The following is a 56,832-nucleotide window of genomic DNA, read 5'->3' as shown; positions in this document are numbered from 1 at the left end:
GGTCGGGCGCATGGGTGGTCCGCGCTCATCCAAAAGGATGATTCAGCCACCTGCCGTCCCTGGTACCAAGAAGGGATGAGCGTGCTTTCCCTTCGCCGGCCGATGACCTTCGAGGAAGGGTTCCCCCGGGTCGTCCACCTGGGCTTCTACCTGACGCTGGCGGCCTGCACCGTGCGCATGCTCTCCTACGGAGGCGGCTTCTCACAGCTCGACGCCATCCGGCTCGTCGCCGTGGCCGCCTTCTGCTCCCTGTACGCCGGAGGGGTGGCGTGGGCCAGGCCGGGATGGCAGCAGAACGCCTGGGTGGCCGCGATGATCGTGGCCTGGACGCCGCTCACCCTCACCACCCCCTGTTTCAGCTGGTCGGCCATTCCCCTGTTCTTCCTCGTGCTGATCGTGCTGCCGATGCGGCTGGCCGTACCCGTGGTGGGCTATCTAGCGGCGGTCGCGGCCGTCGTCGGCGAGTTCCACGCACGCACCAACTGGGACCCCGCGCCCCTCATCGCCCCGATTGCGATCGCTATGATGAGCATGTTCAACTACCGCCGCCTCCATCACGAGAACGTGCGCAGGCAGGAGCTCATCGAGGACCTCATGCGCGCCAGGGAAGAGCTGGCCGAGTCCGAGCGGGCCGCGGGCGTGCTGCAAGAGCGGGTACGACTCTCGCGCGAGATCCACGACACGCTGGCCCAGGGCCTTTCCAGCATGCACATGCTGCTGAACGCGGCCGACCAGGAGTGGGACACCGCCCCTGACAAGGCCCGCGCCCACGTACGGCAGGCCGCGCTGGCCGCCCGCGAGAACCTCGCCGAGGCCAGGCGCTTCGTGCGCGACCTGGCCCCGCCCGCGCTCGACGAGCGCTCGCTGCCCGAGGCGCTGCGCAAGGTGGCCGGCGGCGTGCCGGTGCGGGTCGAGGGCGTGCCGCGCATGCTCGACGACGCCGTCGAGGGCGAGCTTCTGCGCATCGCGCAGGGGGCGCTGGCCAACGCCGCCCAGCACGCCCACGCCGACCACGTCGTGGTCACGCTCACCTACCTGCCCGACACCATCACCCTGGACGTCATGGACGACGGCATCGGCTTCGACCCGGGCCGGGTGCGATCGTGCCACGAACGCGGCTACGGCCTGCGGGCCATCCGCCAGCGGGCCCAGGCGCTGGGCGGCACCGCCACCGTGGACAGCGCGCCCGGCGAGGGCACCGTCGTCGCGGTCAAGGTGTTCGCATGAGAATTCTACTGGTCGACGACCACCCCGTGGTGCGGGCCGGACTGGCCGCGATGCTCTCGGCGCAGGAGGACTTCACCGTCGCCGGCGAGGCGGCCAGCGGCGAGGAGGCGGTCAGGCAGAGCGCCTACCTCGCTCCCGACCTGGTGCTCATGGACCTGCAGATGGGTGAGGGCATCGACGGCCTGGAAGCCACCCGGCAGATCTCCGCCCAGCCCGGCGCGCCCAAGGTCGTCGTGCTGACCACCTACGACTCCGACGCCGACATCCTGCGCGCGCTGGAGGCCGGGGCCGTCGGCTACCTCCTCAAGGAGTCGCCGCCCGAGGAGCTGTTCGCCGCGCTGCGCACCGCCGCCGCGGGCGAGACCGCGCTGTCGCCGCCGGTCGCCTCCCGGCTGGCGCAGCGCTTCCGCAGCCCCCAGCTCGCGCTGAGCCAGCGGGAGATCGAGATCCTGGAGCTTCTCGCGGCCGGGAAGTCCAACCGCGAGATCAGCAAGGCGATGTTCATCAGCGAGGCGACCGTCAAGACACATCTCGCCCACGTCTACGACAAGCTGGGCGTCGACAGCAGAACCGCCGCGGTCCGCTGTGCGGTGGAGCGGCGCCTGATCCGCCTGTAACCCGTAGAGTCTGCTGCATGAGTGATGAAGGTAAGTTCCTGCGCCTCACGGTCGAGCTGACCGTCGAGGTGCTCGACGTCGACGCGCTGCAGGCCGCGGCGCTGGGCGAGATCCGGCACCCTGACGCCGACCTCACCGATGAGGAGCGCAAGGAGCAGGCCGAGCTGGTCACGACCGACGAGACGGGCGCGACCGCGCTGCAGTGGCTGATCGAACCCGACCACGTGCTCTCGCTCGTCCAGCACATCGACGAGGTCGAGCCGCGTGAGGCCGTCCTCGGCGTGGAGCCGTCCGACGGCCTCAGCGAGGATGAGGACGAGCACGAGCACGACCACTGAGCAGATCTATGACAGAGCCGCGGCGCCGTCCACGCCGCGGCTCTTCAGCCACCCCTCCAGGGTGAGCAGGCCCGGGTGCAGCTCCTTGAGCGCGACGATGTCGGCCGCGTACCCGGACTCCCCGAACCAGAACAACATCCGGCTTTCCGCTCCCATCGCCCTGAGCAGCGCCCTCGGCATCCTGACGTAGCGACGGCCGGTCCTGGCCGCGATCTGCGGCACGGTCAGCTCGTCCCCCGCCAGCTCCAGCGCCTGTTCAGGAAAGCGTCCCGCGAAGGCCATCCGGGCGAAGACGCCGATGTCCCGCGTGGCGATCATCTGCAGCGTCTTGTCCCGGCCCAGCACCGCCGCCATCATCCCCAGCCCCACGGCCGCGCCCCGCATCACGAAGACGTCCGTGAACGTCGTCGGTCTCAAGAAGGTGTACGGCAGGCCGCCGGCGCGCAGGGCCGCGCGCAGGCTGGCGGCGTCGGCCAGGTCGCCGCCCACGACCTCGGCGCCGCGGGCGGCCAGCGCCCTGGCCGCCGCGCTCCCCGGGTCACGGGTGAGGGCGCGCACCCGCCAGTGCCCCGGCTCTTCCAGCAGCGCGTCCGCGACCGCGCCGCCCTGGTTTCCCGTCGCTCCGGTGACCAGGATGGTCTTGCTCATGGCTCTTCCCCTCTGCCGATATACTGAAGTAGTTCACTATTACCTCGTTCGGCATAGGGGTGTGAACGGGCAGAGGGCGCTCGCTAAGATCGGGAGCCATCCAGGATTCGCGGGAGGTTGGCCAGTGATCGTCGCATTCTCCATCACCCCCTTGGGCGTCGGCGAAGGAGTCGCCGAGCCGGTGGCCAGGGCGGTCAAGGTCGTCAGGGAGAGCGGGCTGCCCAACCGGACGGACGCCATGTTCACCACGATCGAGGGCGAATGGGACGAGGTGATGGACGTGATCAAGCGGGCGGTGGACGCCGTCCGGGAGGTCGCACCCCGGGTCAGCATCGTCCTCAAGGGCGACATCCGGGAAGGGGTTCAGGACGGGATGACGAGTAAGGTCGAATCGCTCGAACGTCATCTGGGGTGACTTCGCGGACTTTTCTCTGCGGGCTGGGCGTGCTAGAAATCGCGAATGCGGACTCCCCTGGCGGTTCCGATCGTCATCGGAGCCTTTGCGCTGGCACTCATGGCAAGTGCGACCCTGGCGCTGCTCCAGGTGTTCACGGCAACCACCAGCGTGAGCTCCACGTCACCGGCTGACGTGTTGACCAGCGTGTCCCCTGGGGATCCGGGCGGCGGGGTGCCGGGCACCGGGGTACCACAGGACGGGTCGCTGCAGCCGCCGCAGAACGGGACGCCATTGGGCGGGTCGCCTCAGGGCGCGTTTCCGCAAGGCGGGTCGCCTCAGGGCGGGTTACCGCAAGATGGGTCGCCTCAGGGTGCGTTTCCGCAGAATGGGACGCCGCAGACGGGCACCCCGCAGGGCGGGTTGCCGCAGGGCGGCTCCCCTGTTGGGGGCAGCCCGCAGAGCGGGTCGCCCGTCGGAGGCAGCCCGCAGGGCGGGTCGCCTGCCGGAGGCAGCCCCCAGGGCGGGTCGCCTGCCGGAGGCAGCCCCCAGGGCGGGTCACCGCAGGGCGGTTTCCCGCAGGGCGGTGCTCCCCAGCCCGGTTCCCCGACCGACCCGGCTTCGGTTCCGAGCTTCTGACCACGTGACCTGCACGCGGATCTCGTAACGGCGGCCGACCCCGCACCCGAGGCCGTATGCGTTCCCCTGGACAGGCCCCGGCCACGTACGGCGGGTGGCGGCCGGCACGGCTCCGCCGTACAAAACAGTCAGAGCCGCACGGCGGTGGCGCGGCTCCGCCGGACCAAACCAGCCAGAAACGCGATATATCTTGACCATGCCGCCCGACGCGACATATCGTGTGCCTCGAGCACGACATCGCGATATTACGCGTCCCGGAGGTGGAGATGGAAGAGCGCACGGCGGTACTCATCGTAGGAGCCGGCTACGCGGGGCTCAGCGCGGCGACGATGCTGGCCTGGCACCAGGTGCCGGTCATCCTGGTCGAACGGCATGCGAGCACCTCGATCCAGCCCAAGGCGTTCGGCGTCGGCCCGCGGGTGCTCGAGCTGATGCGCGGTGTCCCCGGCATCGAGTCGGAGTTCAGCGGGATTTGGGCGGGCATCGGCGAAGGAATGCGGATCGCCATCGCCTCCAGCCTCACCGATCCCGACCCGAAGATCCTTGTCGACACCGCCGGCGACCTCGACAGCTTCGTCGACATCACCCCCGTCCCCGACGTCGGCGCGCCGCAGTCCGAGATCGAGCGCGTCCTGCGCGGCAAGGCCGAGGAGTTCGGCGCCGACCTGCGCTTCTCCACCGAGCTCGTCTTCCTGGAGCAGGACGCCGACGGCGTGACCGCCCGCGTCAGGACCAAGGCCGGCGAGCACACGATCCGCGCCGACCACCTGATCGCCGCCGACGGCCACCGCAGCCCCCTGCGCGCCGCGCTCGGCGTGCCGACCAGCGGCAAGGGCGAGCTCCAGCACATGTACTCGATCATGTTCGACGCCGACCTGAGCCAGGTCGTGCGCGATCGCGAAGTGACCCTGTGGTACCTCCAGGCGGACGGCCTCACCGGCGCCATCATCACCGGCACCGGCGTCGGCGCCCACGGCCTCGGCGTCTACTACGACCCCGCGACCGCCCCCGGCTTCACCACCGAACGCTGCATCGACTTGGTACGGCAGGCGGTAGGCGTGCCCGACCTGGACGTGTCCGTCCTTGACACCACGACGTTCACCATCGCCCACCAGCTCGCCGACACCTACCGCGCGGGCCGCGTCTTCTTCGCCGGCGACGCGGCCCACACCATGCCTCCCACCGGCGGCCAGGGCGGCAGCACCGCCCTCCAGGACGGCTGCGACCTGGCCTGGCGCCTCTGGCTCGTCCACAGCGGCCAGGCGGGCCCCGCCTTCCTCGACACCTACGACGCCGAACGCCGTCCCATCGGCGCGCTGACCGCCAACGAGCAGCTGGCGAACATGGCGGTGAGAATGCCCTCCGAGCAGACGAGGGACGTCGCTCCCCCGACCGCGGACCCGATGGCCGTCATGCTCGGCTACCGCTACCACTCCACCTCCATCCTGAACGAGCCCACCGACGACGGCTCCCTCCTGGAGAACCCCCAAACCGCCACCGCCCGCCCCGGCAGCCGCGCCCCGCACGTGCTCCTCGACTGGGAGGGCATGCCCATCTCGACGATCGACCTGTTCGGCACCGGTCACGTCCTGCTCATCGGCCCCCGCGGCCGCGACTGGGAAACCGCCGCCCGCGCGGTGAGCGACCGCCTGGACCTCCACCTCACTCCCCTGGTCATCGGCGGCGACCTGAAGGACCTGGAAGGCGTGTGGCAGGAGCGCTACGGCGTCACCGAGACCGGCGCCGTCCTGGTCCGCCCCGACGGTTACGTCTCCTGGCGCGCCCCCGCCCTGACCCCGTCCCCCAAGGACACCTTGAACGAAGTCCTCACCACGACCCTGAGCCGCACCCCCTGAACCCCTGCCCCAGAACCGGCCGCAACGCCACCCGCCCCGGAACACGGAGAAACGCCCGGAGCCGGCCGAGCATCCGACAGACCGGTGCGGTATCAGCCGGGATGCTTGGCCACCGCTGCCCAGCCAAGGGGGGCGAAGCGGGCGAGAAGGGCCGGGGAGATGAACTGTTCGGAACCGAGGATGATGAAGTCGCCGAAGAAGCGCCGAATGTCGTCCAGAGTGCGAGGGTAGACACCTGAGCTGGCCCGCGTATACACCTGCCGGACGGACTCCGTGTCGCAGCTGCGTCGTTCCTGCATGGTCATGTGGGTGATGATCAGATGGCTGCCCGGTGGCAGCATGTCAAGCAGCTTGGCCACGTCGTCGTAAGGATCCTCCAGAAAGTGGAGAACGGCGACCATCAGCAGGGCGACCGGCTCGTCGAAGTTGACCAACCGGGTCGCGGCCACCCGGGCACGGAGGGCGTCGGGGTCACGGAGATCAGCCTCCACCATGGCCACGGTCGGAGTGTTGGCCAGCAGGGCACGCCCGTGAACACAGACGATGGGGTCGTTGTCCACATAGACCGTGCGAGCGCAGTCGTCGACTTCGTGCGCCACCTCATGGACGTTCTTCTGTGTGGGAAGACCAGCGCCGATGTCGACAAACTGCCGGATACCCGCCTCGGCAGCCAGATACCTGACCGCGTTGCCCAGGAACTCACGGTTCGCCTCGACACCGTCACGGGACTCGGGGAACGCCTTGAGGATCTGCTCCGCCGCTTCTCGGTCGGCGGCGAAATTGTCCTTCCCGCCGAGCATGTAGTCATAGATCCGGGCGACATTTGGCGTGTGGACGTTGATGCCCGCGGGAGCCCGCTCGCTCATCGTTCTCCTCCCGTGCCGGGCCAGCCCGTCCCCTCCCGGGTGGCGGTGACCGCATTGGCGCCGAGAATATCGCACACGTCACGATTACCAAGGTCCTCTCCCACCCCTGCCCCACCAAGCCCACAACCCACCACAGCCCACCAACCCACCACACCCAAACCCACCAACCCACCACACCCCAACCCACCGACCCACCGACCCACCACACCCCAACCCGCCAACCACTGGCCCCGCCATCCCGTCCCGTCCAGCCCCACCCCACAGCTCGTCACCCCACAGCTCCGTCCCACCGCTGCTCCGCCCACGGTGCCGTCCACCTCACGACTTGGGAGCGCCAGATCAGGAAGGCAGATCCGGCGGAGTGGACAAGGGTGAGGACGTGAGGCTTCGGACGTGGAGGCGCGAACAGGAGGGCTATGGACGCCAGGCACATGGACGCAGCACACGGACGCGGGCACACGGAGCCGAGCACACGGAGCCGAGCACACGGAGGCCAGCACGCGAAGCCGAGCACACGGAGGCCAGCACGCGAAGGCCAGCACGCGACGCGGGGCTGAGAGCACGAACACGGCGAGCGCGAGGCCGAAGGCCACCAACACCCGCACACCATGCCGAAGGCCACCTACACAAGGCCACCTACACCTGCATGCCAGGGAGCAGGCGCGGAGGTACGGACGCGGAGGTGACCGGCCAGGTGTTCTGGTGGCGTGGGGCGACTGGCTCAGGGTGGCCTTTGCTGGGACCGGCCGCCTGGGTGGCTTCTCGGGAACCGACCACCCAGACGGCACCTCAAAGACCGACCACCCAGGTGACACCTCAAAGACCGGCCACCCGGATGGCATCTCAGGGACCGGCCGCCCAGGTGGCACCTCGGGGTTGAGGGGGGCTGGTGGGTGTTGTGGCTGGTCATGGGTCAGGCGGCCAGGTGGATGATCGGGGTGGCGCTCTGGGTGGAGCAGAGCCAGTCGTTCAGGGTGCCGGTGAAGTCGGAGGGCGGGCCGACCTTCAGGCAGGTGATCTGGCCGGAGCCCGGCGCCGGGCCGACCTTCAGGCGGCGGACCGATCCGGTCCCGTCGCACGGGGTCAGGCGGACGCCGAAGGACTGCCGATCGGCGAAGAAGGCGTGGTCGGTGATGCGGAGGTGGTCGTCGATGGTGCGTTCTCTGGCGTTGGGGTTGGCCGACAGGAACTGCAGGTGGTCCGTCAGCAGGCGCTGGCCCACCGCGCGGAGGAGGTTGATGGCGCACAGGTTGTGGGCGCAGGCGGCGCCGTCCAGGGTGATTTCCGGGAGGGCGAAGCGGCGCAGGCCCCGGGACATCACGCGCAGGCAGGTGCAGGCTCTGGTGTCGGCGGGGTTCCAGGGCGGGCAGGTGGCGGCGTCGTGGACGTCCACGGACCAGCCCAGCCAGTCGTCGGACAGGCGGAACGTGGCCGGTTCGCCGGCGCAGCGGAGGCAGGCGGCCAGCGTGTGGCCGGCCAGCGGGTCCACGACCAGGCCGGTGCATTCTTCGGCTATCGCCCGGGCGGCGGCTCTGGCCACCTGGAGGCTGGCCGGCAGGGCACGGGGCGGGGCCGTACTGGAGACCAGGACGTGCTGGCGCGTACGGCGGAGCAGCCTCCGGTCGTCGTCGGTCAGGTCGACGCCCACGGCCCGCCATTGGGCGGTGCTGTGGGAGAGCGTCAGCAGCGGGGTGCCCAGGGCGGCCAGGGCGGCTCTTCTGTGGGGTCTGCCGATGCGCCACGGGAGCATGCCCTCGATGTCGAAGCGCAGGTGATCGATCGCCACCACGAACAGGGCTGTCAGGGAGTGGGGCACGGGGAAGGTGATCTGCATGGCCCTCAGGGTGCCCAGCGCCGGCGGTGGTGCGTGGGGGCGAACGGGGTTCTGGGGAAAGAGGCCGGCACGACGGACCGTGGCTGTGGAAAACTCCCGGCCAACCTCCAAGGGCCCGAGAAAGGGCTGAGCCCCGGCAGAACCACGCCCGCCGGGGCTCAGTCGCAAGGAAAGCGGGATCAGCCGGTGAAGCCGATCTCCTCCCACTTGTTGAACCGGTACCCAGGCGCACCGAAGTTCGCCAGGGTCTTCTTGGTCGCCTGGATGTCAGGACGCTGGTACAGCGGAATGGTGTGCACCATGTCCCAGATCATCTTGTCGATCTCGTTGGCCTTCGCGGCCGCCTTGGCGGGGTCCATCTCGCCGGTGACCTCGTCGATCGCGGCGTCGAGCGCCGGGTCGCTGCCCTTCGGGAAGTTGCTCTCGGAGCCCGTCTTGTAGATCTGGGGCAGGGAGCCGAGCGGCAGCGGCGTGCCGATCCAGGAGAACGGCACCAGGTCGAAGTCGCCCTTGATGATGAAGTCGGTGAAGAACTTGTCATCGGGGACCGGGCGGATCGTGAGCTTGATCCCGGCCTCCTTGAGCATGGCCTGGGTCAGTTCGCCCTCGGTCTTGGCATAGGGCACGCCGGCCGGGACGACGAAGCTCAGGGCGAACTCCTTGCCGTCCTTCTTGCGGTACTCGCCTTCCTGCTTCCAGCCGGCGGCGTCGAGGAGCTGCTTGGCCTTCTCCAGGTTGTACTTGCCGAGCTCGCCGGAGTTGTCGGCGTACGACTTGTGGTTGTTCATGAAGACGTGGTTGCCGAGCGTCTGCAGCGGCCAGTCCATGTCCTTGAGGTCGGACTGGGTGATCACGTCACGGTTGATCGCGTAGGCGACGGCCTGGCGGACCGACTTGTCCTTGAGGAACGCGGTCGCGTTGTTGACGGTGATGTGCCGCCAGTTCGGGCTGAGCGCCTTGCGGATGTCGACGTTCGGCACTTCCTTGGCCCGCTTGAGGTCGGCGGGGCTGCCCGGCGGGATCTCGACCGCGTCGAGCTCACCGTTGGCGAAGGCGTTGACCGACGCGGCGGGGGTCTCGATGGTGCGGAAGATGACCTTGTCGAGCTTGGCCTTCTTGCCCCACCACTTGTCGTCGCGGACGACGGTGAGGGTCTTCGTGGCCTCGTCGATCTTCTCGACCTTGAAGGGGCCCGCGGTGACCGGGATCTTCTGCAGGTAGTCCTTCTCGTACGCCTCGGGGGTCGCGGTGGCCGAGGCGGGGATGAGCATGGGCGAGCGGGAGAGCATGCCCTGCCACTCGGGGTAGTTCTTGGAGAAGGTCATGATGGCGACCTTGTCCGAGGCGCCCTTGGTGATGGACTCGACCCGGTCCCAGCCGTCGGTGGAGGCGGGCTTGAACTTCTTGTTCGAGCCGTTGTTGGCCTTCCACATGGACTCGATGTCCTTGTAGGTGATCGGCTCGCCGTTCGACCACGTGGCCTTGTCGTTGATCGTGTAGGTGACGACCTGCTTGCCCGAGGAGGTGTCCAGCTTGACGTCGGTCAGGAAGTCGGGGTTCGGCTTCCATTCGGCCTTTTCGTCGGACAGCATCATGATCGGCAGGACGGTGTCGAGCATGAACGCGGTGTCGCGCTGGTTGCCGTCGACGTGGTTGGGGTTCCACTGGGTGGGCCACTGGCCGACGGCCAGGGTGACGGTGCCGCCGTCCTTGACCTGGTCGTAGCCGACGGGGTTGATGCTGATGGCCGGGGTCTCGGACATCTGCTTCTGGGCCTGCTGCGACTGCTCGGCGTTCGGCTGGCCGCTCTTGGCGCCGCCACCGCCGCCACAGGCCGCGACGGCCATGGCGAGGACCGCGAGTCCCGCCGCTGCCCGGAAACGAACCTTCACTTTTCCTCCTGATCGTTCGAGGCCGTGATGACCTCGATCTCCTCCGCGTAGTGGCAGGCGGCGCCGTGGTCGACGGCATTCGCGAGCCGAGCAACTGGGGGCTCTTCGTTCACACACCGCTGCCGCTCGGCCTCGCCGAGTTGGGCGAACTTGGGGCAGCGGGTGCGGAACCGGCAACCCGATGGCGGGTCGGCCGGGCTGGGCAGGTCGCCTTCGAGCAGGATGCGCTTGCGTGTGCGCTCCATCTCGGGGTCGGGCAGCGGGATCGCTGACAGCAGCGCCTGCGTGTAGGGGTGGGCAGGGTGGTCGTAGACGTTCTCGACGGTGCCGATTTCGGCGATCCGGCCGAGGTACATGACGGCGACGCGGTCGGCGAGGTGCCGGACCACGGCCAGGTCGTGCGCCACGAACAGATACGACAGGCCGAGCGTGTTCTTGAGCTCCTCCAGCAGGTTGATGACACCCGCCTGGATGGAGACGTCGAGCGCGGAGACCGGCTCGTCGAGCACGAGCAGCTTGGGCTCCAGCGCGAGCGCCCTGGCAATGCCGATGCGCTGGCGCTGGCCGCCGGAGAAGTGCTGCGGATAGCGCGTGGCGTAGCTCGGGTCGAGGCCGACGAGGGTGAGCAGTTCGGCCACCCGCTGGTCCACGTTCCGGTGTCCGTGGGCGCGCAGCGGCTCGGCGATGATGTCGCCGACGGGCATGCGCGGGTCGAGCGCGGCCATCGGGTCCTGGAAGACGATCTGCAGGTCCCCGCGCAGCGCCTTGCGGGCGGAGCCGTCCAGCGTGGAGCTGTCCTTGCCGAGCACGACGATGCGTCCGCGCTGCGGCGGCCGCAGCTGCATGATCTGCTGAAGCGTGGTCGTCTTGCCGCAGCCGGATTCGCCGACCAGCGCGAGCGTCTCGCCTTCGGCGATGTCGAAGGTGATGCCGTCCACGGCGTGGACGGTGCCGACCCGGCGCTTGAAGACGGCGCCCTTCATCAGCGGGTAGTGCCGGATGAGGTCGGTCAGCTCCAGCACGGTCGGACGCTGCTCGCGCGGCACCCGCACCACGTCGCTCGGCGGGATCACCGGCACGGGGTAGACGTCGGCGCCGGTCAGCCCCTTGTGCTCGATTTCGCGCGAGCGGATGCAGGCCACGTGCCGGCCGGCGCCGATCCCGGTGAGCGGCGGCTCCTCGTCGTCGCAGGCGTCGATCTTCATCGGGCAGCGCGGCGCGAACGGGCAGCCGGGCGGCAGCGCGGCGGGCGAGGGCGGGTTTCCCTCGATGGGCACCAGCGGCCCCTCCTCGCCGTCGATCCGCGGGATCGAGGCGAGCAGACCCATCGTGTACGGCATGCGCGGCCGGTAGTAGAGCTCGTCCACCGGCCCCAGCTCGACCGGCTTGCCCGCGTACATCACGAGGACGCGGTCGGCCATGCCCGCGATGACGCCCAGGTCATGGGTGATCATCACGATGCCGGCGCCCGTCTCCTGCTGCGCGGTCTTGAGCACCTCCAGGACCTGCGCCTGGATGGTGACGTCCAGGGCGGTGGTGGGCTCGTCGCAGATGAGCAGGTCGGGGTCGTTGGCGATGGCCATGGCGATCATGGCGCGCTGGCGCATGCCGCCGGAGAACTCGTGCGGGAACGACTTGGCGCGCACGCTGGGGTGCGGGATGCCGACCAGGTCGAGCAGTTCGACGGCCCGCTTGGCGGCCTTGTCCTTGCCCATCTTCTGGTGGACGCGGACGGCCTCGGCGATCTGGTCGCCGATGGTGTAGACGGGGGTGAAGGCCGACAGCGGGTCCTGGAAGATCATGCTGATCGTCTTGCCGCGGATGTCGACGAGGTCGTCGGCGTCCACGCCGAGCAGCTCGCGGCCGTGGAGCTTGACCGATCCGCTGGTCACGGCGTTCTTCGGCAGCAGGCCCATGATGGCCAGCGAGGTCACGGACTTGCCGGAGCCGGACTCGCCCACGATGCCGAGGACCTCGCCCCGGGAGACCTCGTAGGACACTCCGCGCACGGCCTGGATGCCGCCGGGGAAGGTGACCGTGAGGTCGTTGACTTCCAGAATGCTCATGAGTTGCTCCCCGGGTCGAGTGCGTCGCGCAGCCCGTCGCCGATCAGGTTGATGCTGAGCACGAGGACGACCAGCAGGCCGGCGGGAAAGGCGAACAACCACGGATATCCGGTGGCGTTGCGCGCGCCCTCGGCGATCAGCGTGCCGAGGGAGACGTCAGGTGGCTGGATGCCGAAGCCGAAGAACGACAGCGCGGCCTCTCCGATCACCGCGCCGCTGACGTTGAGCGTCGCGTCGATGATCAGCAGGGAGGACAGGTTGGGGACGATGTGCCGGAAGATGATCTTCCATTCGGGGATGCCCATGTAGACGGCGGCCTGGACGTACTCCCGCTCGCGCAGCGACAGCGTCATGCTCCTGACCACGCGCGAGGTGATCATCCAGGAGAACGCGGCCAGCAGGGCCACGAACCAGATCCAGGAGGCGCCGCGCAGCCGCGGCGAGATGATCGCGATGATGAGGAAGCTCGGCAGGACCAGGAGCAGGTCCACGCCCCACATCAGCAGCTTGTCGATCCATCCGCCGAAATATCCGGCGAAGGCGCCGACGATCGCGGCCAGGCCCGTGGAGATCAGCGCGACCAGGATGCCGATGATGATCGACTTCTGCATGCCGCGCAGCGTCACGGCGTACATGTCGGCGCCGATGGAGGTGGTCCCCCACCAGTGGTCGGCCGACGGCGGCGACATGAACGCCATGAAGTCCTTGTCGGTCCAGTCGTAGTTGCCGAAGTACGGGCCGACGTAGGCCAGGGCGATCAGCAGCACCAGCGCGATGGAGCCATAGCGGGCCTGCTTGTTGCGCAGCAGCCTGCCGAAAACGACCTTGGAACGCATCTAGCTCACCCGAACTCGAGGGTCGAGGGCCGCCACCAGCAGGTCCGACAGGAACGCTGCCGCCAGCACACAGACGGAGGCGAAGAAGCTCACCGCGGCCACGGAATTGACGTCGTTCTGGTTGATCGAGTCGATCAACCAGGCGCCCATTCCGTGCCAGGCGAAGATCTTCTCGGTGAAGGTGGCGCCGGTGAGCATCGTGCCGAACGCGAAGGCGAAGTAGGTCGCCGCGGGGATGAGCGCGGTGCGCAGCGCGTGCTTGAACAACGCGGTACGGCGGCGCAGTCCCTTGGCCATCGCGGTGCGCACGAAGTCCTGCCCGAGCACGTCGAGCATCATGTTGCGCTGGATGCGGCTGTAGTAGGCGATCGAGCCGAGGCTGAGGGAGATCGTGGGCAGGATCAGGTGGTTGATCCGGTTCAGGAACTGGTCCATGCCGCTCAGCCGGGGGTTGTACTCGCCGGTGTACTCGATCAGCGTGAACCCGAGCCCTCGGTTGAGGCTGTAGGTCGCGATCGCGAGCAGGGTGGCGAGCACGAAGACGGGGATCGCCATCACCACGAACGAGCTCACGCCTATCAACCGGTCGGTGAACTTGTACTGCCTGACCGCCGACAACGCCCCTAGTCCGACGCCTATGACGAAGCCGACGATGGTTCCCAGGAACAGCAACCGGAGGCTGACGAAGATGCGCCGCCCCATCTCGTCGTTGACCGAGCCGCCGTTCCAGGTCTTGCCGAAGTCGCCGGTGACGACGCCGGAGGCCCAGGTGACGTAGCGCTGGAACAGCGGGGTCTTGTCGTTGAGGTTGTAGGCGTCGAGCGTCGCGTCAATGACCTGTTCCGGCACCGGGGGCTGCCGTCCTTGGTAGGCGCCACGGGGGTTCATGGTCGACGCCGCGAGCATGTAGGCGAGGCTGGCCGCGATCGCGACCAGGAGCACGTTGATCGCCAACCTGCGCAGCAGGTACTTGCCCATTACCCTCCGTTCGTGCTGAACGGGGGTCGGAAGGTCCTGGGTGGAGAGTCGCCCCCGCAACAAACGGCCGTTTTACGAAGTGAGAAACCACTTGACGCACCAGTAACGGCCGATGCGCAGAATATCTGGCGAAACGTAACGGTCCGCCACGAAGCGGGGTAACGGTCAGATTACCGGACGGTAGATCACGACCGTCTGTCCGGGAACCAGTAAACCACTCTGACCTGCACGAACACGGTCGTCAGAGGTCAACAACACGGTCCCTGCGGGAATGGACAGTGTCACAGAATCCGGACAAAAATTTACGATTACGCAAAGTGATCCCCGCCACAACACCAGCCAGCGGTCAAGCGGCCCGGTCTCCACGGTAACCCGGTCCAGCCGGGGATCCGACAGCTCGGGAAGCGCTTTCCGCAGGGCGATGAGGTCCCGGTACCACGCCAGCAGCGACCAGTGGTCCTCGTCCTTCAGCTCGTTCCAATCGAGCTTCGAGCGCAGGAACGCCTCCTCCGACGACGGATCCGGCGCGTCCCAGACGTACCCGAACCCCTCGAACTCCCGCGCCCGCCGCGCGCCCTCGCCCTCGCGCAGCGACGGCTCCACGTGATCGGAGAAGAACAGGAACGGCGAGCGCGCCCCCCACTCCTCGCCCATGAACAACATCGGCGTGAACGGCGAGGTCAGCAGCAGTCCGGCGCCCAGCTTGAGCGCGGTCAGGGGCAACCGGTCGCCGCGCGGGCGGTTGCCGATCTGGTCGTGGTTCTGCAGGCAGCAGACGAAGCGGTGGCCGGGCACGCCGCGGGCGGAGCCGCCATGGGAGCGGCCGCGGAAGGCGGAGTAGCCGCCGTCGTGCACGAACGCCGAGGTCAGCGCCTTGGACAGGGCGCTCAGCTTGGCGAAGTCGGCGTAGTAGCCGTGCGACTCGCCGCTGACCGCGTAGTGCAGCGCATGGTGGAGGTCGTCGTTCCACTGCGCCGTCATGCCGAGGCCGCCGGCCTCCAGCGGGGTCACCATGCGCGGGTCGTTCAGGTCGGACTCGGCGATCAGCGACAGCGGGCGGCCCAGCGCGCAGGCCAGCGCGTCCACCTCGGCCGACAGCTCCGCCAGCAGGTGCGTGGCCCGGCGGTCGTGCAACGCGTGCACCGCGTCCAGCCGCAGGCCGTCCACGTGGTAGTCCCGCAGCCACTGCAGCGCGTTCTCGATGAAGTAGCGGCGCACCTCGTCCGACTGCGGCCCGTCCAGGTTGACCGCCTCGCCCCAGAAGCTGCCCTGGGTTCCGGTGAGATAGGGGCCGAACGGGTGCAGGAAGTTCCCCGACGGGCCCAGGTGGTTGTAGACCACGTCCAGGATGACGCCCAGGCCGTTGCCGTGGCAAGCGTCGACGAACGACTTGAACCCGTCCGGCCCGCCGTACGTCTCGTTGACCGCGTAGAGATCCACGCCGTCGTATCCCCAGTTTCGCCCGCCGGGCACCGGCGCGACCGGCATGACCTCGACGAGGTCGATCCCCAGCTCCACCAGGTGATCCAGCCGCTCGATCGCCCCGGCGAAGGTGCCTTCCGGGCTGAAGGTGCCGACGTGCAGCTCGTAGATCACCGACCCGCGCAGGTCGCGGCCGGTCCAGTCGTGGTCGCTCCAGGTGTAGCGGGCGTGGTCGTAGACCATGCTCGGCCCGAAGACCCCCTCGGGCTGCCGGCGCGAGCGCGGATCCGGGTAGGGGCCGTCGCCGTCCAGCACGAAGGAGTACGGCGTGCCGTGGCCGGCCTGTGCCGCGGCCAGCGACCACCAGCCACCCTGCCCGGCGCGCATCGGCCGGCGGCCGTCCGGCAGCTCGATCTCGACGGTCGTGGCCCGGGGTGCCCAGACGTCAAATCGCATTCAGGACCTCTCCAGAAGTGCCACGGGGTTGCGGCCCAGCAGGTGGGCCATGGGGATGCGGCCGGTGAAGCGGCAGCCGGTCATCAGATCGTGCCAGGAGCCGGGCGGCAGCATGAGCGTGGTCCCGGCCCAGCCGCCGCGCCGGGCCAGCCGTACCGGAAGACGGGTGGCCACCGCGACGGCGCCGCGCCCGCGCGCGAAGGCGACCACGTGCCCCGCCGCCTCCCCCGAGGCGAACAACGGCCGGTACGGCGCGGCCGGCTCGATCCGGCGGCGCAGCCGCAGCGCCTGGCTGGTGAGCAGGAGCTTGGCCGCGTCCCACGCGGTGGCCGGGCGGCGGCCGAACGTGACCGGGCGCCGGTTGTCCGGGTCCACCAGGGAGAAGTCGGTCATCTCATTGCCCTGGTAGACGTCCGGCACACCGGGCATCATCAGCTGCACGATCTTGGCGCCGAGCGAGTTGACCATGGCGTAGGGGTCGATCCGGGCCACGAACTCGCCCACCGGCAGCCGGACGGCACGCTCGGCGAAGTCGCGGACGCCCTGCTCGTAGGCGGGGTCGGGGCGGACCCACGAGATGCGCGTCTTGGCCTCGCGGGCGGCCTTCAGCAGGTAGGCGGCCAGGCGCTCGGCGGAGATCGGCCAGGCGCCGACGAGGTTCTGCCAGGCCAGGTAGTCCAGGTGCGGGTCGAAGGCGAGGGCCGCCGACCATTGCGCGACCGCCTCGGCCCACTCCTCGGGGATCTCCGCCAGCACCGCCAGCCTGGCCCGCACGTCCTCCGAGCGCTTGGTGTCGTGCGTGGACAACGTCGTCATCGTGTACGGGGGCAGGCCGGCGCAGAACTCGTGGAACTCCTTGACCTCGATCCCGAAGGCGTCCGGCTCCCCGCCCACCTCGTTGAGCGCGGCCAGCGGGTACCACCGGTAGAGCGCGGTGTCCTCCACGCCCTTGGCCATGACGGGCCCGGTGGTCTGCTGGAACCTGACCACCGCCTCGGCCGGGCCGTACAGGAGCTTGCGGGCCAGCTCAGGCGGCGCGACCTCCTCGAGGATCGCCACGGAGTCCGGCGGCGGGCGCTCCCCCGGCACCACGTAGGCGCGGTAGACCGGCATCGCGGCCAGCACGTCCTTGATCGTCTCCGGGTCTTCTTCCGCCGCCCGCGCCAGCCGGACCACCTCGGCGGTGAAGAACAACTCGAGCACGTCGCGCTTGGACCGGTCGGCCACGGCCCGGTAGTCGGTGCTCTGCCCGGTCTGCCGGGCGAACAGCCGGATGAGCGGATCGGCCCCCTCCGGGTCGACGAACAGGCGGGTGATCCGGTTCAGCGTCTCGTAGCCGGTGGTGCCGTCGCAGGCCCAGTCGGCGGGCAGCCGCTCCTCGCCGATGAGGATCTTCTCCACCACCGTCCAGACGCCGCCCGAGCGCTGCCGCAGCCGCTCCAGATAGCCCCGCGGATCGGCCAGCCCGTCCGGATGATCCACCCGCAGGCCCTCGATCAGCCCCTCGTCGAGCAGCCAGAAGATCACCTCGTGGGTGGCGAAGAACACCGCCGGATCCTCCGCCCGCAGCCCGATCAGCGACGAGACGTCGAAGAACCGCCGGTAGCCCGGCCCCTCGGTGTACGGAACCAGCCGATAGTGCCCCGGATACGGATACTCATGCTCGTAGTACCGCAGCACCTCCCCGTCCACCACGGGCTCGGCGCCGTCCCCCAGCACCGGCAGCGCCACCTTCCCGCCGTCCCAGTCGATGTCGAACCATCCGGCGTACGGCGAAGCCGTCCCGTCCTTCAGCACCGACCAGAAATGGGCGTTCTCGGTGTTCATGTGGTTGGGCACGATGTCGGCGACGATGGCCAGATCGTGCGCGGCCAGGTGCCCGGCCAGCTCACGCAGCCCGCTCGCGCCGCCGAACTCCGCCCGGATGCTGGAGTGGTCCACGACGTCGTAGCCGTGCAAGGAGGCCGGCACCGACTGCAGGATCGGCGACAGGTAGACATGGCTCACGCCCAGTTCGCGAAGGTAGGGGGCGATCTCGGCCACCTGGGCGAAGCCGAAGTCCGGCGTCAGCTGGATGCGGTACGTCGAGGTCGGTCTAGACACGGCGCAGCACCCGCACGCTGCGCCCGGGCACCGCCACGAGCTCACCCGACCGGCACGTGCTCACCCCCACGCTGATCGGCATCGCGGTGTCGAGTTCGGTCTGCCACATGTCTCCGTATTCCTTGGGGACGGTGAATCGGATCGTGTCGTGATGGGCGTTGAACATGAGTAAAAACGATTCATCGCGGATCGCCCTGCCGCGCCGGTCGGGCTCGGTGATGGCCTCGCCGTTGAGGAAGACCGCCAGCGACTTCGCGAACCCGGCCTCCCAGTCGCCGTTGGTCATCTCCTCCCCCGTCGGCGTCAGCCAGGCGATGTCGGCCAGGCCGCGCACGGGGCGGCCGTAGAAGAAGCGGCGCCTGCGGAAGACCGGATGTTGCTTGCGCAGGGCGGCCAGCCGCTGGGTGAACTCCACCATCAGCCAGTTCTCCCGCACGTCCGACCAGTCCACCCAGGTCAGCTCGTTGTCCTGGCAGTAGCCGTTGTTGTTGCCCGCCTGGGTGCGGCCCAGCTCGTCGCCATGGGAGATCATCGGCACGCCCTGCGACAGGAAGAGCGTGGTCAGGAAGTTGCGTTTCTGCTGCTCGCGCAGGGCCTCGACACCCGCTTCCGCCGGGCCCTCCACGCCGCAGTTCCAGGAGCGGTTGTCGTCGGTGCCGTCGTGGTTGCCCTCCTGGTTGGCCTCGTTGTGCTTGTCGTTGTACGAGACCAGGTCCTGCAGTGTGAACCCGTCGTGACAGGTGACGAAGTTGATCGAGGCCGCGGGGCGGCGGCTGTCGTCCTGGTAGAGGTCGCTGGAGCCGGTGAACCGGTAGCCGAACTCGGGCAGCGTCGCCGGCCTGCCCCGCCACAGGTCGCGGATGGTGTCGCGGTAGCGGCCGTTCCACTCGGTCCAGCGGGAGGGGAAGTTGCCCACCTGGTACCCGCCCGGCCCGACGTCCCACGGCTCGGCGATCAGCTTGACCTGCGACAGCACCGGATCCTGCTGGACCAGGTCGAAGAACGAGCTCAGCCGGTCCACCTCGTGCAGCTCCCTGGCCAGCGTCGAGGCCAGGTCGAAGCGGAAGCCGTCCACGTGCATCTCGGTGACCCAGTAGCGCAGCGAGTCCATGATCATCTGGAGCACGTGGGGGCTGCGCATGAGCAGGCTGTTACCGGTGCCCGTGGTGTCGTAGTAGTGCCGCGGGTCGTCCTCGACCAGCCGGTAGTAGCTGGTGTTGTCGATCCCCTTGAACCCGAGCGTCGGCCCCAGATGGTTGCCCTCGGCGGTGTGGTTGTAGACCACGTCCAGGATGACCTCGATGCCCGCCTCGTGCAGCGCCCGCACCATGGCCTTGAACTCCGGCACCTGTCCGCCACGCTGCCCGCGGCTGGAGTACCGGTTGTGCGGGGCGAAGAAGCCGATCGAGTTGTAGCCCCAGTAGTTGGTCAGCCCGCGCCGGCTCAGGAAGTCGTCGGTGACGAACTGGTGCACCGGCATCAGCTCCAGCGCCGTCACCCCGAGCTTGGTCAGATGGTCCAGAATCTCCGGGTGGCCGAGCGCGGCGTACGTGCCCCGGATCTCCTCCGGGATCCTCGGATGCGCGATCGTGAGCCCCCGCACGTGCGCCTCGTAGATCACCGTGTCGTGGTACGGCGTGGCCGGCGGCCTGTCGTGCCCCCAGCCGAAGAACGGATTGATCACCACCGACCTGGGCGTGAACGGCGCCGAATCCGCCTCGTTCCTGCTCTCCGGGCGGCCGAACCGGTAGCCGTAGACCGCCTCGTCCCAGCTCACCTCGCCTTCGATCGCCTTGGCGTAGGGGTCGAGCAGCAGCTTCGCCGGGTTGCAGCGCAGGCCGCGCGCCGGGTCGTGGGGGCCGTGGACGCGGTAGCCGTACCTCTGGCCGGGGCCGATGCCGGGCAGGTAGCCGTGCCAGACGAAGCCGTCGCATTCGCTCAGCCGTACCGGGCGCTCGGTGCCGTCCTCGTCGAACAGGCACAGCTCGACGCGCTCGGCGACCTCGCTGAAGAGCGCGAAGTTCGTCCCCGCGCCGTCGTAGGTAGCCCCCAACGGGTAGGGGTCTCCCGGCCACTGCTCGATCATCGACGGCTCCCTCGCGATCCTTTCCCATGTTCTTTCCCACCGCCACGGGCCACAAGTGCGCTCGCGGGCTGGAGCCCCGGCGACCGGGGCTCAGAGCCGCGGGATCAGCGATCGGCGGCCGGCCGCGGCGCCGCGGTGCGGGCCGAGTGGGTCGCCGGCACGGCGCGGACAGGCGGCGTACACCGGATGACCTCCAGTAGCACCCGGTGCGGCCTGCGCTCGTCCGGCCGGACGCGAACCTCGCTGGCCCAGCAGGCCGAGGCGATCGCCTCGCTCCCGTCCTCGACCTGCCGCGGCGTGATCCCGCCCCGGCACCAGATCCAGGCGCGCTCCCCGAACGCCGCGGGCGCGCACCACATGATCACCGGGATCTTCCCGCGCCGGCTGGTCACGTACGCCTCCACGAACCCGACCCGGATCCGGTGCGCGGTGACCACGCACCGGATCCGCCCCCACGCCTCCGATCGCGCCGGCGGCCAGAGGGGAATCAGAGCGGCCAGGAGCGCGTACGCCCCGAGCGCGTCCACGGCCACGACCAGCGCCACCGGCAGTGCCAGCTCGTAGCGCCACCGCCACAGCACGACCAGCGGGCTGGGCCTGGCGACCGGCGTGGTGGCCCGGTTGAGCTCGTCGAGCAGCTTCCCGTTCATGACCGCACCCGCCCCGACCCCACGCAGGTACGGCAGGCGCCCCGCACGGTCACGCCCTCCCCGGCGCAGGCGGCGCATGGGGAGAGGGCGTCGAAGTCGCGGTTCCGGTAGACCCTGGTGAGCAGGTTGGGCCGGATCACCTGCCAGCCCTGGTCCTGTGCTCGGCGGTCCAGTTCGGCGAAGGCCCAGCGGTCGAGCAGTTCGAGCAGGTGGCGGAGGGGATTGACTATCGCGGGGCGGAGGTCGGTGTTGGTAGCATTCATGGTGGGTCGTCCTCTTGTTTTCGTGGCAGCGGATGATCGTTTCGCTGGGCCGGTGGGGCAACATCGGCCCAGCTCTCTCTGTGCGCGATTGCCTCCTTTCCGTCTATGTAGGGCTTTACCCTGATCTGGGATGCCCATGGCAATTGCCAGGGGAACGTGCCGGTGACGTTTTCCTAACTCACGTGACATCGGCGACTTCGCGGGGGGTAGCATCCCGACCGAAACTCCGTCGTGAGCGGGGAGTTCACGAGATCATCGGGAGACGGCACGGTGACCAGATAGGCGGACGCGATGGCCAGTCCCACACTCCGGCAACGGCAACTCGCCAGACGACTGCGCGAGTTGCGGCATGAGGCCGGTCTGAGCATCGCCGAGGTCGCCGAGCAGCTCTTGTGCTCGCAAGCGAAGATCAGCCGGATCGAGACCGCGCAGCGCCGGACGAGCCTGCGTGACGTCCGCGATCTGTGTTCGCTCTACGGCGTGGACGATCCGTCCGCGCTCATGGAGTTGGCTCGCGAAGCCCGCAACACGAGTTGGTGGCTGGAGTCGGAGAACTCGGATCTCCGCCCTCTGATCGGGCTGGAGACCGAGGCCATCAAGATGACTCAGTACGACACCACGACCGTTCCCGGCCTTCTCCAGACCGCGGAGTACGCGCGGGCGGTCATCCGCGGATACCTGCCGCTGATAGCCCCCAAAGTGCTCGACGAACGGGTAGAGGTGCGGATGCGCCGCCAGGAGGTGCTCTCCAAGGCCGACCCTCCGCTCTACTGGGTGCTGCTTGACGAGTCGGCGCTGCAGCGGCACATCGGCGGCGCACAGGTCATGGCAGACCAGCTTCGGCGGTTGCTGGAGGCAGCCGAGCTTTCCCACGTCATCCTCCAGATCATCCCCTACACCGTGGGCGCGCACATGGGGCTTGACGCCGCGTTCACGCTGCTGGAGTTCGACCTGGACGCGGGAGTATCGGACACGGTGTACATGGAAACGCTTCTCCACATTTACTACGAGGAGAAGCCGCAGCAGCTTGCGCGTTTTGCCGAGATCCTCAACCAACTTCGCGCCACGGCGCTCAGCCCCCAAGAATCGGCTAACCGGATATCCAGGTATCAAGTGCAGTTTGAGCGACAAGCCGCCCAAGAATCGCTGTGATACCCCCAGCGAAATTCCAAACGGCAAGTGCCAGAGGCACTACGATGCGCTCAGGCGGCTGCCCGACAAGCTCCGCCGTACCCACTAGGAGGAGCGCACATGGCAGGGACACAGGGACAGCAGACATGGCCAACCCCTTTTCTACCCGGCGTGTGGAAGGTGTCCTCCCGCTGCAACGGAGGAAACTGCGTGGCTGTGGCCACGGAGCACAACGGCCGCATCGCGGTCCGCGACACGAAGACCGGCGCCGGCCCCATCCTCAGCTTCAGCGCCGCTGAATGGGACGCTTTCATCACCTCGATCAAGGATATGTAGCCACACCTAGATTGATTCGGGCATGCGTCCACCGCATGCCCCTTTTCTTGCCCACCCCCTCAAAATGGATGATCTCTCAACAACAGGGTAAAACCAGGCACGAATATGCCACTGTTCCCCATCTTCGGGAGGTAAGGCATGAACCCCCCACCTGCCCCTGCCCGGGCAGCCTGGCGTTCTCGGTGCAACAACGGCAGCTGCGTGGAAGTCGCCAAGCACGATGGCCAGATCTGGGTACGCGGCAGCGGGGACGCCGATGGCGCCGTCCTCCGATTCAGCCGAGGATCATGGACCGCCTTCCTGGCCCGACTGTCCTCCGGCGGCTGAGCAGGTTTCGGAACCGTCGTCCCGGCAATGGGCCGACCCCATGGGCGGTTTCAAGAAATTCCTCCTGCGCGGCAACATCGTCGAACTGGCGGTGGCGGTCATCGTCGGCGCCACCTTCAGCGGACTCGTCCAGGCCCTGGTCACCGATCTGATCACCCCCTTGATCGGAGCGGTGACCGCGGGCCGGAAGCCGGACTTCGCCGACTACTCCTTCACCGTCAACGGCAGCGAGTTCAAGTACGGCGACTTCCTCAACCACCTGCTGACCTTCCTCATCATCGTCGCCGTGGTCTACTGGCTGATCGTCCTGCCGATGACCAGGCTCGTCTCGTTGTTCGAGAGGAAGCAGGCAGACACCACCAAGGAGTGCCCGGAGTGCCTGAGCGAGATCCCGATCGAGGCGCGGCGGTGCGCTCACTGCACGGCGGAGCTGGTCCCGGGCTCGGAGCGGCCGGCCACGTGACGCCACGCGGAGAAGCCACGACCAGCACGCGGTTCTTGCTCCCTATGCCGGGCAATGCCCAGACTGAGGCGATCGTCCGGGAAGATGGGTGAGTGAGTGTTGAGCTGATGGTCTGGCGGGAACCAGAGCCGATCACCCGAGATCGGGCGCGTAAGGTGTATTTGGCGATTAAAAAAGGGGAGCCAGCCGGTCCTGCCCCGGCTTATGCAGCGGAGCTTCCCGGTCAGCTCACCATTTATCCGGACCACGTGCTCATCACCATGGACCTCGACACCATGGACGAGATGTCGAGCCAGGTCTTCGCCGTCGCCCGCACCCACGACCTGGTCTGCTACGACCCCCAGCGCGACCTCGTGCACAACACCATCCCGCGCGGCGCCTACGAGGGCATGCAGCTCCACACCGGCGACGGCATGATCGTCACCGATCCCGACCTCGGCCTCGTCCACGACGTCCTGGCCACGCTCTCACCCCAGAACCCCTTCGCCGCGCTGGTCACCTTCGGACACCACTTCATGCAGGTCTCCCCCGAGGCGGGCGGCTACGAGCTGGAGTACAAGGAGAGCGGCGTCCTGCACCGCACCCTGGTGCCCGGCCTCGACGAGATCCAGCGCTCGTTCGACGAGTACGCCCGCGACGACCGCGCCTTCCTGACCCGCCTGGCCTGGAGTTCCTGATATCGCGGCCCTCGCTGGTTCGCAAAGCCGATCTGTCTGAACGAGGCGGTTCCGCACGGCCTTGGCCGGGTCCGGCGGATGGGCCGTTCGCAGGGCGGCGTTCGGCCCCGTCTACCCCAGCGCCGACCGGAGGACCTCGGGGTCGGCGTTGCCTCCCGACAGCACCGCCACGGTCCGGCCCGACGGCGTGCGGCCCGCCAGGTAGGCCGCCGTGGCCGTGGCGCCGCTGGGTTCGGCGATCAGGCGGGCCGCCTGTGCCAGGTGTCGCATCGCCGCCCGGATCTCGTCCTCCGAGACGGTCACGATGTCGTCCAGCCGGGCACGGAGGTGGGCGAAGGTCAGCTCGGAGAGGTTGGCGCGCAGGCCGTCGGCGATCGTGCGGAAGGACCTGGACGGCTCCCACGGGACTACGTGGCCGGCGCGCAGGCTTTCCCGTGCGTCCGCGGCCAGTTCCGGTTCGACGCCGATCACCCGGGCGGCGGGCGCCAGCGCCTTGACGGCTGAGGCGATTCCCGCGGCCAGACCCCCTCCGCTCACAGGTACCAGGACCACCTCGACGTCGGGCAGGTCCGCGACGATCTCCAGCCCGATCGTGCCCTGACCGGCGATCACGAAGGGGTGGTCGTACGGCGGGACCATGGTCATCCCCCGCTCGGCCGCCACCTTCTCGGCCCCCGAGATGCGGTGCTCCGGCGGCACGACGACCAGGTCGGCCCCGTGTCCGCGGATGGCGTCGGCCTTGACCCGCGGCGTGCCCTCGGGGACGACCACGACGCAGGGCACGCCCAGCCGCCTGGCCGCGTAGGCGAGGGCCTGGCCGTGGTTGCCCGAGGAGTGGGTGACCACGCCCCCCGGCCCGGCCAGCGCCACGGCCGCGTTGTAGGCGCCCCGGATCTTGAACGAGCCGACGCGCTGCAGGCTCTCCGGCTTGACCCAGATCTCCCCCATGGGCACCAAGGGGGTTCTGACGGTCACCGGGGCGATGCGCTCGGCTGCCGCTTGGATGTCGTCAAGGCTGACCAGCTCCACACGTGGAATTATGCCGAACCATGAGACAGCACTACCCGGCCATTGAGCCTTACGATTCGGGCCTTCTCGATGTCGGCGCCGGCAACCAGGTCTATTGGGAGGTGTGCGGCAATCCGGACGGCAAGCTGGCGGTCATGCTTCACGGCGGGCCGGGCGGCGGGTGCACGCAGAAGCACCGGCGCCAATGGGACCCGGACCTCTACCGCATCGTCCTGTTCGACCAGCGCAACTGCGGGCGCAGCCGGCCGCACGCGAGTGACCCGGAGACGTCGCTGGCCGAGAACACCACCTGGAACCTGGTGGCGGACATGGAGAGGTTGCGCGAGCACCTGGGCATCGAGCGGTGGCAGGTGTTCGGCGGGTCGTGGGGCAGCGCGCTGGCGCTGGCCTACGCGCAGACGCACCCTGAGCGGACGACGGAGCTGGTGCTGCGCGGCATCTTCACGCTCCGGCCGCAGGAGCTGCACTGGTTCTACCAGGAGGGCGCCTCGTACCTCTTCCCCGATCTCTGGGAGGAGTTCGTCGCCCCGATCCCTGAGGAGGAGCGCGGCGACCTGATGGCGGCCTTCCGGGAGCGGCTGGAGAGCGAGGACGCGGCCGTTCGGGTGCCGGCGGCTCAGGCGTGGGCGCGGTGGGAGGGCGGGACGGTCACGCTGCTGCCCGACCCGGAACTGGTCGCGGAGTTCGGGGAGGAGCGCATGGCGGTGGCCTTCGCCCGGATCGAGAACCACTACTTCACCCACGGCGGCTGGTTCGAGCCCGAGCAGCTCATCCGGGGTGTCGGAAAGATCCGGCACATCCCGGCGGTGATCGTGCAGGGCCGTTACGACGCCTGCACGCCCATGGCCACCGCCTGGGATCTCCACCGGGCCTGGCCGGAGGCGGCGTTCCACGTCGTGGACGACGCCGGGCACGCCGCGACCGAGCCGGGCATCGTGGATCGCCTAGTGACGGCCACCGACCGGTTCGCCGGAAAGCCGTAGGCGCGGCCGTACCAGCTTGACCAGGGGCGTGACCGCGCCGACGCACAGCATGGCGACCAGCGGCGCGAGCACGAGGCCGAGCGCGAATCCGGCGGCCACGTCGTGCGGATAATGGGCGCCGACGAATACGCGGGAGAACGCCATGATCGCCGCCAGCGGGAGCACGACCCAGGCGAGGGCGCGCCACGCCAGGATGAGCGCGCCCGCCGCGCCGGCGGCGACCACGGAGTGGTTGCTCGGGAAGGACCAGTCGCCGGGCGGCGGGCAGGCGGCGACGGTGATGATGCCCCGGCACGGCCGTTCCTCCCGGACCAGGAGCTTCACGATCTCGCTCACGACGTAGGCGGCCACGACCCCGACGGGGCCGACCAGGCCGATGGCCAGTTCGCGGGCGGAGGCCCGGCGGGAGCGCCACCAGCAGGCCACGAACAGGGCGGCGAAGACGAACAGGCCGGCGTCGGTGCCGATCTCGGCGAACGTGCGCAGCCAGCCGGGCGTGGTCAGGGCGAAGTCGGCGATATCGCGATAAAGGCGGTCCAACGCGTGTCCAATCGGTGAAGGAACAATGGACACGACCTTAATGATCTTTAAGGGGCTTATCGTCGGCTCAACGGCCGGAAGCCATCGGTCATTCGGCCGATGGTCCGGCCGTCGCGGACCTGACGATCGTCAGGTCGTCCCGGTGAGGATCCGGGCGAGGTCGAGCTGCCGCTGTCTCAGCTCGCCCTCGGTGATCAGCCCGGAGGCGAACGCCTCCTGGGCCGCGTCGTTCTCGGCCACGTAGTAGGCGGCCATGATCTCGCTGCGCAACGGGGTGAACCCGCGTTCCACGCACTCGACGAAGACGGAGACCTTGCCGTCGAGGGTTTCGCGGGAGATGGTGCAGTCGAGCTCGCGCGCCTTGAGCTGCCGGACGGCTTCCCGGAGCGTGACCTGCCCCAGCGCGCCGTTGAATTCCATGTCCAGTGTGATCTTCACTTCTCGAACGCCTCCAAACGTTGACAACCCCCTCCAGGTGCCGCGTATTCCCTGCTCAGAGTGGGTAGAGAGGGGTGCGTGATCGGTGCGCACGTGATCGTCGGGTACACCGGCGACGCCGGAGGACGGGACGCGCTCGCGCTGGGCTCGGCGATCACCCGGGTCACCGGGGGCGAGCTCACGGTGGCGGCCGTCTACCCGCCGGGCAGCCCCGGGCAGGCGGTCGAGGCGCAGGCGAACCTGGCCCACGCGGCCGGGGAACTGGGCGAGCAGCCGGCCGAGTACATCGCCTTCGAGAGCCGGGGCGCCGGGCGCGGCCTGGCGGTCGTGGCCAGCCGGATCAAGGCGGACCTGATCGTGGCCGGGTCGGCGGAAGGAGGGCAGCACGGCCGCATCGCGATCGGCAGCACCGCCGATCACCTGCTGCACCTGTCGCCGGAGGCGGTCATGCTGGCGCCGTCCGGCTACCTCCCGCCCGAGGAGCCGTCCCGGCTGACGCTGGCCTACGTGCACCGGCCGCAGTGTGACGAGGCGGTGGAGCGGGTGGCGCAGGCGGCGTTGCGGCTCGGGGTGCCGCTGCGGCTGATCACGCTGGACCTGCGCACGGAGGATCCCGGCCGGCTGCGTGACGACCTGGCCCTCGCCGTACGGCTGGCATGGGAGAGCACCGGCATCGAGGCCGAGGCGGAGGTCGCCGAGGGCTTCGACGTGGCGGCGGCGATGGCCAATGTCGAATGGCCGCCCGGTGACCTGCTGGTCTGTGCGAGCAGTGAGGACGCGCAGCCGCATCGGGTCTTCCTCGGCGAGGTGGCCATGAAGGCGCTGCGCGCCGCCTCGTGCCCGGTAACAGTGCTTCCGCGAGGTTTCTCCTAAGATGCCCGAGTGACGAAACGCGCCTGGGCTCCGGTCATCGCGGTCCTTGTGGGATTCGCGAGCATCTATCTGGCCGCCGGCTCCTGGCTGGCCCTGGTCGTGTGCGCCGCGCAGCTCGCGTTCGTCCGGTGGCGCACCTGGTGGTTGCTGGTCGCGGTCGTGCTGAGCGCGTACGCGGCGGTGCTGCTGCTCGGCACCTCGGTCGGCATCCTCGGCTTCGCGGGCGGCACGCTGCTGCTGACCAGGGCGCGCCCGCTCGCGGTGGGCGTCGTGGCCAGTGCCGCCGTGCTGGGCAACGTCGACGCCACGATCAGCGCCGTGCTGATCTCCCTGGTGATCTACGGTCTCACCACGCTCATCGGGCGGGTCGAGGAGATCACCGCGACCCGGCTGACGCTCGCGCTGTCGGCGGCGGCCGAGGAGCGGCTGCGCATCGCCGCCGAGCTGAACAGGGGCCTGGGCCGGGCGCTGGAGACGATCGCGGCCGGCGCCCGCGCCGGGCGGCCCGACGCCGAGACCGCGCGCGGCTCCCTGGCCGCGGCCAGGGAAGCGGCCTCCGGGTACCGCGCCATGTCGCTGACCCCCGAGATCACCACGGCCAGGGCGATGCTGACCTCGGCCGGGATCACCGCGGAGATCCGCGTCGGCCACGAGGAGCCGCTGGGCCCGGCGGGCGCGCTGCTGGCCGCGATCCTGCGCGAAGCGGTCACCGACGTGCTGCGGCAGTCCTCGGCGCGCACCTGCGTGATCGAGACCGGCTGGGAGCACGGCCAGGTACGCCTCAAGGTGACCACCGACGGCGCCCGCACCGCCGACGACGCCTTCCTCGACGACCTGCCGGCCCGCGTCGAGGAGGCCGGCGGCGTCCTGCGCACCCGGCTGACGGACGACGGCCGGCTGTGCGTCGAGGCGGTGCTGCCCGACGTGCGGCCGAAGGAGCAGGACCACCGCTCCTACACCCTGTCGATGGCGCTGCTGGCCGCCGTGCTGACCGGCTTCGTGGTCAAGGGCCTGCTGAAGACCCCGGCCGATCTGCTGGCGCCGGCCACCCTCCTGCTGGCCGTCGTCGTGTGGCTGCAAATGGCCTCGGTCAAGGGCCGCCACATGGGCCACCTGTCGGTGATGGCCGCGCTCACCTATCTCCCGCTGCCGCTGATCGGGCCGAGCTGGCTCGGCATCATGGGGTTCCTGGCCGGTCCGGTCCTGCTCGCCTTCCCCTGGCGCGAGGCGGTCCCCATCGCGGTGGCGGTCGCGGCGAGCACGGTGCTGGCGGGGTTCTTCATGGAGCTGCCGGTCCCGGTGCTGATCAATTACGCGCTGAGCACGCTGGTGACGGCCGTGGTCATGTACGGCCTGATCACGCTGGCCCAGTTGCTGAAGGAGTCGTGGGACTCGCGCGACGCGCTGGCCCGCATGGCGGTCGTCGAGGAGCGCCTGCGCGCCGCCCGCGACCTGCACGACCTGCTCGGGCACAGCCTGGCGGCCATCCTGATCAAGTGCGAGCTGGCCCGCCGCCTCGGCAACCCCGACAGCGAGCTGCGCGAGATAGCCGAGCTGGCCGAGCGGGCGCAGTCCGACCTGCGCGCGGTCTCCGGCGACCATCGCGACCTGCTGCTGGGGCCCGAGGCCGACGGCGCCCGCACGGTCCTGTCGGCCGCGGGCATCGAGGTCGTCATCGACCTGGCCCACCCGCCGCTGCCGCCGGAGGCGGAGACGGTCCTGAGCACCGTGCTCAGGGAGGCGGTCACCAACGTCCTGCGCCACAGCGCCGCGCGCACCTGCTCCATCACGACCGCCGCGGCCGGCGATCGGGTACGGCTGAGCGTCCGCAACGACGGCGTGACCGGCGGCGGGGGCAGGCGGGGCTCGGCGGGGATCGGCAACCTCACCACCCGCCTGGCCGCCCTGGACGGCACGCTGACCACGACCGCGGGCGGCGGCTGGTACGAACTGACGGCGATGGTGCCGGCGTGCCCGTCAGATCCAGCCGGACTCGGCGGCGATGCGGACGGCGTCGGTGCGGTTGCGGGCGTTGAGCTTGGCGACGATCCCCGTGAGGTAGTTGCGCACGGTTCCTGCCGTCAGGTGTAGCTGGGCGGCCACCTCGGTGGCCTCGGCGCCGCCCGCGACCAGGCGCAGCACGTCGGCCTCGCGCGGGGTGAGCGGGTTGTCGGCCAGGTCCCAGGCGGTCACGGCCAGCGAGGGGTCCAGGACGCGCCCGCCGCCGGCCACCTTGCGGATGGCCGCGACCAGGTCCTCGGGGGAGGCCGTCTTCAGCAGGAAGCCGTCCACCTGGGAGTTCAGGGCGCGGCGCAGGTGGCCGGGCTTGCCGTACCCGGTGAGCATGAGCGTGCGGCAGGCGGGGAGTCTGCCGCGGATCGCGGCGGCGGCGGCGAGCCCGTCGATCGTGCCCGGCATGTCGATGTCGAGCACGGCCACGTCGGGCCGGTGCACGAGCGCGGCGGCGACGGCGGCGTCGCCGGACTCGACCGCCTCGACGATCTCCAGGTCGGCCTCGAGCCCGAGCAACGTGACCAGGGCGCCCCTGATCACGTGCTGGTCCTCGGCCAGCAGTACGCGAATCACGGGCTATGTCTATCAGTGTCCGTATTATGACGATGTCATGGGGAGCTGGTGAGCCGGTCTCTGTCCCGGACGATCGCCCGCCAGCAGGCTGAGAGCCATGACAGACGTGGTGCGGTTGGACGCGGTGAGCAAGGTGTACGGGAAGGGCCAGGGCGCGGTGGCGGCCCTGCGCGAGGTGTCGGCGGGCATCCCGCGCGGCAGCTTCACCGCGGTGATGGGCCCCTCCGGCTCGGGCAAGAGCACGTTCCTCCACTGCGCGGCCGGCCTGGACACGCCGTCCTCCGGCTCGGTACGGCTGGGCGGCACGGAACTGTCCGGCATGAACGAGACGGCCCTGACCGAGCTGCGCCGCAGCCGCGTCGGCTTCGTCTTCCAGGCGTTCAACCTGATCTCCTCCCTGGACGTGCTGGAGAACATCACGCTGCCCCTGCGCCTGGCGGGCCGTAAGCCCGACCAGGCGTGGCTGACCGAGATCGTGCGCCGGGTCGGCCTGGAGGGCCGCACCGGGCACCTGCCCTCCCAGCTGTCCGGCGGCCAGCAGCAGCGCGTGGCCATCGCGCGGGCCCTGGTGGTGCGCCCCGAGGTGGTCTTCGGCGACGAGCCGACCGGCGCCCTGGACACGATGACCGCCCGCGACGTGCTGGTGCTGCTGCGCGAGGTGGTCTCCGGCCTGGGCCAGACCGTGGTGATGGTGACCCACGACCCGGTGGCGGCCTCCTACGCCGACACCGTCCTGTTCCTGGCCGACGGGCGGATCGCCGACGCGATGGCCGCGCCGACCGCGGACAAGGTGGCCGAGCGCATGACCAGGCTGGGAGCGTGGAAGCGATGATCGCGCTGGCGTTGACGACCCTTCGGCACCGCAAGGCCGGGTTCGCGGGGGCCTTCGTCGCCCTGCTCTGCGCGGCGGCGCTGGTGACGGCGTGCGGGATGTTGCTGGAGACGGGGCTGCGGGGCACGCTGGCGCCCGAGCGGTACGCGGGGGCGCCGGTCATCGTGGCCGGTGACCAGTTCGAGCGGCGGACGGAGACCGACGACGACGGCGAGTCCAAGGTCAAGGCCAAGGAACTGGCCGAGCTGCGCTGGATCCCGGAGAAGCTGGCCGGTGAGCTGGCCGCGCAGCCGGGCGTGGAGAAGGTCGTCACCGAGGTCACCTTCCCGGTCGGCGACGCGCTGGGGCACGGCTGGGAGTCGGCGGCGCTCACGCCGTTCACGCTGAAGAGCGGCCGCGCGCCGCAGAAGGCCGGTGAGGTCGTGGTGGACGCCCGCTTCCGCGGCGACACGCTGACCGCCGGTGGCCGGACCTACCGGGTGGTGGGCGTGACCGAGCAGGCGCTGCCCAGCCAGAACACCGTCTTCTTCAGCACGGCCGAGGCCCGCCGCCTGGCCGACCGGCCCGGCCAGGTGAGCGCGATCGGCGTCTTCCCGCAGGTCCCGGTCAAGGCCGCGGGCGCGGTGGTCTACACGGGCGCCGAGCGCGGCCCGGTGGAGTTCCGCGACGGCGACAACGCCCGGATCAGGCTGACCAGCATCGGCGGCGCCATGGGCGGCACCTCGCTGCTGGTGGCGATCCTGGTCGTGGTCGGCACGTTCGCGCTCTCCGTCCAGCAGCGCCAGCGGGAGCTCGCCCTGCTGCGCGCGATCGCGGCCACGCCGCGGCAGCTCCGCCGCATGATCGGCGGCGAGGCGCTGGTGGTGAGCGCGATCGCGGGGACGCTGGGCGCCGGCGCCGGGATGCTGCTCGGCGGCTGGCTGATCGGCCGCTTCGTCGCGCTCGGCGCGGTGCCGGGCAACCTGGAGCTCGTCCTCAGCCCGTTCCCGCCCGCGGCGGGGCTGCTGGCCACCCTGCTGGCAGCCTGGACGGCGGCCCGCGTCTCGGCCCGCCGTACCTCGCGGATCCGTCCGGTGGAGGCGCTGGGTGAGGCCGCTGCGGAGAAGGCCGGGCTGCCTGTCGTCCGGCTGGTGGCCGGGTTCGCGGCGCTGGCCGGGAGCGTGGTGCTGACCGTGCTGCTGAGCACGCTGACCAGCGAGTCCGCCTCCAGCCCCGTCACCATGCTCACCGCGCTGGCCTGGACCGTGGCCGTCGCGCTGCTGGCGCCGCTGATCGTGCGGGCGGTCGTGGCGCTGCCGGTGCGGCTGCCCGGGGCCGCGGGCTTCCTGGCGAGCCGCAACCTGCGGGCCGGCACCAAGCGGATGGCCTCGCTGGTGGCGCCGCTCAGCCTGATGATCGCGATGACGTGCACGATCCTGTTCGTGCAGACCACGCTGGGCGCCGCCGCTCAGGAGCAGGTCGGCGACGGGGTCAGGGCCGACTTCGTGCTCTCCCCCGGCGCCTCCGCCGAAGCCGTCCGCCGGGTTCCCGGCGTGCGGGCCGCCACCGAGGTGCTGCGCACCTCCATCCGGATCGACCTCGACCGGGTCGGCGCGCAGGCCGTCTCCGCGGAGGGCCTGGAGCGGACGCTGGACCTCGGCGTGGTCGCCGGTTCCATGACCGGGTTCGGCGCGACGTCGGTGGCGGTCAGCACCAAGGCGGCCGAGTGGTACGGCGTCGGCGTGGGCGACCGGCTGGCGCTGTCGCTGGGCGACGGCACCCCTGCCGAGCTGACCGTGGCCGCGGTCTACACCCGGGGCATGGGCTTCAGCGAGCTGACGCTGCCCTATCGGCTGGTGAGCAAGCACGTGGACGACCCGCGCGGCAGCCTTCTGGTGGCCGGCGGCAGCAGAGAGGCGCTGGAGAAGGCGGCGCCCGGCATCGCCGTGCTCGATCAGGCGCAGGCCGCCGAGTCCGGTCAGGTGAACGCGGCCGTCAACTACGTGGCCATGGGCCTGATCATCGGCTTCTGCGCGATCGCGGTGGTCAACACGCTGGCGATGGCCACCTCGGCCCGCACCCGTGAGCTGGCGCTGCTGCGCCTGGTCGGCACCACGCGCCGGCAGGTGCTGGGCATGCTCCGGCAGGAGACCGCGGTGGCCGTTGTGCTCGCGACCGTCCTCGGCACGCTCGGGGCGGCGGTGACGCTGATGGCCTTCAGCCTGGGCATGACCGGCTCGGTCCTGCCGTCGGTGCCGCCGCTGGGCTACGTGGGCGTGATCGCCGCGGTCGCCGCGCTGGCCCTGGCCGCCACCGTCATCCCGGCCCGCATGGCGCTCAGGGAGGCCCCGGCCGAGGCGATCGGCGGGCGCGAGTAGCGGCGTAGAGCTCCAGGTAGCGCTCGGCCATGACGGACGGGGTGAAGCGGGCGCGGGCCGCCGCGCGGCAGTCCTCCGGGTCGAGCTCACCGGCGCGGAGGAGGCAGGCGGCCAGCTCCTCCTCCGTGGCGGCCAGGAAGCCCGTGCGGCCGTGCTCGACCAGCTCGGGCAGGCAGCCCCGGCGCAGGCCGACCGGCGGGACGCCCAGGGCCAGGGCCTCGACCACGGCGGTGCCGCCGGGCTCGGCCCACTGCAGCGGGAAGAGTGCGGCCCTGGCGCTGCCGTACAGCTCGTCGCGGGCGGCTCCCCCGATCGCGCCGACCCAGCGGACCAGGTCGCCGTCCAGGTACGGCATGACCTGATCGCGGTGGTAGCGCACGTCGGGGTGGCCGTGCAGCGGATGGGCGGGGTCGTCCAGGACACGGGCCAGCTCGGCCGGGGTGCCCAGGCCGCTGACCGGTCCGGCCAGCACGAGGGGCAGGCCGAGCTTCTGGCATAAGCGGGCGGCGACGTGCTGGCCCTTGAGCGGGCAGACGCGGCCCATGACGACCACGTGCTCGCCGAGGGGGAAGCGCGGGCAGCGCTCGGCCAGGGGCGTGGCCAGGTGGGCGACGCCCACGGCGGCGGCGCGCAGGGCGGCGGGGGCGCGGGCGAGCTGGGCGTGCGAGACGCCGTTGACGGCGATCTCCTGTGGCCAGGAGCCGTAGAAGGCGGGGTGTTTGCACAGGTCCCAGTGGAGGGTGTGCAGTACCGGTGGCCCGCCGAGCGCCGCGAGGACCGCGGGCCCGACCACCTCGAGGTGGTCGTGGACGAGGTCGATGTCACGGCGGCGGCGCAGCTCGGCGGCCACCCGGGCCTGGTGGGCGTGCGCCAGGCCCATCACCTGGTTGTAGGGCTTCTGCAGGTCGGCGAACTGGCCTTCGGGGAAGACGGTGATCACCTCGTCGGCCGCCACGGTGCTGGCCCCCACCGTGGCCAGGACCACCCGGACGCCGCGGGCGCGCAGCGCGGGCACCAGCGTGGCCACCACGTTCTCGATGCCGCCGTAGCCGGGCGGCGGGACCGCCAGCCAGGGGCCGGCGTTGAGCAGGATGTTCATGACGCCTCCGTGAATCCGGCCCCGACGACATCTGCCCCATCGATAGGAATTTGAACATTTTTGTTTGTTCACCGCGAGATGTGGGATATGCAAACCTGTGTCGCCCACAACGCGTATAGGCATCATCGGAGCTGGAAATGTGGCAGCACGTCACGCGCAGGTCCTGTCCGCATTCCCCGGCGTGAGGATTGCCGGAATCGCCGACACCGATCTCCCCAAGGCCGAGGCCCTGGCCGCACGGTACGCCGCGCCCGCCTACCCGAGCCACACCGGCCTTCTGGAGGCCGGCGGGCTGGATGCGATCTACGTGTGCGTGCCGCCTTTCGCCCACGGCAACCCGGAACATGACGCTTTATCGTGCAATCTTCCACTATTCGTGGAAAAACCATTGTCACTGGATCAGGAAACGGCGGAGGAAATCGCCGCCGAGATATCCCGCCGCGGCCTGCCGTCGGCCGTGGGGCACCACTGGCGCTACCTCGACAATCTGCCGCGCGCCCGCGACCTTCTCGACGGCCGCCCGGTACGGCTGGCCCTCGGCCACTGGCTCGACAAGGTGCCGCCCGTGGACTGGTGGTTACGGCCCGGCGGCTCCGGCGGCCAGGTCGTCGAGCAGCTCGTCCACGTGCTGGACCTGGCCAGGGTCCTGGTCGGCGAGGTCACGATGGTGCACGCCGTACCCGCTGGGCCCGCCGAGGAAGGGGTCGTCGACCGGGCCACCGCGGCCGTGGTGCGCTTCGCCGGAGGCGCCGTGGGCACGCTGGCCACCACGAGCCTGTGCGGGGGCAAGTACCGGGCCGGGCTGGAGGTGCACGCCGACGGCATCACGCTCGACCTCGGCGAGGAACTCCTGGTCGTGGACGGACGCACGATCCACGAGGAGAGCGGGGCGGCCAAGGTCCGGGTGGACAGGGAGTTCGTCAACGCCGTACAGGGCAGGGCGGCCGACGTGCGCGTGCCGTACCCCGAGGCGCTGCGGACCCACCGGCTGGCCGGGGCGGTGGCGCGGTCGGCGGCCGAGGGCGTGCCGGTGGTGCTGGATGACTGAGCTGCTCAGCATCGACGGCCCCGGCCGGGTGAGCATGGTCCACCAGGACGCGCCGGTCGCGCCGGAGGGCGGCTTCCTGGTCGAGACCGTCTTCAGCGGCGTCTCCGCCGGGACCGAGCTCACCTACGTCAAGGGGACCAACCCGTACCTGCGCGCCTCCTGGGATCCGGTGCTCGGGGTGTTCGGCACGGGGCGGCCGGGGGTGGCCTATCCGGTGCGGGGCATCGGGTACATGCAGGTGGGCATGGTGGTGCACAGCCGTACCGGCGCGGTGGCGGAGGGGCGGCTGGTCGCCATGGCCTACGGGCACCGCACCGCCTACGCGGCCGACCCGCTGCGCGACCGTTTCGTCGAGCTGCCGCCCGACCTCGACCCGCTGCTCGGGATCTACGTGGCGCACATGGGACCGATCTGCGCCAACGGCCTGCTGCACGCGGCGCACGACCTGCACGGCGCCGGCGTGCAGCAGTTGCGCGACGGCGTGCGCGGGCGGCGGGTCGTGGTGGTCGGGGCGGGCGTGGTGGGGCTGCTGACGGCGGCCTTCGCCGCGGGCGCCGGGCACGGGACCGAGGTCACGGTGGTGGACGAGACCCCGGCCCGGCTGTGCGTGGCCGCCGAGCTGGGCGTGGAGACCGTCCTCGCCGAGGACGCGCTCGGGCTCAAGCACCGCTGGCGGCACGGGCCCGGCGAGCACGGCGCCGACGTGGTCTTCCAATGCCGCGGCCAGGCCAGGGCGCTGGCGCTCGCGCTCAGGCTCCTGCGCCCGCAGGGCACCGTGATCGACCTGGCCTTCTACACGGAAGGCGCCGGCGAGGTACGGCTCGGCGAGGAGTTCCACCACAACGGCCTGAGCCTGCGCTGCGCCCAGATCGGCCGGGTGCCGCGGGGCCTGGCCCACGCCTGGAACCGCGACCGGCTCTCCCGCGAGACGGTCGAGCTCCTGCACGGCATCGGCCCGTGGCTACGCCGGCACGTGATCACCGACCTCGTCCGCTTCGGCAAGGCCCCCCAGCTCCTTCGCGACCTCGCCGCCCGCCGGCGGCACGCCGTCCAGGCCGTGCTCTGCCGCGACGTCCAGGATGAGCGCGGCTGACCAGGAGAAGTCGTGGCTGCCGTGCCCGGCCAGCGTGAACGGGTCGAAGTACTCGCGGAAGCCGGACCGGCCGACCGCGCCGATCATGCCCTCGGCCAGCCGCTCCGCCAGGTCGGCGCGGCGGTGGCGCAGCCCCTGCCAGACCATCCAGGTCAGGTTGAGCCAGCTCGGCCCGCGCCAGTAGCGGACCGGGTCGAACTCCGCCGCCCCGGGCGCGTAGCTCGGGAGCTGCCCGTCGCCGATGCCGAAGCGGTCGAGGGCGGTGCCGATGAGCGCGTTGGCGATCTCCCGCGGCAGGTCGTCGAGCATGAGCGGGACCAGCCCGGCGGCGCTCTGGGAGCGGATCGCGCAGCCGGTGGTGGCGTCGCGGGCCTGGAAGAGGCCGTCGTCGTAGAGGTGGGCGATCATCGCGGTGGTGATCGCGGCGGCCTCGCGGCGGTGCGGCTCCGGGTCACGGCCGATCGCGTCGGCGATGCGGGCCAGCGACGCCTCGGCCACCCCGTAGGCGGCGTTGAACAGCGGGTCCTCGACGGCGAAGGCGCCGGCCCTGCGGTAGCCGGTGTCGCGGTAGGCGCGGGCCAGCGCGGTGTAGCGCTCGTAGTCGCGGTCGGTGGGCCGCTCGTCGGCGCTGACGTGCGTCAGGTCGCGCCGCCGCGCGCCCATGGGCCCGGCCTGGACGGCGGCCAGCGTCCCGTCCCACGCCGGGCTGTTGTCCATGCCGGACTCCCACGGGTGCACGATCGAGATCAGCCCGTCTGCCGAGCGCCGCGCCTCGCGCAGGAACCGCTGCTGGGCCACCAGCCTGGGGTAGATCCTGCGCAGGAAGGCCGGGTTCGGCTCCGCCTGATGGACCCGCCAGGCGGCCAGCGCGTGGACCGGCGGCTGCACGATGCCCGAGGTGGCCGCCCCGGAGGGCGCGCGGGCCTCCCAGAACTCCGGGCCGGGGAAGTAGGCGCCCTCGGGCACCCGCGGGTTGAAGACGATGTGCGGCACCCGCCCGTCGCGCCACTGGGCGCCGAACAACGACAGCAGCTCCGACCTGGCCCGGCGCGGCGACCAGTGGGCGTTGCCGATCGCGACGAAGGCCGAGTCCCAGCTCCACTGGTGGGGATACAGCCGCCGCGAGGGAACCGTGTAGGCGCCGTCCCAGTTGGCCACCAGGACGCGCACGGCCTCGCGGATCACAGGAACTTCCTGACGAACGCGGCCGTCTGCGGCAGCACGATCTCCGGCTCACCCCTCAGCCGGCACTCCAGCGCCAGGTATCCGTCGTAGCCGGCGGCGTCGAGCGCGGCCAGCTGCGCCCCCCAGTCGAGGTGCCCGGTGCCGGGCTGGTTCCGGTTCGACTCGCTGATCTGCATATGGGCGAGGTACGGCGCGGCCTCCACCAGCGAGCGGCAGGGGTCGTCCTCCTCGATGTTCATGTGGTAGGTGTCGCCGACGACCTTGATCGAGTCCATGGAGCAGTAGGAAACCGCCTCGGCCAGGGTGTTGACCATGTGGTTCTCGTAGCGGTTGAGCGGCTCCAGCATGATGAGCACGCCGTTGCGCTGCGCGTGCTCGCCGAGGACGCCCAGCGCCTCGGCCAGCACCTCGCGGTCCTCCGACGGGCTGCGCGGCGGCTCGAACGGCGGCAGCCGCCGGGAGAACTGCCCCCAGGAGGCGGGCGTCGTGACGCCGACGCCGCCCAGCTCGGCGATGACGGTGAGCTGGGAGCGCACCTGCTGGATGGCGTCGGTGCGCCTGGCCGGGTCGAAGTCGCCGATGAAGTGCGGCATCTCCACGCAGACGGTCGGCATGACCACGCCGTCGGCCAGCGCCCGCTTGAGCTCGGTCAGCCGCCCGGCGAAGTGGAAGTCGCCCTTGCCGCGCAGCTCGATGGCCTCGAACCCGGCATCGACCGCGAAGGCGAACTTCTCCTGCAGGCTGCGTCCGGGCAGAAGCTGTTCCTGTACGGCAAGCTTCACTCTGGCTCCTTGAATGTGAAGACGAGTTGCAGCACCTCGGCCGGGTGGCGGTCGATCAGGTCGTAGGCGCCGGCCGCGTCGGCGATGTCCACGACGTGGCTGGTCAGCGGTGCGGTGTCCACGTCACCGCCGTGCACGAGCCCCATGAACGTGCGCTGCAGCCGCTCGACGTCCCAGCGGTGGGCCAGCCAGGTGGCCACGCCGCCGATCTGGGAGGAGACGAGCTGCACCTGGTTGTGGTGAAACTCCTCGCCGAGCCGCAGGCCGAGTCCTTCGCCCTGGTAGAAGCCGGCGGCCACGACCCGGCCGCCTCTGACGACGGTCCTGATGGCCTCGTGGAGGCCGGCGTGGTTGCCGCTGAGCTCGATGACCGCGTCGGCGCCGGCGCACTTCTTGCGCAGGAACTCGGCGGCCGAGCCCTCCCGCACGTCGAACGTCTCGGCCGCGCCGTACCGGCGGGCGAGTTCGAGGCGGTCGGGGATGGCGTCGGCGGCCAGCACGCGGGCGCCGCTGAGCACGGCGAGGCGGGTGGCGAGCAGGCCGATGACACCCTGGCCGAAGATCGCCACTTCGTCGCCGAGGTGCAGGTCGGCGGCGTGCACGGCGTTGAGGGCGATGGCGCCGACGCGGGCGAAGACGCCGGTCAGCGGGTCGGCGCCGGGCGGCAGTTCGTGCCCGGCGAGCTTGGCGGCGGGCAGCACGGCTTCCCGCCGGTGGCCCCAGATGCCCCAGACGAGGCTGCCGAGCGCGGGCGCGGCCACGTCGGGGGCGGCCTCGACGACCTCGCCGACCTCCTGGTAGCCCCAGCCGGCGAGCGGATAGGCGTGGGTCTGCCCGTCGACGAACAGCCGTCGTTCGTTGTCCCACTTCTTGGTCAGATAGGGATTGGTGCCGCGATAGGCGGTCAGCTCGGTGCCCGCGGAGACGCCCGAATAGATCGTGCGCACCCGCACGCACCCCGGCTCCAGCGCGGCGGCCTGCTCTCGCTCGACCCGGACGACGCCCGGACCTTGAATGGTGATGACGTGCATTCCCCACACTTACTTTTTTTGATCAAACAAAAGTCTGCGAGTTAGAGCTTGATTGCACGCGGAACTTGCGCCATAAACACTCACAAGTCTACGTCTTCTGTCGGAGGTAGCCGATGAAATTGGGTTTGCTGACCGCGTGTCTTCCGGAAAGCCACCTTTCCGACATTGCACACTGGGCCGCCGACCAGGGCTTCCAGGCTCTCGAAGTGGCCGCCTGGCCGTCACCAGACGCCCGGAATCACATCAGAGCCGACCGTTTCAACACCGCGGAGAGCGAACGGGTCAGGAAAATCTTCGCGGAGACCGGACTCACCCTTTCCTCGATCGCCTATTACGCGAACAACCTGCACCCATCCGAAGGGCCGCAGGTGAACGCCCACGTACGGCGGTGCGTCGAGGCCGCCGCCGAACTCGGCGGCCCGAGCGTCGGCACCTTCATCGGCCGCGACCCCGGGCTGAGCGTGCGCGACAACCTCAAGAAGGCCGAGGACGTCTTCGGCCCGCTGGTCGAGCACGCCCGGCGGCACGGGGTCGAGCTCGTCATCGAGAACTGCCTCATGAAGAGCTGGCATCCCGACGGCTATCCGGGCAACCTGGCCTACTCGCCGGAGCTCTGGGAGTGGATGTTCGGCCTCGGGCTCAAGCTGAACTACGACCCGTCCCATCTGGTGGCGCTGGGGATCGATCCGGTGGCGGCGGCGCGGCCGTACATCTCGCACATCGCGCACGTGCAGGCCAAGGACGTCGAGATCCTGCCGGGACAGATCAACCGATTCAGCTTTTATGGCCCAATCTCCGGAGAGAAGGGGTGGTACCGCTATCGGGTCCCCGGACGTGGGCAAATCGCCTGGACCGCCATCATTGACGCGCTACAGGAAGGCGGGTACGACGGGGTGGTATCAGTGGAGCACGAGGACCCGGTCTGGAGTGGGAGCGCCGAGAAGGTGCGGACCGGCCTCGTAATCGCCCACGACACGTTGCGGCCGCTGATCCCGGGGTAAAGGCGGTCCATCGTCGAACCGGCGCCTGGTGGTCGGGTTGCTCGGAGCACCGGGCTGCAGACCGAGGAGCGTGCCATGCCAGGAAAGGTCACCGCCGTCCTCAGCGTCGCCGTACTGGTCACGGCGGCCTGCGGGGACGGCGGGCAGCCCGCGCCGCCCAACGAGATCACCGTCTGGACCGAGGAGAACCTCCCGGACCGGATGGCCGTGCAGACCAGGCTCGCCGCCGAGTTCACCGAGGCGACCGGGATCAGCGTGAAGCTCGTGCCGGTGGCCGAGGACCAGTTCAGCCAGACCCTGATCGCCGCGGCCGCCGCCGACGACCTGCCCGACGTGATCGGGGCGCTGCCGCTGGCGGCCGTGCGCGAGATGGAGGCCGACGAGCTGCTCGACACCGAGACGCCCGGCCGGATCGTGGACATGCTCGGGCGCGACACCTTCTCCGCCCGCTCGCTCCAGCTCAACACCGCGGGCGGCACGCTGCTGGCGGTGCCGAGCGACGGCTGGGCCCAGCTGATCCTCTACCGCAAGGACCTGTTCCAGCGGGCCGGGCTCCAGCCGCCGGACACCTATGAGCGGCTGCTGGCCGCCGCCGCCAAGCTGCACGGTCCGCAGGTCGCCGGGATCACGCTGGCCGACGCGGCCAAGGACGCCTTCACCGCCCAGAGCTTCGAGCACGTGGCGCTGGCCAACGACTGTGAGCTGATCGACGCCTCCGGGGCCATCACGCTCGCCTACCACAACTGCGTTCGGGCGTTCGAGTTCTACGCCACGCTGGCCGCGCGCTACTCGGTCAAGGGCGAGCAGGATGTCGACTCCACCCGCGCCACCTACTTCGCCGGCAAGGCGGCCATGACGATCTGGTCGTCGTTCATCCTCGACGAGCTGGCCGGGCTGCGTGCCGACGTGCTGCCGTCCTGCGCCGAATGCCGGGCCGACAAGGAGTGGCTGGCGAAGAACACCGGCATCGTGACCGCGCTCAAGGGGCCAGACGGCAGGGCGCCGGCGCAGTACGGCGAGATCGTCTCCTGGGCGATCCCCCGGGGCGCCGCCACCGAACCGGCCGCCCGGTTCGTGAACTTCATGATGACCGACGGCTACGACCGCTGGCTGGGCATGGCGCCGGAGGGCAAGTTCCCCACCCGCACCACGTACGGACCGGCATGGGACAAACTGCCCGCCGGAGTGGACATCAAGAAGCCGCTGAGCGCGATCTACCCGGCGGCCACGCTGAAGGCGCTGCGGCAGAGCCCCGACTCCTTCGCCCGCTGGGGCATCCCGCAGGGCCAGGGCAAGCTCGCCGGCGCCATGATGGGCGAGCTGCCGGTGCCCAAGGCGCTCAGCATCCTGGTCGCGGGCGGCCTGTCCCCGCAGGAGGCCGCGGACCGGGCCAAGGCCGACGTCGAGACCATCAAGCGCGGGCTCCGCAGATGAGCGTCACACTCCGCAGGCAGGAGGGCCGTGCCGGGCTGGCGCTGATCACGCCGACCCTGGTGATCACGCTGGTGGTCGTGGTGGCGCCGCTGGCGTGGGCGGTCATGCTGGCCTTCCAGAACGTCCGGCTGATCAACATCCGGCGCGTCGGCGTCTTCGGCCGCTACACGCTGGAGAACTTCGCCTACGTGCTGACCGAGCCCGGCTTCTGGGCGTCGCTGGCCACCACGCTGGTGTACACGGTGGCCGGGACCGCCTTATCCATCGGGATCGGGCTGGTGGCGGCGCTGGCGCTGCGCGGCAGGTTCCCCGGGCGGACGCTGGTGCGCGCCGCCGTACTGGTGCCGTACGTCGCGCCGGTGGTCGCCGTGGCCTTCCTGTGGGAGGTGATGCTCAACCCGCAGTACGGGATCGTGAACACCTGGCTGCCCGAGCCCATCGCCTTCCTGTCACAGGCCCGCGGGACCTTCCTGGGCCTCGAGGTCCCGGTGGCGCTGCTGACCGTGATCGCCTTCGAGGCGTGGCGGTACTTCCCCTTCGCCTTCTTGTTCCTCCTGGCCCGTCTGCAGGCCCTGCCCAGGGAACTGGACGAGGCGGCCGTGGTCGACGGCGCCACCCCCTCCCAGCGCTTCAGGTACGTGATCCTGCCCCAGCTCTGGCGGGTCATCGCGCTGCTGTCGGTGCTGCGGTTCGTCTTCACCTTCACCAAGTTCGACGACGTCTACCTGCTGACCGGCGGCGGCGCCGGCACCGAGGTGATCTCCGTGCGGGTCTACACCTTCCTGACCGCCCGCGACGACCTCGGCGCCGCCGCCGCGCAGGCCCTCGTGCTGGCCGCGGTGCTCGCCGTCTTCGTCGTGGTCTACCTGCGCTTCTTCGGGGGTGCGCGTGAGCAGGGATAGGGTCGAGCGGGCCCTGTTACGGGCGCTGAGGCCGCTGGTGATCGCCGTGCTCTTCGCGGTCACCGCGTTCCCGTTCCTCTACATGGTGATGCTGTCGGTGCGCGACATCCAGGAGCTCATCCTGGAGCCGGGCTCGCTCTGGCCGCGCGAGCCGACCCTGGGCACCTACGCCGACGTGCTGACCCGGCAGGGCTTCCTGACCTTCATGCGCAACAGCGCGGTCGTGGCCGCCGCCTCGGTGACCGTCACGCTCATGGTCTCCGTCCCCGGCGCCTACGCCGTCGCCAGGCTGCGCTTCTTCGGCCGCCGCCAGGTGCACGCGCTGTTCCTGGCCGTCTACCTCTTCCCCGCGATCGTGCCGGCCATCCCCTTGTTCGTGCTGTTCTCGATGCTGCGCCTGCGCGGCTCGCTGGCCGGGCTCGTCCTCGTCTACATCGCCCAGACCGTGCCCGTCATCGTCTACATGCTGCGCAACTACTTCGAGAGCGTCCCCCGGAGCGTCGAGGAGGCGGCGGCCATCGACGGCTGCTCGCGCCTGGCGACCATCTGGCGGGTCGTGCTGCCGCTGTCCAAGCCCGCGCTCATGGCGACCGGGCTGTACGCTTTCATGATCGCCTGGAACGAGTTCCTGTTCGCCCTGCTCTTCCTCGTCGAGCGGCCGGAGAGATGGACCGTCTCCCTCGGACTGTCGCAGCTGGCGGGCAGCATCGAGATTCCGACCACCGTCCTCATGGCGGGATCGGTGGTTCTGACATTGCCCATCGTGATCGTCTTCTTCGCCGGCGAACGCCTGCTGACCGAAGGGCTCACCGCGGGGGCGGAGAAGGGATGAACCATGCTGACGGCAGGGCAGATCCTCCGGCTGATCCGCGGCGGCTCCTGCCGCACCCGCAAAGAGCTCATCGAGATCACCGGCCTGTCGCGCTCCACGATCACCGACCGGGTGGACCGCCTGATCGAGGCCGGATACATCCACGAGTCCGGCGTGGGAGTCTCCGGGGGCGGCCGGCCGCCGTCGGTGCTCGACCTCGACGCCACCAACCGCTTCGTGCTCGTGGCCGACCTCGGCGCCGGGCACGCCCGCGTGGCGCTGACCGACCTCGCCGCCCGCCCCGTGGCCGAGGAGCACACCGACATGCGCATCGACCTCGGCCCCGAGCCCGTCCTGTCCTGGGTACGGCAGGCATTCCAGCGCCTGCTCGACCGCACCGGCCAGGCCCCCGGCCGGGTCTGCGGCATCGGCCTCGACCTGCCCGCCTCGGTGAACCAGGCCACGAGCCGGGTGGCCAGGTCGTTCGTCATGCCCGGCTGGGACGAGTTCCCCATCGCCGAGACCATCGGTGCCGGCTTCGACGTACCGATCCTGGTGGAGAACGACGCCAACGCGATGGCGCTGGGCGAATGGTGGTGGCGCTGGCGCGAGACCTCCTCGCTGCTCCTGGTCAAGGTCTCCACCGGCATCGGCGCCGGCATCGTCATCGACGGCCGCGTCTACCGGGGCGTGGAGGCGGCCGCGGGCAACATCGGCCACGTGCGGCTGCGCGAGGGCGACCACCGGGTCTGCACGTGCGGCTCGCGCGGCTGCGTCGCCTCGCTGGCCAGCGGGCACGCCCTCGCGCTGCAGCTCGGCCGGCCCGCCAGCCGGGACGTCGTCCGGCTCGTGCAGGCGGGCGATCCCGGGGCCATCGCGCTCACCCAGGAGGCCGGCCGGACCTTGGGAATCGTGCTGGCGACGGCGGTCAGCCTGCTCAACCCCGGGGTGCTGGTGCTGGCCGGGGACATGGCGGAGACCGGGGAGCACTACCTGACCGGCATCCGGGAGAGCGTCTACCGGCGCAGCCTGCCGTACACCACCCGCAACCTCGACATCGTCACCAGCACGCTCGGCGACCGGGCCGGCATCGTGGGCACGGCGGTGCTCGTGACCGAGCACGTGCTCTCCCCCGACGTGGTCGACGCCGCTCTGGGCCCCGAGCTCGCCCCCAGTCTCAGGTACGGCCCAGCGCCGCGGAAAGCAGTCGGGGCGCGCTCGCCAGCGACGGACCGTACCAGGTGAGCAGGCGCCCGCTGACGGGCACGCAGCGCAGGCCGGGGAAGGACTCGGGCCCGTCGTCGGCCGAGAAGGCGTAGGGCTCGTCGGGCAGCACGACCAGGTCGGGCGCGGCGGCGACCAGCTCGTCCAGCGGGATCTTGGGATAGCGCTCGGGGTGGTTCTCGTAGAGGTTGTCCACGCCGAGGCGGCGCAGGACGTCGCCGGTGAAGGTGCCGCTGCCGGCGACCATCCAGGGGCGCCGCCAGATGGGCACGACGGCGGTCCGGCGGGCGGGTGGCTCGGGCAGGTTCCAGGCGGCCTCGGCCGCGGCCAGCCATTCGGGTGACGGCACGCGGCACGCCTGCTCGAACATCCTGGCCAGCGAGGTGAACGCCTCCTCGACCGTCCTGATCACCGTCACCCAGACGGGGATGCCCGCCTCGCGGAGCGCTCGGATGTCGGGTTCGCGGTTCTCCTCGAAGTTGGCCAGCACCACGTCGGGCCGCAGGCCGGTGATCGTGTCGAGGTCGGGGTTCTTGGTGCCGCGCACGCGGGTGACGTCGAGGCCGGCCGGGTGGGTGCACCAGTCGGTGGCGCCGGTCAGCGCCTCGGGCACGGTGGCGGCGACCGACTCGGTCAGTGACGGGACGAGGGAGACGATGCGCCGCACGCGCTCGGGCGCGGCGAAGGGGGTTCCGGTGTCGTCGATCGGCACCGGTCAAGTATCCCGTATGGCGTTCTATAGCACCGTGACCCCCCTACGGACGTTATGGTCGATCTTGCTTGGCATCGAGAGCCGAATCCGTAGACTCGCGGTAAAGGCCGACTCAACGTGATCGGGGGATCACCGGTTGGACCAGAGGGGACCAAGGGGCTTTGATCCGACGAAGCCCAACGCCGCCCGCTTGTACGACTACTACCTGGGCGGCAAAGACAACTTCCCGGCCGATCGGGCGGCGGCTGAGAAGATCTTGCGGGTCGCACCCGAGTTGCGCGCGGCCGCGCGGGCCAACCGCGCGTTCCTCGGCCGGGCGGTGAGGTACCTGGCGGCACAGGGCATCACGCAGTTCCTCGACATCGGCACCGGCCTGCCCACCCGCGGCAACGTGCACGAGGTGGCGCCGCCGGGCTCGCGGATCGCCTACGTGGACAACGATCCGGTCGTGCTCGTGCACGCCCGCGCGCTGCTGACCGCCAGCGAACGGGACACCACCGCGGTCTGGGGGGACCTGCGCGACCCGGAGGAGATCCTCAAGAACGCCGAGCTGGGCCTCGACTTCGACCGGCCCATCGGGCTGCTGCTGGTGGCGGTGCTGCACTTCATCGGCCGCGGCGACGACACCGGCCGGATCATCGCGACGCTCCGGGACGCCCTGGCGCCCGGCAGCTTCATCGCGCTGTCCCACGGCACCAGCGACGCCCGCCAGGCCGCGGTCAGCAAGGGCACCGAGGTCTACCGCAACTCCGCCAGCCCGCTCACGCTGCGCAGCAGGAGCGAGATCGAGGCGCTGTTCGACGGGTTCGAGATGGTCGAGCCGGGGGTGGTGTGGCTGCCCCAGTGGCGCCCCGAGGAAGCCGACTTCATCGACTTCCCGGAGCACCCTGAGCGTTCGCTCATCCTCTGCGGCCTGGGCCGCAAGAACGCGGACTAGAGAGCCTTCAGCGCGCTCTCGTAGTCGGGCTCCTGCACGATCTCCGGGACCAGCTCGGAGTAGACGACCTTGTTGTCGCCGTCGAGCACCACGACCGCCCGCGCGGCCAGGCCCGCCAGCGGCCCGCTCTCCTGGGCGACGCCGTAGTCGGCCAGGAACTCACGGCCGCGCATCAGCGAGAGCGTGACGACCTTGTCCAGCCCCTCGGCGCCGCAGAAGCGGCCCTGGGCGAACGGCAGGTCGGCCGAGACGCACAGCACGACCGCCTCCGGGTGCTCGGCGGCCACCTCGTTGAAGCGCCGCACCGAGGCCGCGCAGACGCCGGTGTCCAGGCTCGGGAAGATGTTGAGCACCTTCGTCTTCGTGCCGTAGTCGGCCAGCGAGACGTCGGACAGGTCCTTGGCCACCAGTGTGAAGCCGGGCGCGGTGTCTCCGGGCTGCGGGAACGTGCCGCCGACCGTGACCGGGTTGCCCTTGAACGTGATCTCAGACATGTGAACCTCCAGTTAGCTGTGCTCCCCAAGCACGGGATCATATGCCCTTCACATTTCGGAGGTTGCTCCTGGCCATGTCCACCATCCGGCCCACCCCTCCGGACAGCACGATCTTCCCCGCGGCCAGCGCGAACCCCTTCATCTGCTCGGCCGAGACCTTCGGCGGCATCGACAGCGCGTCCGGGTCGGTGATCAGGTCGACGAGGTAGGGGCCGTCGGCCGCGAACGCCTCGGCCAGCGCGTCCCGGATCTCCCCCGGCTTGGTCACCGTGATCGACGGGATGCCCACCGCCTTCGCCACGGCCGCGTAGGAGACCTGCTCGTGGTCGGTGCCGAAGTCGGGCAGGCCGTCCACGAGCATCTCCAGCTTCACCATGCCGAGCGAGGAGTTGTTGAACACCACGGTCTTGACCGGCAGGTCGTGCAGCTTGACCGTGATCAGTTCACCGAGCAGCATGGCCAGCCCTCCATCGCCGGACATCGAGATCACCTGGCGGCTCCGGTCGGCGAACGCGGCGCCGATCGCGTGCGGCAGCGCGTTGGCCATCGAGCCGTGCTTGAACGAGCCGATGACCCGCCGCCGGCCGTTCGGAGTGAGGTAGCGGGCGGCCCAGACGTTGCACATGCCGGTGTCCACGGTGAACACGGCGTCGTCGGCGGCCAGCTCGTCCAGGATGCTCGCGGCGTACTCGGGGTGGATGGGCGCCCTGTCCTTGATGTCGCGGGTGTACGCCTCGACCACGTGCTCCAGTTTCTTGCAGTGCTCGCGCAGCATCCGGTCGAGGTAGCGCCGGTCGTGCTTCTGCCGTACCTGGGGCAGTACGGCCCGCAGCGTCGTGGCCACGTCACCGTGGACGGCCAGGTCCAGCGGCGTGCGGCGGCCGAAGACGGAGGCGTCGCTGTCGATCTGCACGGTGCGGCGGCCCGGCAGGAAGTCGGTGTAGGGGAAGTCCGTGCCGACCAGCACCACCACGTCGGCCTCCTGCGTGGCCTCGTAGCAGGCGCCGTAGCCGAGCAGGCCGCTCATGCCGACGTCGTACGGGTTGTCGTACTGGATCCACTCCTTGCCGCGCAGCGCGTGCCCGACGGGCGAGTTCACCCGGGCGGCCAGCGCCATGACCTCGTCGTGCGAGGCGCGCACGCCCGCGCCGCAGAACAGCATGACCCGCTCCGCCTCGTTGAGCGCGGTGGCGAGCTGGGCGACCTGGTCGGCGGGCGGGTGCACGATCCCGCGCCGGACCAGCATGTCGTGCGCTCCCACGGGATGAACGGCCTTCTGGTGGGCCACGTCGCCGGGCAGCACGACCACGCCGACGCCGCTCAGGCCCACGGCGTGCTGGATCGCGGTGCGCAGCACCCGGGGCATCTGGCCGGGCCAGTTGATCGGCTCGCAGTAGACGCTGCACTCGGTGAACAGCCGCTCCGGGTGGGTCTCCTGGAAGTAGCCGGTGCCGATGTGCGTGCTCGGGATGTGCGAGGCCAGCGCGAGCACGGGCACGCCGCTGCGCTGGGCGTCGTACAGCCCCTGGATCAGATGGGTGTTGCCGGGCCCGCAGCTGCCCGCGCAGACGGCCAGCCGTCCGGTGACCTGCGCCTCGGCCGCGGCGGCGAAGGCGCCGGCCTCCTCGTTGCGCACGTGGGCCCACTCGATGGACCCGGAGCGGCGGATCGCGTCCACGACGGGGTTGAGGCTGTCGCCCACCACGCCGTAGACGCGTTCCACACCGGCCTGAATCAAAACCTGGACAAACTGCTCAGCGAGGGTCGTCATGCACCGAACCATGACCGCCTTGCGGATGGCCTAAACGTTGCGCCGGTACTGCCCGCCCGCCTCGAAGAGCGCGTCGGTGATCTGCCCCAGCGAGCACACCCGCGCCGCGTCCATGAGCACCTCGAAGGCGTTGCCGTCCGACATCGCCGCCTCGCGCAGCCTGGCCAGCGCGGCCGGGGCCTCGGCGCGGTGCCGCTCGTGGAAGGCGTGCAGCCGGTCGAGCTGCGACTGCTTCTCCTCCTCGGTGCCGCGGGCCAGCTCGAGCTTCTTGTGCTGCTCGGCGCCGTCGTCGCCGTTGCGGAAGGTGTTGACGCCGATGATCGGCAGCGAGCCGTCGTGCTTGCGCGTCTCGTACAGCATCGACTCGTCCTGGATCTTGCCGCGCTGGTAGCCGGTCTCCATCGCGCCCAGGACGCCGCCGCGGTCCGACAGCCGCTCGAACTCCTTCAGCACCGCCTCCTCGACCAGGTCGGTCAGCTCGTCGATGATGAACGCGCCCTGCAGCGGGTTCTCGTTGCGGGCCAGGCCCCACTCCCGGTTGATGATGAGCTGGATGGCCATGGCCCTGCGCACCGACTCGGCCGACGGCGTGGTCACCGCCTCGTCGTAGGCGTTGGTGTGCAGGCTGTTGCAGTTGTCGTAGATGGCGATCAGGGCCTGCAGCGTGGTGCGGATGTCGTTGAAGTTCATCTCCTGGGCGTGCAGGGAACGCCCGGAGGTCTGGATGTGGTACTTGAGCTTCTGGGAGCGTTCGCCGGCGCCGTACCTCTCGCGCATCGCGACCGCCCAGATGCGCCGGGCTACGCGCCCGAGCACCGAGTACTCCGGGTCCATGCCGTTGGAGAAGAAGAACGACAGGTTCGGCGCGAAGTCGTCCGCCTTCATGCCGCGCGCCAGGTACGCCTCGACGTAGGTGAAGCCGTTGGCCAGGGTGAAGGCGAGCTGGCTGATGGGGTTCGCCCCGGCCTCGGCGATGTGGTAGCCGGAGATCGAGACGGAGTAGAAGTTGCGCACCCGGTTGCGGATGAACCATTCCTGGATGTCGGCCATCATGCGCAACGAGAACTCGGTGGAGAAGATGCAGGTGTTCTGGCCCTGGTCCTCCTTGAGGATGTCCGCCTGTACGGTCCCCCGCACCGTGGCCAGGGTGGCGGCCCTGACCTCGGCCGGGTCCGCGTCCGGGTTCCGCTCCAGGGCCTGGTCGATGGCGGCGTTGAGGAAGAAGGCCAGGATCGTCGGCGCCGGGCCGTTGATGGTCATGGAGACCGAGGTGCTGGGCGAGCTGAGGTCGAAGCCGCCGTAGAGCACCTTCATGTCGTCGAGGGTGGCGATGGAGACCCCCGAAGTCCCGACTTTTCCGTAAATGTCGGGCCGGAGGTCGGGGTCGTGGCCGTACAGCGTCACCGAGTCGAACGCGGTGGACAGGCGCGTGGCGGGCTGGCCCTCCGACAGCAGCTTGAAGCGGCGGTTGGTGCGGAACGGGTCGCCCTCGCCGGCGAACATGCGGGTCGGGTCCTCGTCGTCGCGCTTGAACGGGAAGACGCCCGCAGTGAACGGGAAGCGGCCGGGCAGGTTCTCGCTCCGGAGGAAGCGCAGCAGCTCGCCGTGGTCCTCGAAGCGCGGCAGCGCGACCCTCGGGATGCGGTTGCCCGACAGCGTCTCGCGCCACAGCGGAGTGTGCAGCTCCTTGTCGCGCACCTTCACCACCAGCTCGTCGGCCTGGTAGGCCGCCTTGGTGGCGGGCCAGTCCGCCAGCAGCGCGCGGGACTCGGCCGACAGCTCGGACTCGGCCCGGCCGAGGAGTTCGTCGAGGCCCGCCGTACCCTCGCCGAGGCCCGCCGTACCCTCGCCGAGGCCGGCCGCATCCTCGCCGAGCATCTCGCGCACGGCGGCGAGCTGCTGCCTGCGGCGGGCGATCTCGACCTGGGCGGCCGTCTCGGCGTGGTAGCCGCGCACGGTCTCGGCGATCTCGGCCAGGTAGCGCACCCGCGCCGGCGGCACGATCGCCGCGGCGACCTGCGAGGTACGGCCCTGCACCTTCGGCAGCAGTCCCGGCCCGGCGGACATGCCCTTCTCCGTCAGCAGCTCCTTCAGGTGCTGGTAGAGGGCGGTGACGCCGGCGTCGTTGTAGCGGGCGGCGATGGTGCCGAAGACCGGCATGTCATCCGGTTTGACGCCGAACGCCTCGCGGTTGCGCACGAGCTGGCGGCGCACGTCGCGCAGGGCGTCCTCGGCGCCGCGGCGCTCGTACTTGTTGATGGCCACGGCCTCGGCGAAGTCGAGCATGTCGATCTTCTCGAGCTGGGAGGCGGCGCCGAACTCGGGTGTCATCACGTAGATCGGCACGTCCACGTGCGGGACGATCCCGGCGTCGCCCTGCCCGATGCCGGGCGTCTCCACGATCACCAGGTCGTACCCGGCGGCGCGGCAGGCGGCGATGACGTCGTCCAGGTGCTCGGGGACCTCGGCGACGGCGCCCCGGGTGGCCAGCGAGCGGAAGTAGGTCTGGGGGCCGAGGCTGTTCATCCGGATGCGGTCGCCGAGCAGCGCCCCGCCGCCGCGCCTGCGGGTGGGGTCGATGGCGATGACGGCGATGCGCAGCTTGTCGTCGTTGTCCACGCGCAGCCTGCGGACCAGCTCGTCGGTGAGCGAGGACTTGCCGGAGCCGCCGGTGCCGGTGATGCCCAGGACGGGGGCGCTGCGGCCGGCGCCTCTGATGCCCTGGAGAAGGCCGTCGGAGGCGCGGCCGGACTCGATGAGCGTGATGGCCCGGGCCAGGGCCGTCTGGTCGCCGGCGAGGACGGCCTCGTTCTCGGGCGGGTCGGTCAGCTCGACGTCGCATTCCTCGATCAGCTTGTTGATCATGCCGGGGAGGCCGAGGCGCTGGCCGTCCTCCGGGGAGAAGATGCGGGTGACGCCGCGGGAGTGCAGCAGGTCGATCTCGTCCTGGACGATGACGCCGCCGCCTCCGCCGTACACCTTGACGTGGCCGGCGCCGCGCTCGCGCAGGAGCTCGACCAGGTAGGTGAAGAACTCGACGTGGCCACCTTGGTAGGAGCTGATGGCGACGCCCTGGACGTCTTCCTGGATTGCGGCGGTGACGACCTCGTCCACCGAGCGGTTGTGGCCGAGGTGGATCACTTCGGCGCCCTGGCTCTGCAGGATGCGCCGCATGATGTTGATCGCGGCGTCATGGCCGTCGAACAGTGCCGCCGCGGTCACGAAACGGACGGGGTGGGCCGGAACGTGCACGCCAGATCACTCCTTCGTGAAGGGCCTCACCTACAAACTACTAGGACGTCCTACTAAATGCCCAGCCTTGCAGGTGACGGCCTTTCAGACGCGCTCGTACGGGCGCTTGCCCTTCGGTCGGGGCGGGGGCTCCTCGATCAGGTCGTCCGGTGGGATGCGCGGGGCCGGCGCGCTCCACGTGATGGGCGAGGCGGCGGAGAGGACGCGCCGGTGGGTGCCGCGGCGGCGGCCGGCCAGGCGGAAGCTGACCACGACCGTGGTGATGACCATGCAGGCCAGAAGGAAGTGCGGGGTGCCGAGGAAGTCGAAGGGGCTGCTCGCGGGCGGCTCGGGGTAGGACCTGAGCGCGGGGGCGTAGGCGGTGGGCTGCTCGGTGGCCTGGATCTCGCCGGCGGCCATCTTCTCCTTCACCACACGAGGAAGGCCATAGCCGACGACTTTCTCCTGGTCACGAAATTTCCGCTTTAACCAGACCTTGTCGACGTTTGCTTCGATGGTGTGGATTTTGGAGCCTTCGACCTTCTCCACGATGCCCACGTGGTCGACGCCCTTGTAGCTCTTGCCGCCGCTCCAGTCGTAGAAGACCAGGGCTCCGGGCTCGGGAGTGCGTGACCAGGCGCCCTGTTTGATGAACCACGCGGCATGTGAGGGGGTCCAGGCGAACTGGCCGACATATTGGCCGATGCCCGCCTTGTCCGCGGCCCACGCGATGAACATGTCGCACCATGGCGCGTTCTTGTACTGGGGATCCTGGAGGCGATCCGCGTACCACTCGCCGAACTTGGTGTACTGGCCGCCCTTCTCCCGGTAACCGAGCTCCGGGCGGACCTGTTCGAGAAGATCTTCAGCGATCGGGTCCAGGACGACTCCTCCCAGATATCCGGCAGATCACGATGGACTGTAGTAGCGCCGTCGCGACCGCGTGCCGTACATCAAGAAGATAGTCACCGAAGAGGTGAAATACGCCTTGTGTGACGCGAGTGACTAGCCCGAGTGACTACTATCCTGCCTAGGAGCCAGCCCCGACTCTGTAGACCTTCTCGTCGCCCTCGCCGACACCCATGACGTCGGCGACGATGACGGTGACGTTGTCCGGCGAGCCGCCCTGGTTGGCCAGATCGATCAGCCTCTGGACGGCGAGCTCCTGGTCGGCCACAGTGGTCAGGATCTCGTGCAGGATCTCGGGGCCCAGCACACCGGTAAGCCCGTCGGAGCAGAGGAGGTAACGATCGCCAGGCTCGGCCTCGCGCAGCGACATGTCCGGCTCGGCGCGGCCCTCACTGCCCAGCACCCGCAGCACCATCGACCGGCGCGGGTGCACCGCCGCCTGATCCTCGGTGATCCGGCCTTCGTCCACCATGGACTGCACCAGTGTGTGATCCTTGGTGATCTGGTAAAGAGCACCGTCGCGAAGCAGGTAGCCCCGGGAGTCACCCAGATGAGCCAGCGCGAAGCGGTAGCCGTCCCACAGGGTCGCGGTCACCGTGGTGCCCATGCCCCTGCGGGCCGGGTCGATGTCGGCCAGCTCGACCAGCCTGCGCGCCGCCTCGTGCACCGCGCCTTCCAGCGCGGCCTCCAGGTCGGCGCCCGTCTCGGGAAGCGACGCATCCAGCTCACGCATGACGGCGATCGCGGCCGAGCTCGCCAGCTCCCCGGCCGCGTGCCCGCCCATGCCGTCCGCCACAACAAGCAAGCGGGAGCTCGCGTACCCCGCGTCCTCGTTCTGCTCTCTGCGGCGGCCCACGTCTGATCCCGCGGCATAGCGGATGTTGTGCTTCATACCCAGCAGTAAATCATTGGTTGAAAGACTTCACAAGCAGATGCGCTGAAGACTCTTGTGAACTAATGTGGGCGTCATGAGCCACGACCCCACCGTCAACGCCGGGGACATAGCCCGGCTCGCCGGTGTCGGGCGTGCCGCGGTCAGCAACTGGCGCCGCCGCCACGACGACTTCCCCCAGCCGGTCGGCGGAACCGCCAACCAGCCGTTGTTCTCCCTGCGCGAGATCGAAGCCTGGCTGCGACGCTATGGGAAGTCCTACCAGGTATCGGTCGCGGATCGGGTGTGGCAACGCCTGAAAGCCGCGGGAGATTTGCACCTCGGCGAGCTCGTGGCCGAGGCCGGCGCCCTCCTGACCAGCGGTGAGAGCACTCTGGAGCCCTCTCTAACGGAAATGATCACCCAGCTCGCCGCCCAGCAGAGCGCCGCCAGCGCCTACGACTTCCTCTGCGAGCGCTACCTGGAGGCCCACTCCCGCCAGCTCTCGGTCACCCGCGACGACGTGGCCGCGCTGATGGTACGGCTGGCCGTCCCAGACGGCGGCACCCTCCTCGACCCGGCCTGCGGCGTCGGCACCCTGCTGCTCACCGCCGCCCGGACCGCGCCGGGCCTGCGCTTCCTCGGCCAGGACCTCAGCGACTCCTCCGCCTGCATCGCCGCCGCCCGGCTCCGGCTCGGCGGCTTCGGGGCCGAGATCGTGGCCGGCGACACCCTGCGCCACGACGGCTTCGCCGGCGTCACGGCCGACGCCGTCATCTGCGACCCGCCCTTCAACGAGCGCGCCTGGGGATACGAGGAACTGACCGGCGACCCCCGCTGGGAGTACGGCCTGCCCCCGCGCGGCGAGCCCGAGCTGGCCTGGGTGCAACACTGCCTCGCGCACGTGCGCCCCGGCGGCGTGGTCGCGATCCTCATGCCGCCCGCCGCCGCCAGCCGCAAGCCCGGCCGCCGCATCCGCGCCAACCTGCTGCGCAACGGCGCCCTGCGCGCGGTGATCGCCCTGCCCGGCAGCGACCTGTGGCTGCTGCGCCGCCCGGTGCCCGGCGAACGCCCGCCCTCCGACGTACTGATCATGGACGCCGTCGACGACCTGCCCGCCGTCGAGCCCGCCTGGCACGCTCATCTGAAGGACCGTTCCGACCAGGCCGTGCGCATCATCGACCTGCTCGCCGACGAGGTCGACATGACCCCGGCCAGGCACCGCCGCCGCGAAGACCTCGGCCGGGCCTTCACCGCGGCCCGCGACCGCTTCCTGACGGCCTCCGCCGTACCACCCGACCTGAAGGTGCTCGACCAGCCGCTCGACCGCCCCGTCACCACGATCGGCGACCTCATCAAGGAGGGCCTGGTCGCCGTCCTGCAAGCCCCGCCGCGCATGACCGCCGGCGCCGGCGAACTGCCCGTGCTCACCGCCGACGACCTCGCCCACGGCAGCCGGCCCTCCGGCCGCACCGCCACCGAGGAGGGCCTGGTCCCGGTGCTGCCCGGCGACGTCGTCACCTCGTACTCCAGCGTCCGCGTGATGACCGAGCCGGGCGGCGTGCTCGGCCCCCACCTCACCCTGTACCGCGTGGACCCGCGCCGCCTCGACGCCGACTTCCTGGCCGGCTACCTGCGCGGCGCCGGCGGCCGCGCCACCACCGGCTCCAGCCGCTTCGACGCCCGCCGCACCCGACTGCCCCGCCTGCCCATGAAAGAGCAGCAAGCGTACGGCGAGGCGTTCCGCCACCTGGCAGCCTTGGAGGACGCGCTACGCGAGACCAGCGCGCTCGGCCAGGAGCTGATCCGGCTCGGTCTCGACGGCTTGATCGACGGGCATCTGCACCCGTAGTCGGGACGGTGTAGTTTTTCCGGAAAAGGCGGCAGGGAGGGGCGAATGGTCATCGGCGACCGCTATGAGCTCGACGACCTGCCACTCGGCCAGGGCGGCATGGGCGCCGTCTACGCCGGACACGACCGCCACCTGTCCCGCAGGGTCGCCGTGAAGCTCCTGCACATGCGCGGGCTCGTCGACGACGACGGCGAACTCGAGCGGCGCTTCATCCGCGAAGCCCGCATCCTCGCCCGCCTGGAACACCCCGGCGCGCCCGTCCTCTACGACTTCGGCACCCACGAGCAGCGGCTCTTCCAGGTCATGCAGTTCATCGAAGGCGTCACCGTGGCCGACGTGGTCAGCGAACACGGCCCCCTGCCCGTCCCCTGGGCCTGCGCCATCGCCGCCCAGGCCGCCGCCGTCCTGTCGGCCGCCCACGCGCTGTCCATCTGCCACCGGGACCTCAAGCCGATCAACCTCATGCTCTGCCCCGACGGAAGCGTGAAGGTCCTCGACTTCGGGCTGGCCATGCTCCGGGAGTCCGACCTCAGCGGGTTCACCCGGATCGGGCAGATCCTCGGCACACCTGCCTACATGGCGCCGGAGCAGATCCAGAGAGGGGTGGCCGATCCGCGCAGCGACCTTTACTCCCTGGGGTGCGTGCTGCACGAGATGCTGACCGGGCGGCAGCTGTTCACCGGGCCCACGGACTACGTCGTC

The 56,832-nt window shown here is 70.2% G+C and carries 50 protein-coding genes and 1 pseudogene (1 of these 51 running past the window's edge); 25 read left to right on the top strand and 26 right to left on the bottom strand.

The window, feature by feature from the left end:
* Window positions 1-75: 75 nt before the first annotated feature.
* Genes FVE25_RS26980 through FVE25_RS26970 form a run of 3 tightly spaced genes read left to right on the top strand, consistent with a single transcriptional unit; the run spans window position 76 to window position 2,182 of the window.
* Window positions 76-1,227 carry a sensor histidine kinase gene (locus FVE25_RS26980; RefSeq protein ID WP_157249866.1) on the top strand — a complete coding sequence of 384 codons (1,152 nt, stop codon included), beginning with the start codon at window positions 76-78 and terminating at the stop codon, window positions 1,225-1,227.
* Window positions 1,224-1,844, top strand: coding sequence for a response regulator (locus FVE25_RS26975; RefSeq protein WP_157249865.1), 621 nt, complete (start codon window positions 1,224-1,226; stop codon window positions 1,842-1,844). Before FVE25_RS26980 ends, FVE25_RS26975 begins: the two co-directional genes overlap by 4 nt.
* 17 nt (window positions 1,845-1,861) lie before the next feature.
* Window positions 1,862-2,182, top strand: a complete 321-nt coding sequence (locus FVE25_RS26970) for a hypothetical protein (RefSeq protein ID WP_157249864.1) — start codon at window positions 1,862-1,864, stop codon at window positions 2,180-2,182.
* Window positions 2,183-2,188: 6 nt separating this feature from the next.
* Here the strand turns inward: FVE25_RS26970 and FVE25_RS26965 are convergent, their stop codons facing one another.
* The gene (locus FVE25_RS26965; protein WP_157249863.1) at window positions 2,189-2,830 is read right to left on the bottom strand and encodes an NmrA family NAD(P)-binding protein; all 642 of its coding nucleotides are present in this window, start codon (window positions 2,828-2,830) and stop codon (window positions 2,189-2,191) included.
* A gap of 124 nt (window positions 2,831-2,954) precedes the next feature.
* Here FVE25_RS26965 and FVE25_RS26960 point away from each other — a divergent pair, with 124 nt between their 5' ends.
* Window positions 2,955-3,245, top strand: coding sequence for an MTH1187 family thiamine-binding protein (locus FVE25_RS26960; protein WP_157249862.1), 291 nt, complete (start codon window positions 2,955-2,957; stop codon window positions 3,243-3,245).
* An 884-nt stretch (window positions 3,246-4,129) separates the two neighbouring features.
* Window positions 4,130-5,719 carry an FAD-dependent monooxygenase gene (locus FVE25_RS26955; RefSeq protein WP_157249861.1) on the top strand — a complete coding sequence of 530 codons (1,590 nt, stop codon included), beginning with the start codon at window positions 4,130-4,132 and terminating at the stop codon, window positions 5,717-5,719.
* Window positions 5,720-5,811: 92 nt separating this feature from the next.
* On the opposite strand, the gene FVE25_RS26950 is transcribed toward FVE25_RS26955, so the two are convergent.
* From FVE25_RS26950 to FVE25_RS26900, 11 genes are all read right to left on the bottom strand, one after another.
* Window positions 5,812-6,585, bottom strand: a complete 774-nt coding sequence (locus FVE25_RS26950) for an SAM-dependent methyltransferase (RefSeq protein ID WP_157249860.1) — start codon at window positions 6,583-6,585, stop codon at window positions 5,812-5,814.
* A 913-nt stretch (window positions 6,586-7,498) separates the two neighbouring features.
* The gene (locus FVE25_RS26945) at window positions 7,499-8,419 is read right to left on the bottom strand and encodes a hypothetical protein (RefSeq protein ID WP_157249859.1); all 921 of its coding nucleotides are present in this window, start codon (window positions 8,417-8,419) and stop codon (window positions 7,499-7,501) included.
* Between the two features lie 179 nt (window positions 8,420-8,598).
* Window positions 8,599-10,311: an ABC transporter family substrate-binding protein gene (locus tag FVE25_RS26940; protein WP_157249858.1), complete on the bottom strand. Its 1,713-nt coding sequence runs from the start codon at window positions 10,309-10,311 to the stop codon at window positions 8,599-8,601.
* Window positions 10,308-12,377 carry an ABC transporter ATP-binding protein gene (locus FVE25_RS26935; protein WP_157249857.1) on the bottom strand — a complete coding sequence of 690 codons (2,070 nt, stop codon included), beginning with the start codon at window positions 12,375-12,377 and terminating at the stop codon, window positions 10,308-10,310. The genes FVE25_RS26940 and FVE25_RS26935 overlap by 4 nt, the downstream gene beginning before the upstream one ends.
* On the bottom strand, window positions 12,374-13,213 hold the full coding sequence (locus tag FVE25_RS26930) for an ABC transporter permease (RefSeq protein WP_157249856.1): 840 nt from the start codon (window positions 13,211-13,213) through the stop codon (window positions 12,374-12,376). Before FVE25_RS26930 ends, FVE25_RS26935 begins: the two co-directional genes overlap by 4 nt.
* A complete protein-coding gene (locus tag FVE25_RS26925; protein WP_157249855.1) occupies window positions 13,214-14,191 on the bottom strand; it encodes an ABC transporter permease in 978 nt (325 codons plus the stop codon).
* Between the two features lie 165 nt (window positions 14,192-14,356).
* Window positions 14,357-16,069: a malto-oligosyltrehalose trehalohydrolase gene (gene treZ / locus FVE25_RS26920; protein ID WP_157249854.1), complete on the bottom strand. Its 1,713-nt coding sequence runs from the start codon at window positions 16,067-16,069 to the stop codon at window positions 14,357-14,359.
* Window positions 16,070-18,172: a malto-oligosyltrehalose synthase gene (gene treY, locus FVE25_RS26915; RefSeq protein WP_157249853.1), complete on the bottom strand. Its 2,103-nt coding sequence runs from the start codon at window positions 18,170-18,172 to the stop codon at window positions 16,070-16,072.
* Window positions 18,165-20,258: a glycogen debranching protein GlgX gene (glgX, locus tag FVE25_RS26910; RefSeq protein WP_181019726.1), complete on the bottom strand. Its 2,094-nt coding sequence runs from the start codon at window positions 20,256-20,258 to the stop codon at window positions 18,165-18,167. The genes treY and glgX overlap by 8 nt, the downstream gene beginning before the upstream one ends.
* 104 nt (window positions 20,259-20,362) lie before the next feature.
* A complete protein-coding gene (locus FVE25_RS26905; RefSeq protein WP_157249852.1) occupies window positions 20,363-20,908 on the bottom strand; it encodes a hypothetical protein in 546 nt (181 codons plus the stop codon).
* The gene (locus FVE25_RS26900; RefSeq protein ID WP_157249851.1) at window positions 20,905-21,171 is read right to left on the bottom strand and encodes a hypothetical protein; all 267 of its coding nucleotides are present in this window, start codon (window positions 21,169-21,171) and stop codon (window positions 20,905-20,907) included. The genes FVE25_RS26905 and FVE25_RS26900 overlap by 4 nt, the downstream gene beginning before the upstream one ends.
* Window positions 21,172-21,462: 291 nt before the next feature.
* Between FVE25_RS26900 and FVE25_RS26895 the strand changes: the two genes are divergently transcribed.
* The 5 genes from FVE25_RS26895 (at window position 21,463) to FVE25_RS26875 (ending at window position 24,105) form a co-directional block, all read left to right on the top strand.
* On the top strand, window positions 21,463-22,323 hold the full coding sequence (locus FVE25_RS26895; RefSeq protein WP_157249850.1) for a helix-turn-helix domain-containing protein: 861 nt from the start codon (window positions 21,463-21,465) through the stop codon (window positions 22,321-22,323).
* A gap of 99 nt (window positions 22,324-22,422) precedes the next feature.
* The gene (locus FVE25_RS26890) at window positions 22,423-22,638 is read left to right on the top strand and encodes a DUF397 domain-containing protein (protein ID WP_157249849.1); all 216 of its coding nucleotides are present in this window, start codon (window positions 22,423-22,425) and stop codon (window positions 22,636-22,638) included.
* 138 nt (window positions 22,639-22,776) lie between these two features.
* Window positions 22,777-22,965: a DUF397 domain-containing protein gene (locus tag FVE25_RS26885; protein ID WP_157249848.1), complete on the top strand. Its 189-nt coding sequence runs from the start codon at window positions 22,777-22,779 to the stop codon at window positions 22,963-22,965.
* A gap of 40 nt (window positions 22,966-23,005) precedes the next feature.
* Window positions 23,006-23,428, top strand: a complete 423-nt coding sequence (mscL, locus tag FVE25_RS26880) for a large conductance mechanosensitive channel protein MscL (protein ID WP_157249847.1) — start codon at window positions 23,006-23,008, stop codon at window positions 23,426-23,428.
* 248 nt (window positions 23,429-23,676) lie between these two features.
* On the top strand, window positions 23,677-24,105 hold the full coding sequence (locus FVE25_RS26875) for a hypothetical protein (protein WP_246267501.1): 429 nt from the start codon (window positions 23,677-23,679) through the stop codon (window positions 24,103-24,105).
* A 111-nt stretch (window positions 24,106-24,216) separates the two neighbouring features.
* Here FVE25_RS26875 and FVE25_RS26870 read toward each other — a convergent pair whose 3' ends face one another.
* Entirely contained in the window at window positions 24,217-25,134 is a 918-nt protein-coding gene (locus FVE25_RS26870; RefSeq protein WP_157249846.1) for a threonine ammonia-lyase, read from the bottom strand.
* 20 nt (window positions 25,135-25,154) lie between these two features.
* On the opposite strand from FVE25_RS26870, the gene pip reads away from it, so the two are divergent.
* On the top strand, window positions 25,155-26,117 hold the full coding sequence (pip, locus tag FVE25_RS26865; protein WP_157249845.1) for a prolyl aminopeptidase: 963 nt from the start codon (window positions 25,155-25,157) through the stop codon (window positions 26,115-26,117).
* Here pip and FVE25_RS26860 read toward each other — a convergent pair.
* Both FVE25_RS26860 and FVE25_RS26855 read right to left on the bottom strand, forming a co-directional pair.
* Window positions 26,079-26,657, bottom strand: a complete 579-nt coding sequence (locus FVE25_RS26860; RefSeq protein WP_219825657.1) for a phosphatase PAP2 family protein — start codon at window positions 26,655-26,657, stop codon at window positions 26,079-26,081. The genes pip and FVE25_RS26860 overlap by 39 nt on opposite strands.
* A gap of 129 nt (window positions 26,658-26,786) precedes the next feature.
* Complete coding sequence (locus FVE25_RS26855; protein ID WP_157249844.1) at window positions 26,787-27,095, bottom strand: hypothetical protein; 309 nt, start codon at window positions 27,093-27,095, stop codon at window positions 26,787-26,789.
* A 78-nt stretch (window positions 27,096-27,173) separates the two neighbouring features.
* On the opposite strand from FVE25_RS26855, the gene FVE25_RS26850 reads away from it, so the two are divergent.
* Window positions 27,174-27,968, top strand: a complete 795-nt coding sequence (locus FVE25_RS26850; protein WP_246267499.1) for a universal stress protein — start codon at window positions 27,174-27,176, stop codon at window positions 27,966-27,968.
* Between the two features lie 9 nt (window positions 27,969-27,977).
* Window positions 27,978-30,059 carry a sensor histidine kinase gene (locus FVE25_RS26845; protein WP_219825656.1) on the top strand — a complete coding sequence of 694 codons (2,082 nt, stop codon included), beginning with the start codon at window positions 27,978-27,980 and terminating at the stop codon, window positions 30,057-30,059.
* Here FVE25_RS26845 and FVE25_RS26840 read toward each other — a convergent pair.
* A complete protein-coding gene (locus tag FVE25_RS26840) occupies window positions 29,946-30,554 on the bottom strand; it encodes a response regulator transcription factor (RefSeq protein ID WP_157249843.1) in 609 nt (202 codons plus the stop codon). The genes FVE25_RS26845 and FVE25_RS26840 overlap by 114 nt on opposite strands.
* A 97-nt stretch (window positions 30,555-30,651) precedes the next feature.
* Between FVE25_RS26840 and FVE25_RS26835 the strand changes: the two genes are divergently transcribed.
* Together FVE25_RS26835 and FVE25_RS26830 are read left to right on the top strand one after the other, a co-directional pair.
* Window positions 30,652-31,386, top strand: a complete 735-nt coding sequence (locus FVE25_RS26835; RefSeq protein ID WP_181019725.1) for an ABC transporter ATP-binding protein — start codon at window positions 30,652-30,654, stop codon at window positions 31,384-31,386.
* Window positions 31,383-33,743: an FtsX-like permease family protein gene (locus FVE25_RS26830; RefSeq protein ID WP_157250184.1), complete on the top strand. Its 2,361-nt coding sequence runs from the start codon at window positions 31,383-31,385 to the stop codon at window positions 33,741-33,743. Before FVE25_RS26835 ends, FVE25_RS26830 begins: the two co-directional genes overlap by 4 nt.
* Here the strand turns inward: FVE25_RS26830 and FVE25_RS26825 are convergent.
* On the bottom strand, window positions 33,703-34,842 hold the full coding sequence (locus FVE25_RS26825; RefSeq protein ID WP_157249842.1) for a glycosyltransferase: 1,140 nt from the start codon (window positions 34,840-34,842) through the stop codon (window positions 33,703-33,705). The genes FVE25_RS26830 and FVE25_RS26825 overlap by 41 nt on opposite strands.
* Before the next feature lie 97 nt (window positions 34,843-34,939).
* Here FVE25_RS26825 and FVE25_RS26820 point away from each other — a divergent pair, with 97 nt between their 5' ends.
* Together FVE25_RS26820 and FVE25_RS26815 are read left to right on the top strand one after the other, a co-directional pair.
* Window positions 34,940-35,890, top strand: a complete 951-nt coding sequence (locus FVE25_RS26820; protein WP_281367898.1) for a Gfo/Idh/MocA family protein — start codon at window positions 34,940-34,942, stop codon at window positions 35,888-35,890.
* Window positions 35,883-36,983: a zinc-binding dehydrogenase gene (locus tag FVE25_RS26815; RefSeq protein ID WP_157249841.1), complete on the top strand. Its 1,101-nt coding sequence runs from the start codon at window positions 35,883-35,885 to the stop codon at window positions 36,981-36,983. Before FVE25_RS26820 ends, FVE25_RS26815 begins: the two co-directional genes overlap by 8 nt.
* A 9-nt stretch (window positions 36,984-36,992) precedes the next feature.
* On the opposite strand, the pseudogene FVE25_RS57080 reads toward FVE25_RS26815, so the two are convergent.
* The 3 genes and pseudogenes from FVE25_RS57080 to FVE25_RS26800 form a co-directional block, all read right to left on the bottom strand.
* Window positions 36,993-38,141, bottom strand: a pseudogene (locus FVE25_RS57080) (MGH1-like glycoside hydrolase domain-containing protein); the annotation flags it as partial.
* 23 nt (window positions 38,142-38,164) lie between these two features.
* Entirely contained in the window at window positions 38,165-38,950 is a 786-nt protein-coding gene (locus FVE25_RS26805) for a sugar phosphate isomerase/epimerase family protein (RefSeq protein WP_157249840.1), read from the bottom strand.
* Window positions 38,947-39,981, bottom strand: coding sequence for a zinc-dependent alcohol dehydrogenase (locus tag FVE25_RS26800; protein WP_157249839.1), 1,035 nt, complete (start codon window positions 39,979-39,981; stop codon window positions 38,947-38,949). The genes FVE25_RS26805 and FVE25_RS26800 overlap by 4 nt, the downstream gene beginning before the upstream one ends.
* Window positions 39,982-40,094: 113 nt before the next feature.
* Here FVE25_RS26800 and FVE25_RS26795 point away from each other — a divergent pair, with 113 nt between their 5' ends.
* From FVE25_RS26795 to FVE25_RS26775, 5 genes are all read left to right on the top strand, one after another.
* On the top strand, window positions 40,095-40,982 hold the full coding sequence (locus FVE25_RS26795; RefSeq protein ID WP_157249838.1) for a sugar phosphate isomerase/epimerase family protein: 888 nt from the start codon (window positions 40,095-40,097) through the stop codon (window positions 40,980-40,982).
* A 75-nt stretch (window positions 40,983-41,057) separates the two neighbouring features.
* Window positions 41,058-42,416 (top strand): ABC transporter substrate-binding protein, encoded by a 1,359-nt coding sequence (locus tag FVE25_RS26790; RefSeq protein WP_157249837.1) that lies wholly within the window; start codon window positions 41,058-41,060, stop codon window positions 42,414-42,416.
* The gene (locus FVE25_RS26785; RefSeq protein WP_157249836.1) at window positions 42,413-43,318 is read left to right on the top strand and encodes a carbohydrate ABC transporter permease; all 906 of its coding nucleotides are present in this window, start codon (window positions 42,413-42,415) and stop codon (window positions 43,316-43,318) included. The genes FVE25_RS26790 and FVE25_RS26785 overlap by 4 nt, the downstream gene beginning before the upstream one ends.
* On the top strand, window positions 43,305-44,150 hold the full coding sequence (locus tag FVE25_RS26780; protein ID WP_181019724.1) for a carbohydrate ABC transporter permease: 846 nt from the start codon (window positions 43,305-43,307) through the stop codon (window positions 44,148-44,150). Before FVE25_RS26785 ends, FVE25_RS26780 begins: the two co-directional genes overlap by 14 nt.
* Window positions 44,151-44,153: 3 nt before the next feature.
* On the top strand, window positions 44,154-45,374 hold the full coding sequence (locus FVE25_RS26775) for an ROK family transcriptional regulator (RefSeq protein ID WP_157249835.1): 1,221 nt from the start codon (window positions 44,154-44,156) through the stop codon (window positions 45,372-45,374).
* Here the strand turns inward: FVE25_RS26775 and FVE25_RS26770 are convergent.
* Window positions 45,307-46,065, bottom strand: coding sequence for a helical backbone metal receptor (locus tag FVE25_RS26770; RefSeq protein WP_425489502.1), 759 nt, complete (start codon window positions 46,063-46,065; stop codon window positions 45,307-45,309). The two genes, FVE25_RS26775 and FVE25_RS26770, sit on opposite strands and share 68 nt — an antisense overlap.
* Before the next feature lie 136 nt (window positions 46,066-46,201).
* On the opposite strand from FVE25_RS26770, the gene FVE25_RS26765 reads away from it, so the two are divergent.
* Window positions 46,202-47,002 (top strand): SAM-dependent methyltransferase, encoded by an 801-nt coding sequence (locus FVE25_RS26765; protein WP_157249834.1) that lies wholly within the window; start codon window positions 46,202-46,204, stop codon window positions 47,000-47,002.
* Here FVE25_RS26765 and tpx read toward each other — a convergent pair.
* From tpx to FVE25_RS26740, 5 genes are all read right to left on the bottom strand, one after another.
* Entirely contained in the window at window positions 46,999-47,496 is a 498-nt protein-coding gene (gene tpx / locus FVE25_RS26760) for a thiol peroxidase (RefSeq protein WP_157249833.1), read from the bottom strand. The genes FVE25_RS26765 and tpx overlap by 4 nt on opposite strands.
* Window positions 47,497-47,533: 37 nt before the next feature.
* Entirely contained in the window at window positions 47,534-49,267 is a 1,734-nt protein-coding gene (locus tag FVE25_RS26755) for a pyruvate dehydrogenase (protein WP_157249832.1), read from the bottom strand.
* Between the two features lie 30 nt (window positions 49,268-49,297).
* Window positions 49,298-52,519, bottom strand: a complete 3,222-nt coding sequence (gene icmF / locus FVE25_RS26750) for a fused isobutyryl-CoA mutase/GTPase IcmF (RefSeq protein WP_157249831.1) — start codon at window positions 52,517-52,519, stop codon at window positions 49,298-49,300.
* Between the two features lie 84 nt (window positions 52,520-52,603).
* Window positions 52,604-53,371 (bottom strand): CHAP domain-containing protein, encoded by a 768-nt coding sequence (locus FVE25_RS26745; RefSeq protein WP_281367904.1) that lies wholly within the window; start codon window positions 53,369-53,371, stop codon window positions 52,604-52,606.
* 157 nt (window positions 53,372-53,528) lie between these two features.
* Window positions 53,529-54,299 carry a PP2C family protein-serine/threonine phosphatase gene (locus FVE25_RS26740; RefSeq protein WP_157249830.1) on the bottom strand — a complete coding sequence of 257 codons (771 nt, stop codon included), beginning with the start codon at window positions 54,297-54,299 and terminating at the stop codon, window positions 53,529-53,531.
* Window positions 54,300-54,375: 76 nt separating this feature from the next.
* On the opposite strand from FVE25_RS26740, the gene FVE25_RS26735 reads away from it, so the two are divergent.
* Window positions 54,376-56,130, top strand: a complete 1,755-nt coding sequence (locus tag FVE25_RS26735; protein ID WP_157249829.1) for an N-6 DNA methylase — start codon at window positions 54,376-54,378, stop codon at window positions 56,128-56,130.
* A gap of 45 nt (window positions 56,131-56,175) precedes the next feature.
* Window positions 56,176-56,832 carry the 5' portion of a serine/threonine-protein kinase gene (locus FVE25_RS26730; RefSeq protein ID WP_157249828.1) on the top strand. 240 nt of this gene lie beyond the right edge of the window, so 657 of the gene's 897 nt are visible here — the first part of the coding sequence; its start codon is at window positions 56,176-56,178; the stop codon falls past the right edge of the window.

Origin of the sequence: Nonomuraea typhae, from assembly GCF_009760925.1 — a bacterium.
Classification (GTDB): domain Bacteria; phylum Actinomycetota; class Actinomycetes; order Streptosporangiales; family Streptosporangiaceae; genus Nonomuraea; species Nonomuraea typhae.
This window is presented reverse-complemented; position numbering and strand designations above follow the sequence as displayed.

What these genes read in the sequence shown, in the direction of transcription:
- FVE25_RS26900 (WP_157249851.1), bottom strand. Translation starts at nt 21,171, where the DNA reads ATGAATGCTACCAACACCGACCTCCGCCCCGCGATAGTCAATCCCCTC.
- FVE25_RS26755 (WP_157249832.1), bottom strand. Translation starts at nt 49,267, where the DNA reads ATGACGACCCTCGCTGAGCAGTTTGTCCAGGTTTTGATTCAGGCCGGT.
- FVE25_RS26965 (WP_157249863.1), bottom strand. Translation starts at nt 2,830, where the DNA reads ATGAGCAAGACCATCCTGGTCACCGGAGCGACGGGAAACCAGGGCGGC.
- FVE25_RS26775 (WP_157249835.1), top strand. Translation starts at nt 44,154, where the DNA reads ATGCTGACGGCAGGGCAGATCCTCCGGCTGATCCGCGGCGGCTCCTGC.
- FVE25_RS26835 (WP_181019725.1), top strand. Translation starts at nt 30,652, where the DNA reads ATGACAGACGTGGTGCGGTTGGACGCGGTGAGCAAGGTGTACGGGAAG.
- mscL (WP_157249847.1), top strand. Translation starts at nt 23,006, where the DNA reads ATGGGCGGTTTCAAGAAATTCCTCCTGCGCGGCAACATCGTCGAACTG.
- FVE25_RS26785 (WP_157249836.1), top strand. Translation starts at nt 42,413, where the DNA reads ATGAGCGTCACACTCCGCAGGCAGGAGGGCCGTGCCGGGCTGGCGCTG.
- FVE25_RS26830 (WP_157250184.1), top strand. Translation starts at nt 31,383, where the DNA reads ATGATCGCGCTGGCGTTGACGACCCTTCGGCACCGCAAGGCCGGGTTC.
- FVE25_RS26950 (WP_157249860.1), bottom strand. Translation starts at nt 6,585, where the DNA reads ATGAGCGAGCGGGCTCCCGCGGGCATCAACGTCCACACGCCAAATGTC.
- FVE25_RS26790 (WP_157249837.1), top strand. Translation starts at nt 41,058, where the DNA reads ATGCCAGGAAAGGTCACCGCCGTCCTCAGCGTCGCCGTACTGGTCACG.
- FVE25_RS26895 (WP_157249850.1), top strand. Translation starts at nt 21,463, where the DNA reads ATGGCCAGTCCCACACTCCGGCAACGGCAACTCGCCAGACGACTGCGC.
- FVE25_RS26795 (WP_157249838.1), top strand. Translation starts at nt 40,095, where the DNA reads ATGAAATTGGGTTTGCTGACCGCGTGTCTTCCGGAAAGCCACCTTTCC.
- FVE25_RS26825 (WP_157249842.1), bottom strand. Translation starts at nt 34,842, where the DNA reads ATGAACATCCTGCTCAACGCCGGCCCCTGGCTGGCGGTCCCGCCGCCC.
- FVE25_RS26890 (WP_157249849.1), top strand. Translation starts at nt 22,423, where the DNA reads ATGGCAGGGACACAGGGACAGCAGACATGGCCAACCCCTTTTCTACCC.
- FVE25_RS26925 (WP_157249855.1), bottom strand. Translation starts at nt 14,191, where the DNA reads ATGGGCAAGTACCTGCTGCGCAGGTTGGCGATCAACGTGCTCCTGGTC.
- FVE25_RS26930 (WP_157249856.1), bottom strand. Translation starts at nt 13,213, where the DNA reads ATGCGTTCCAAGGTCGTTTTCGGCAGGCTGCTGCGCAACAAGCAGGCC.
- FVE25_RS26980 (WP_157249866.1), top strand. Translation starts at nt 76, where the DNA reads ATGAGCGTGCTTTCCCTTCGCCGGCCGATGACCTTCGAGGAAGGGTTC.
- tpx (WP_157249833.1), bottom strand. Translation starts at nt 47,496, where the DNA reads ATGTCTGAGATCACGTTCAAGGGCAACCCGGTCACGGTCGGCGGCACG.
- FVE25_RS26885 (WP_157249848.1), top strand. Translation starts at nt 22,777, where the DNA reads ATGAACCCCCCACCTGCCCCTGCCCGGGCAGCCTGGCGTTCTCGGTGC.
- pip (WP_157249845.1), top strand. Translation starts at nt 25,155, where the DNA reads ATGAGACAGCACTACCCGGCCATTGAGCCTTACGATTCGGGCCTTCTC.
- FVE25_RS26970 (WP_157249864.1), top strand. Translation starts at nt 1,862, where the DNA reads ATGAGTGATGAAGGTAAGTTCCTGCGCCTCACGGTCGAGCTGACCGTC.
- FVE25_RS26815 (WP_157249841.1), top strand. Translation starts at nt 35,883, where the DNA reads ATGACTGAGCTGCTCAGCATCGACGGCCCCGGCCGGGTGAGCATGGTC.
- treZ (WP_157249854.1), bottom strand. Translation starts at nt 16,069, where the DNA reads ATGCGATTTGACGTCTGGGCACCCCGGGCCACGACCGTCGAGATCGAG.
- FVE25_RS26955 (WP_157249861.1), top strand. Translation starts at nt 4,130, where the DNA reads ATGGAAGAGCGCACGGCGGTACTCATCGTAGGAGCCGGCTACGCGGGG.
- FVE25_RS26975 (WP_157249865.1), top strand. Translation starts at nt 1,224, where the DNA reads ATGAGAATTCTACTGGTCGACGACCACCCCGTGGTGCGGGCCGGACTG.
- FVE25_RS26735 (WP_157249829.1), top strand. Translation starts at nt 54,376, where the DNA reads ATGAGCCACGACCCCACCGTCAACGCCGGGGACATAGCCCGGCTCGCC.
- glgX (WP_181019726.1), bottom strand. Translation starts at nt 20,258, where the DNA reads ATGATCGAGCAGTGGCCGGGAGACCCCTACCCGTTGGGGGCTACCTAC.
- FVE25_RS26800 (WP_157249839.1), bottom strand. Translation starts at nt 39,981, where the DNA reads ATGCACGTCATCACCATTCAAGGTCCGGGCGTCGTCCGGGTCGAGCGA.
- FVE25_RS26945 (WP_157249859.1), bottom strand. Translation starts at nt 8,419, where the DNA reads ATGCAGATCACCTTCCCCGTGCCCCACTCCCTGACAGCCCTGTTCGTG.
- FVE25_RS26740 (WP_157249830.1), bottom strand. Translation starts at nt 54,299, where the DNA reads ATGAAGCACAACATCCGCTATGCCGCGGGATCAGACGTGGGCCGCCGC.
- FVE25_RS26905 (WP_157249852.1), bottom strand. Translation starts at nt 20,908, where the DNA reads ATGAACGGGAAGCTGCTCGACGAGCTCAACCGGGCCACCACGCCGGTC.
- FVE25_RS26935 (WP_157249857.1), bottom strand. Translation starts at nt 12,377, where the DNA reads ATGAGCATTCTGGAAGTCAACGACCTCACGGTCACCTTCCCCGGCGGC.